The organism is Herbiconiux sp. FW305-C-125, from assembly GCF_058783455.1.
Map to the genome: position 1 here is coordinate 1 of NZ_JBYSYO010000002.1, position 56616 is coordinate 56616.

The 56616-nt window shown below is 71.1% G+C and carries 52 protein-coding genes (1 of these 52 only partly in view); 35 read left to right on the forward strand and 17 right to left on the reverse strand.

The window, feature by feature from the left end; translation table 11 throughout:
- A partial coding sequence (locus tag AC3WLB_RS07360) for a helix-turn-helix domain-containing protein (RefSeq protein ID WP_492504707.1) occupies positions 1-244 on the reverse strand: 244 nt, incomplete at its 3' end.
- Between the two features lie 177 nt (positions 245-421).
- Here AC3WLB_RS07360 and AC3WLB_RS07365 point away from each other — a divergent pair.
- Both AC3WLB_RS07365 and AC3WLB_RS07370 read left to right on the forward strand, forming a co-directional pair.
- Positions 422-2098 (forward strand): M20/M25/M40 family metallo-hydrolase, encoded by a 1677-nt coding sequence (locus AC3WLB_RS07365; RefSeq protein ID WP_492504709.1) that lies wholly within the window; start codon positions 422-424, stop codon positions 2096-2098.
- A 50-nt stretch (positions 2099-2148) separates the two neighbouring features.
- Entirely contained in the window at positions 2149-3708 is a 1560-nt protein-coding gene (locus AC3WLB_RS07370; RefSeq protein WP_492504711.1) for a family 14 glycosylhydrolase, read from the forward strand.
- Positions 3709-3723: 15 nt separating this feature from the next.
- On the opposite strand, the gene AC3WLB_RS07375 is transcribed toward AC3WLB_RS07370, so the two are convergent.
- The gene (locus AC3WLB_RS07375; protein WP_022898642.1) at positions 3724-4443 is read right to left on the reverse strand and encodes a GAP family protein; all 720 of its coding nucleotides are present in this window, start codon (positions 4441-4443) and stop codon (positions 3724-3726) included.
- 90 nt (positions 4444-4533) lie between these two features.
- On the opposite strand from AC3WLB_RS07375, the gene AC3WLB_RS07380 reads away from it, so the two are divergent.
- The 6 genes from AC3WLB_RS07380 to AC3WLB_RS07405 are packed head-to-tail and all read left to right on the forward strand — an operon-like array spanning position 4534 to position 11048.
- Positions 4534-5916 carry a F390 synthetase-related protein gene (locus AC3WLB_RS07380; RefSeq protein ID WP_492504713.1) on the forward strand — a complete coding sequence of 461 codons (1383 nt, stop codon included), beginning with the start codon at positions 4534-4536 and terminating at the stop codon, positions 5914-5916.
- A complete protein-coding gene (locus AC3WLB_RS07385) occupies positions 5913-6956 on the forward strand; it encodes an NAD-dependent epimerase/dehydratase family protein (protein WP_492504715.1) in 1044 nt (347 codons plus the stop codon). The genes AC3WLB_RS07380 and AC3WLB_RS07385 overlap by 4 nt, the downstream gene beginning before the upstream one ends.
- Positions 6953-7957: a 3-oxoacyl-ACP synthase III family protein gene (locus AC3WLB_RS07390; RefSeq protein WP_492504717.1), complete on the forward strand. Its 1005-nt coding sequence runs from the start codon at positions 6953-6955 to the stop codon at positions 7955-7957. Before AC3WLB_RS07385 ends, AC3WLB_RS07390 begins: the two co-directional genes overlap by 4 nt.
- Positions 7958-7968: 11 nt before the next feature.
- Entirely contained in the window at positions 7969-9123 is a 1155-nt protein-coding gene (locus AC3WLB_RS07395) for a cytochrome P450 (protein ID WP_492504719.1), read from the forward strand.
- Between the two features lie 57 nt (positions 9124-9180).
- On the forward strand, positions 9181-10218 hold the full coding sequence (locus AC3WLB_RS07400) for a zinc-dependent alcohol dehydrogenase family protein (protein ID WP_492504721.1): 1038 nt from the start codon (positions 9181-9183) through the stop codon (positions 10216-10218).
- Positions 10215-11048: a carbon-nitrogen hydrolase family protein gene (locus AC3WLB_RS07405; protein WP_492504723.1), complete on the forward strand. Its 834-nt coding sequence runs from the start codon at positions 10215-10217 to the stop codon at positions 11046-11048. Before AC3WLB_RS07400 ends, AC3WLB_RS07405 begins: the two co-directional genes overlap by 4 nt.
- On the opposite strand, the gene AC3WLB_RS07410 is transcribed toward AC3WLB_RS07405, so the two are convergent.
- Entirely contained in the window at positions 11045-12241 is a 1197-nt protein-coding gene (locus AC3WLB_RS07410; RefSeq protein ID WP_492504725.1) for a pyridoxal phosphate-dependent aminotransferase, read from the reverse strand. The two genes, AC3WLB_RS07405 and AC3WLB_RS07410, sit on opposite strands and share 4 nt — an antisense overlap.
- Positions 12242-12393: 152 nt before the next feature.
- Here AC3WLB_RS07410 and AC3WLB_RS07415 point away from each other — a divergent pair, with 152 nt between their 5' ends.
- From AC3WLB_RS07415 to AC3WLB_RS07435, 5 genes are all read left to right on the forward strand, one after another.
- The gene (locus tag AC3WLB_RS07415; protein ID WP_492504727.1) at positions 12394-14154 is read left to right on the forward strand and encodes a S1C family serine protease; all 1761 of its coding nucleotides are present in this window, start codon (positions 12394-12396) and stop codon (positions 14152-14154) included.
- Positions 14155-14298: 144 nt separating this feature from the next.
- Complete coding sequence (locus AC3WLB_RS07420; RefSeq protein WP_022897286.1) at positions 14299-15360, forward strand: glycosyltransferase family 2 protein; 1062 nt, start codon at positions 14299-14301, stop codon at positions 15358-15360.
- Complete coding sequence (locus tag AC3WLB_RS07425; protein WP_492504729.1) at positions 15357-16175, forward strand: CDP-alcohol phosphatidyltransferase family protein; 819 nt, start codon at positions 15357-15359, stop codon at positions 16173-16175. Before AC3WLB_RS07420 ends, AC3WLB_RS07425 begins: the two co-directional genes overlap by 4 nt.
- Positions 16176-16219: 44 nt before the next feature.
- Positions 16220-17065 (forward strand): glycosyltransferase family 2 protein, encoded by an 846-nt coding sequence (locus tag AC3WLB_RS07430; RefSeq protein WP_492504731.1) that lies wholly within the window; start codon positions 16220-16222, stop codon positions 17063-17065.
- An 85-nt stretch (positions 17066-17150) separates the two neighbouring features.
- Positions 17151-18434, forward strand: a complete 1284-nt coding sequence (locus AC3WLB_RS07435) for a CDP-glycerol glycerophosphotransferase family protein (RefSeq protein WP_492504733.1) — start codon at positions 17151-17153, stop codon at positions 18432-18434.
- Between the two features lie 37 nt (positions 18435-18471).
- Here AC3WLB_RS07435 and AC3WLB_RS07440 read toward each other — a convergent pair whose 3' ends face one another.
- Complete coding sequence (locus AC3WLB_RS07440) at positions 18472-18717, reverse strand: hypothetical protein (RefSeq protein WP_492504735.1); 246 nt, start codon at positions 18715-18717, stop codon at positions 18472-18474.
- Between the two features lie 91 nt (positions 18718-18808).
- Positions 18809-19636: a hypothetical protein gene (locus AC3WLB_RS07445; protein WP_492504737.1), complete on the reverse strand. Its 828-nt coding sequence runs from the start codon at positions 19634-19636 to the stop codon at positions 18809-18811.
- 49 nt (positions 19637-19685) lie between these two features.
- Here AC3WLB_RS07445 and budA point away from each other — a divergent pair, with 49 nt between their 5' ends.
- The gene (gene budA, locus AC3WLB_RS07450) at positions 19686-20429 is read left to right on the forward strand and encodes an acetolactate decarboxylase (protein WP_492504739.1); all 744 of its coding nucleotides are present in this window, start codon (positions 19686-19688) and stop codon (positions 20427-20429) included.
- Complete coding sequence (locus AC3WLB_RS07455) at positions 20426-20962, forward strand: MOSC domain-containing protein (protein ID WP_492504741.1); 537 nt, start codon at positions 20426-20428, stop codon at positions 20960-20962. Before budA ends, AC3WLB_RS07455 begins: the two co-directional genes overlap by 4 nt.
- A gap of 8 nt (positions 20963-20970) precedes the next feature.
- Here the strand turns inward: AC3WLB_RS07455 and AC3WLB_RS07460 are convergent, their stop codons facing one another.
- The 3 genes from AC3WLB_RS07460 to AC3WLB_RS07470 all read right to left on the reverse strand — a co-directional run bounded on the left by AC3WLB_RS07460 (position 20971) and on the right by AC3WLB_RS07470 (position 24766).
- Positions 20971-21939, reverse strand: coding sequence for an LLM class F420-dependent oxidoreductase (locus AC3WLB_RS07460; RefSeq protein ID WP_492504743.1), 969 nt, complete (start codon positions 21937-21939; stop codon positions 20971-20973).
- A gap of 154 nt (positions 21940-22093) precedes the next feature.
- Positions 22094-23662 carry an HNH endonuclease signature motif containing protein gene (locus AC3WLB_RS07465; RefSeq protein ID WP_492504745.1) on the reverse strand — a complete coding sequence of 523 codons (1569 nt, stop codon included), beginning with the start codon at positions 23660-23662 and terminating at the stop codon, positions 22094-22096.
- 234 nt (positions 23663-23896) lie between these two features.
- Entirely contained in the window at positions 23897-24766 is an 870-nt protein-coding gene (locus AC3WLB_RS07470; protein ID WP_492504747.1) for an SDR family oxidoreductase, read from the reverse strand.
- A gap of 135 nt (positions 24767-24901) precedes the next feature.
- On the opposite strand from AC3WLB_RS07470, the gene AC3WLB_RS07475 reads away from it, so the two are divergent.
- On the forward strand, positions 24902-25270 hold the full coding sequence (locus AC3WLB_RS07475) for a winged helix-turn-helix transcriptional regulator (RefSeq protein WP_035882649.1): 369 nt from the start codon (positions 24902-24904) through the stop codon (positions 25268-25270).
- 12 nt (positions 25271-25282) lie between these two features.
- Here the strand turns inward: AC3WLB_RS07475 and AC3WLB_RS07480 are convergent, their stop codons facing one another.
- The gene (locus tag AC3WLB_RS07480; RefSeq protein WP_492504749.1) at positions 25283-26218 is read right to left on the reverse strand and encodes an aminodeoxychorismate lyase; all 936 of its coding nucleotides are present in this window, start codon (positions 26216-26218) and stop codon (positions 25283-25285) included.
- A gap of 67 nt (positions 26219-26285) precedes the next feature.
- Between AC3WLB_RS07480 and AC3WLB_RS07485 the strand changes: the two genes are divergently transcribed.
- The 6 genes from AC3WLB_RS07485 to AC3WLB_RS07510 all read left to right on the forward strand — a co-directional run bounded on the left by AC3WLB_RS07485 (position 26286) and on the right by AC3WLB_RS07510 (position 31645).
- Complete coding sequence (locus AC3WLB_RS07485) at positions 26286-27917, forward strand: CYTH and CHAD domain-containing protein (protein ID WP_492504751.1); 1632 nt, start codon at positions 26286-26288, stop codon at positions 27915-27917.
- A 234-nt stretch (positions 27918-28151) separates the two neighbouring features.
- Positions 28152-28724, forward strand: a complete 573-nt coding sequence (locus AC3WLB_RS07490) for an alternate-type signal peptide domain-containing protein (protein ID WP_492504753.1) — start codon at positions 28152-28154, stop codon at positions 28722-28724.
- 92 nt (positions 28725-28816) lie between these two features.
- The gene (locus AC3WLB_RS07495) at positions 28817-29341 is read left to right on the forward strand and encodes a hypothetical protein (RefSeq protein ID WP_492504755.1); all 525 of its coding nucleotides are present in this window, start codon (positions 28817-28819) and stop codon (positions 29339-29341) included.
- Positions 29338-30279: a hypothetical protein gene (locus AC3WLB_RS07500; protein WP_492504757.1), complete on the forward strand. Its 942-nt coding sequence runs from the start codon at positions 29338-29340 to the stop codon at positions 30277-30279. The genes AC3WLB_RS07495 and AC3WLB_RS07500 overlap by 4 nt, the downstream gene beginning before the upstream one ends.
- Complete coding sequence (locus AC3WLB_RS07505) at positions 30276-31046, forward strand: hypothetical protein (RefSeq protein ID WP_492504759.1); 771 nt, start codon at positions 30276-30278, stop codon at positions 31044-31046. Before AC3WLB_RS07500 ends, AC3WLB_RS07505 begins: the two co-directional genes overlap by 4 nt.
- Positions 31043-31645, forward strand: a complete 603-nt coding sequence (locus AC3WLB_RS07510) for a signal peptidase I (protein ID WP_492504761.1) — start codon at positions 31043-31045, stop codon at positions 31643-31645. The genes AC3WLB_RS07505 and AC3WLB_RS07510 overlap by 4 nt, the downstream gene beginning before the upstream one ends.
- Here the strand turns inward: AC3WLB_RS07510 and AC3WLB_RS07515 are convergent.
- Entirely contained in the window at positions 31618-32820 is a 1203-nt protein-coding gene (locus AC3WLB_RS07515; protein WP_022898852.1) for a Na+/H+ antiporter NhaA, read from the reverse strand. The genes AC3WLB_RS07510 and AC3WLB_RS07515 overlap by 28 nt on opposite strands.
- A 164-nt stretch (positions 32821-32984) precedes the next feature.
- Here AC3WLB_RS07515 and AC3WLB_RS07520 point away from each other — a divergent pair, with 164 nt between their 5' ends.
- Positions 32985-35171, forward strand: coding sequence for an acyltransferase family protein (locus AC3WLB_RS07520; RefSeq protein ID WP_492504763.1), 2187 nt, complete (start codon positions 32985-32987; stop codon positions 35169-35171).
- Between the two features lie 37 nt (positions 35172-35208).
- On the opposite strand, the gene AC3WLB_RS07525 is transcribed toward AC3WLB_RS07520, so the two are convergent.
- A complete protein-coding gene (locus AC3WLB_RS07525; protein ID WP_492504765.1) occupies positions 35209-35901 on the reverse strand; it encodes a DnaJ family domain-containing protein in 693 nt (230 codons plus the stop codon).
- Between the two features lie 47 nt (positions 35902-35948).
- On the opposite strand from AC3WLB_RS07525, the gene AC3WLB_RS07530 reads away from it, so the two are divergent.
- Genes AC3WLB_RS07530 through AC3WLB_RS07545 form a run of 4 tightly spaced genes read left to right on the forward strand, consistent with a single transcriptional unit; the run spans position 35949 to position 39956 of the window.
- Positions 35949-36503 carry a GNAT family N-acetyltransferase gene (locus AC3WLB_RS07530; RefSeq protein WP_492504767.1) on the forward strand — a complete coding sequence of 185 codons (555 nt, stop codon included), beginning with the start codon at positions 35949-35951 and terminating at the stop codon, positions 36501-36503.
- A 50-nt stretch (positions 36504-36553) separates the two neighbouring features.
- Positions 36554-37786, forward strand: a complete 1233-nt coding sequence (locus tag AC3WLB_RS07535) for an acyl-CoA dehydrogenase family protein (RefSeq protein ID WP_492504769.1) — start codon at positions 36554-36556, stop codon at positions 37784-37786.
- Positions 37783-39255, forward strand: a complete 1473-nt coding sequence (locus AC3WLB_RS07540) for a PIG-L family deacetylase (RefSeq protein ID WP_492504771.1) — start codon at positions 37783-37785, stop codon at positions 39253-39255. Before AC3WLB_RS07535 ends, AC3WLB_RS07540 begins: the two co-directional genes overlap by 4 nt.
- On the forward strand, positions 39252-39956 hold the full coding sequence (locus AC3WLB_RS07545) for a glycosyltransferase family 2 protein (protein WP_492504773.1): 705 nt from the start codon (positions 39252-39254) through the stop codon (positions 39954-39956). The genes AC3WLB_RS07540 and AC3WLB_RS07545 overlap by 4 nt, the downstream gene beginning before the upstream one ends.
- Positions 39957-39990: 34 nt before the next feature.
- On the opposite strand, the gene AC3WLB_RS07550 is transcribed toward AC3WLB_RS07545, so the two are convergent.
- Genes AC3WLB_RS07550 through AC3WLB_RS07560 form a run of 3 tightly spaced genes read right to left on the reverse strand, consistent with a single transcriptional unit; the run spans position 39991 to position 41318 of the window.
- Complete coding sequence (locus tag AC3WLB_RS07550) at positions 39991-40488, reverse strand: pyridoxamine 5'-phosphate oxidase family protein (protein WP_492504775.1); 498 nt, start codon at positions 40486-40488, stop codon at positions 39991-39993.
- Positions 40485-40946: an SRPBCC family protein gene (locus tag AC3WLB_RS07555; RefSeq protein WP_492504777.1), complete on the reverse strand. Its 462-nt coding sequence runs from the start codon at positions 40944-40946 to the stop codon at positions 40485-40487. Before AC3WLB_RS07555 ends, AC3WLB_RS07550 begins: the two co-directional genes overlap by 4 nt.
- Before the next feature lie 27 nt (positions 40947-40973).
- Complete coding sequence (locus tag AC3WLB_RS07560; RefSeq protein ID WP_492504779.1) at positions 40974-41318, reverse strand: ArsR/SmtB family transcription factor; 345 nt, start codon at positions 41316-41318, stop codon at positions 40974-40976.
- A gap of 86 nt (positions 41319-41404) precedes the next feature.
- On the opposite strand from AC3WLB_RS07560, the gene AC3WLB_RS07565 reads away from it, so the two are divergent.
- Together AC3WLB_RS07565 and AC3WLB_RS07570 are read left to right on the forward strand one after the other, a co-directional pair.
- A complete protein-coding gene (locus tag AC3WLB_RS07565; protein WP_492504781.1) occupies positions 41405-42547 on the forward strand; it encodes an ROK family transcriptional regulator in 1143 nt (380 codons plus the stop codon).
- 74 nt (positions 42548-42621) lie between these two features.
- A complete protein-coding gene (locus tag AC3WLB_RS07570) occupies positions 42622-44661 on the forward strand; it encodes a beta-galactosidase (RefSeq protein WP_492504783.1) in 2040 nt (679 codons plus the stop codon).
- A gap of 87 nt (positions 44662-44748) precedes the next feature.
- Here the strand turns inward: AC3WLB_RS07570 and AC3WLB_RS07575 are convergent, their stop codons facing one another.
- Positions 44749-45717 carry an acetylxylan esterase gene (locus AC3WLB_RS07575; protein ID WP_492504785.1) on the reverse strand — a complete coding sequence of 323 codons (969 nt, stop codon included), beginning with the start codon at positions 45715-45717 and terminating at the stop codon, positions 44749-44751.
- A 146-nt stretch (positions 45718-45863) separates the two neighbouring features.
- Between AC3WLB_RS07575 and AC3WLB_RS07580 the strand changes: the two genes are divergently transcribed.
- From AC3WLB_RS07580 to yicI, 5 genes are read left to right on the forward strand one after another with little or no spacing between them, the layout of a single operon-like run.
- Entirely contained in the window at positions 45864-47183 is a 1320-nt protein-coding gene (locus tag AC3WLB_RS07580) for an ABC transporter substrate-binding protein (protein WP_492504787.1), read from the forward strand.
- Positions 47184-47186: 3 nt separating this feature from the next.
- Positions 47187-48131, forward strand: coding sequence for a carbohydrate ABC transporter permease (locus AC3WLB_RS07585; protein ID WP_492504789.1), 945 nt, complete (start codon positions 47187-47189; stop codon positions 48129-48131).
- Complete coding sequence (locus AC3WLB_RS07590) at positions 48121-49023, forward strand: carbohydrate ABC transporter permease (protein WP_492504791.1); 903 nt, start codon at positions 48121-48123, stop codon at positions 49021-49023. Before AC3WLB_RS07585 ends, AC3WLB_RS07590 begins: the two co-directional genes overlap by 11 nt.
- On the forward strand, positions 49024-51507 hold the full coding sequence (locus AC3WLB_RS07595) for a glycosyl hydrolase family 95 catalytic domain-containing protein (protein ID WP_492504793.1): 2484 nt from the start codon (positions 49024-49026) through the stop codon (positions 51505-51507).
- Entirely contained in the window at positions 51504-53804 is a 2301-nt protein-coding gene (gene yicI, locus AC3WLB_RS07600) for an alpha-xylosidase (protein WP_492504795.1), read from the forward strand. The genes AC3WLB_RS07595 and yicI overlap by 4 nt, the downstream gene beginning before the upstream one ends.
- A 1-nt stretch (position 53805) precedes the next feature.
- Here yicI and AC3WLB_RS07605 read toward each other — a convergent pair whose 3' ends face one another.
- Positions 53806-54807 (reverse strand): adenosine deaminase, encoded by a 1002-nt coding sequence (locus AC3WLB_RS07605; protein WP_492504797.1) that lies wholly within the window; start codon positions 54805-54807, stop codon positions 53806-53808.
- Positions 54804-55751 (reverse strand): nucleoside hydrolase, encoded by a 948-nt coding sequence (locus tag AC3WLB_RS07610; RefSeq protein WP_492504799.1) that lies wholly within the window; start codon positions 55749-55751, stop codon positions 54804-54806. Before AC3WLB_RS07610 ends, AC3WLB_RS07605 begins: the two co-directional genes overlap by 4 nt.
- 96 nt (positions 55752-55847) lie before the next feature.
- Between AC3WLB_RS07610 and AC3WLB_RS07615 the strand changes: the two genes are divergently transcribed.
- A protein-coding gene (locus AC3WLB_RS07615) for a carbohydrate kinase family protein (RefSeq protein ID WP_492504801.1) crosses the window boundary here: on the forward strand, positions 55848-56616 show its 5' portion. The gene runs 146 nt beyond the window's last position; only the first 769 of its 915 coding nucleotides appear in the window; it begins with the start codon at positions 55848-55850; its stop codon lies beyond the right edge, outside the window.

Below are 56616 nucleotides of genomic sequence, written 5' to 3' on the forward strand. Positions count from 1 at the left end.
CTGGAACACCGAGCTTCGCGCCGATCGCGACGGGGCCGAGGCGCTTCTTCCACCGCAGATGCACGATCTTCCGCACCACCGGCGGCGGGGTCCGGTTCGCGACGTGGTGCGGCCTCGAGGAACGATCCTCCATCCCCGCGGCGCCGACGAGCACGTAGCGGTCGGCCCACCGTCTCGCGGTCGGCCATGAAACGTGGAAGAACTTGGCTGCGTGCGCGACCGGCCACCCGTCATCGACGATCAACCGGGCAACCCGCAGACGTTGAATGGGCGTGAGAGCAGCATTACGGTGAGACACGAAGACCTCCGGCAGTGGTCATGGGGAACTAGACAGCTCCAACCCTCCACCGGAGGTCTTCGTCAACTCAAGACATCACACATCAACCAACGCCCCTGGGCAGTACATCTAGGGGAGCACCACGTGACAAGACGGCATCGGCGACTGGCGGCATTCGGCATCGGGGCGGGGGTGATGGTGGCGGGCGTCGCGGGTTTCGGATCGAGTGCCGCGTTCGCCGTCGACCCGGACGACCTCGAGTCGCGGGTCACCGTCGCGGGCATCACGGCGCACCTGCAGGCCCTGCAGGAGATCTCCGACGCGAACGACGGCAACCGGGCGATCGGGACCTCGGGCTACGAGGCGAGCGGCCAATACATCGAGAGCGTGCTGACGGCTGCCGGCTACACGCCGGTGCGCCAGGACTTCGAGGCGACCACCCAGGAGATCACCGAGTTCTCGATCACGCTGCTCGGCAGTACCACCGACCTCTCCGGCGATCGCATCCCGATGGAGGGCACGACCGCCACGCCTCCGGCCGGGATCACCGGGGCCGCGCTGGTCGCGCCTGCCACGGCCACCGGCTGCGACGCGAGCGAGTGGGGCGGCGTGGACGCGACGGCCAAGGTCGCCGTGGTGAGCCGCGGCGTCTGCTCGTTCGCCGAGAAGTCGCTGGCCGCGGGTGAGGCGGGTGCGATCGCGCTGCTCGTCTACAACAACGAGGCAGGCCCGCTGAACGGCACCCTCGGCGAACAGCAGCCGGAATTCGTGCCCTCGGTCGGCCTGACCCAGGAGGAGGGCGAAGCCCTGGTCGCCGCGCTGCCGGACTCGCCGACCGTCGACCTGCAGCTGCAGGAGGAGACGACGACGGTCGACACCTTCAACATCATCGCCGAGACATCGACCGGGCGATCGGACAACACGGTCATGCTGGGTGCGCACCTCGACTCCGTGCCCGAGGGTCCGGGCATCAACGACAACGGTTCGGGGTCGGCCGCGATCCTCGAGACCGCGGTCCAGCTGGCCGCATCCGGGCCGCTCAACAACCAGGTGCGATTCGCCTGGTGGGGCGCCGAGGAGGTCGGCCTCGTCGGCTCGACCTACTACGTCGACGATCTCGCGGCGAACGACCCGGCCGAACTCGACCAGATCGCGACCTACCTGAACTTCGACATGGTGGCGTCGCCGAACTACGTGATCAGCGTCTACGACGCCGACCAGTCGACCTACGAGGCACCCGTCGAGGTGCCTGAGGGCTCCATCGCGACCGAGAAGGCCTTCACCGACTACTTCGACGCCATCGGGCAGCCGTGGATCGACACCGCGTTCGACGCCCGCAGCGACTACGACGCGTTCATCGCGAACGGCGTGCCGGCTTCGGGCCTGTTCACCGGCGCGGACGACGAGAAGACGGTCGACCAGGCGGCGCTCTTCGGCGGCACCGGCGGCCCCGGTGTGACGCCCGACCCGAATTACCACTCGGCGGCCGATGACATCGCGAACGTGAACGCGGATGCGCTCGGCATCATGGCAGGCGCCATCGCGTCGGTGACCGCGTCGCTCGCCAACGACACCACGGCGATCAATCAGTTCCCGCCGGCCGTCGTCGACCCGACGCCGACGCCGACGCCGGTGCCGGCGCCGGTCGCCGACCCGGGCCCCGGGGCCGAGCTCGCGGCCACCGGCGCCTCCGGTGCCCTCGGTGCAGTGCCGGCGGCCGCGCTGCTGCTCGGTGCCGGGATCGTGCTCGCGGTCGTGCGGATGCGCTCCACGCGTGCCGGAGCGGTCGCCTCCGAGCGCACCGGCCACCGCGAGAATTAGGGAGAAAGTACTCAGGAGGGGCGGCGGGCGCGCGAACCTAGCGTAGGGGGATGGCTCTTCATACCCACCCCCGAACCCGGGTCGCCGTGGCGACCGCCGCCCTCTCCGTTCTCGCCTCTGCCGCCTTCGCGGTGGCGCCGCTCGCGGCACCGGCCGCCTCGGCGAGTTCGGGCGCGGCCACCACCGTCAACGTGATGGCGCCGCTCTGGATCGACGATTGGCAGACCGGTGGCCCCGAGTGGAAGGCGTTCACCGATTCGCTCGCGGTGGCCGATGCGGCGGGTGCCGACGCGGTGGCGGTGGACGTGTGGTGGGGTGCCGTCGAAGCCAGTCGGGGCACCTTCGACTGGCGGTACTACGACAAGGTCTTCGGTGCGATCGTGGGGGCCGGCCTCGACCTCGTGCCGGTGATGTCGTTCCATCAGTGCGGTGGCAACGTCGGTGACACCTGTTCCATCCCGGTGCCGGCCTTCGTCTGGGAGCCGTTCCAGATCTGCGGCGTCGCCGGCTGGTGCTCGAGCGTGCCGGTCGAGAACTACTACCGGAGCGAGTACGGCAACGTCGACCGCGAGGCGCCGTCGCCGTGGGGCACGGGCAACGAGCGCACGCTGCAGGACATGCGCGACTTCATGAACTCCTTCGAGGCGCACTACACGGCACCCGGCAGCGACTTCGCCGATCGGGTGCAGGAAGTCACCGTCAGCACCGGCCCGGCAGGCGAGTTGCGGTACCCGTCGTATGCGTCGCACGACTCGATGGTGGCCGGCAACCCGGCGGGCTACCCGAACCGCGGCACCTTCCAGAGTTACACGCCCGCCGCCGTCACCGCGTTCGCCGATTGGGCGGTGGCACGGTACGGCTCGGTGGCGGGGGTGGCGACAGCCTGGGGCATCCCCGGCCTGACGTACGCCATGATCTCGCCGCCCACCGACCACGAGCGCTTCATCGACTCGGGTGCCTACCGATCCATCACCTACGGCCGTGATTTCACGCGGTGGTACAACGAGAGCCTGCTGCGGCACGGCCGCGAGGTCATGAACCAGGCAATCGGCGCCTTCGACGGCGGGCTCGCGAACGTGCCCCTCGGCATCAAGGTGCCGGGAGTGCACTGGCAGACGATGTCCACCAGCCCGATGCAGCGCGCACCGGAGGTGGCAGCGGGGCTGATCCACACCGATCAGGCCTACAACGACATCACCACCTCGCACGGCTACGACGGCATCGCGAACCTGGTGCACGACCTCGATCTGCACGGCGACGGCACCGGCACCCCGACCCACCGCGTGCTGCTCCACTTCACGGCGCTCGAGATGCCCGACGGACGGGAGTGGGACGGTTCGGCGCACGCCTACTCGAACGCCGCGTCGCTCGTCTCCTGGGTGGGCACTGCGGCCGCCAAGGCCCACATCACCCTGAAGGGCGAGAACGCGCTGGCGGAAAACCTGGGCAGTGCGGGTTCCACCACGGCGCCCGGTTGGTCGCACATCCGCGACACCTTCTCGGGGGCGACGGCGTACTCGGGTCTCACCCTTCTGCGCATCTCCGACGTCACCGCCTCGGGCTCGACCGGCCGGAGCGAGTTCGAACGGTTCATCCGCGACTTCGGGTGAGGCGGGCGCGCCGCGTCAGTAGTGGGCCAGCCCGCTGCCGATGATCACGGTGCCGAGCACGAGGAGCACGATCGTGGTGACGGTGGAGCTGTTGCCCTCGATCCAGACCCGCGTCTCCTCCAGCGGCTTGCGCATGCGGGCGGGGTCGGCGAACGCGAAGATGATCGGAGCGGCCAGCGTCGAGATGCCGAGCACCACGAACAGCGCGATGCCGATCACCACCTCGGAGAGCGGCGCTCCGCTCGCGCCGATGGCCACGCCGGCCGCGATCGTGAGCAGGAGGTTCTTGGGGCGCAGCATCAGCACGAAGCCGAGGCCCAGCGAGGCCACCGGCCCGAGTGTGGTGACCCGGGCCATCAGCCGCGCCGTGGCGGTCTGGGGCTTCGCGACAGGCGGGTCTCCGTCGGCGACTGAAGGAAGCGCCGGTTGCCGGCGGAGTCGGCGGGCCGTGCGCCAGCGCAGAGCCGCCATCACGAGGAGGCCGACGCCGATCGCTGCCTCGATGGTGGCGATGAGCGGGCTCTTCGCCTCCGCCGGGGCCGGCGGCAGCAGCGTCGCGACCGCCGTGAACAGGGTGGTGAGGCCGGCCAGCCCGACCACGGCGCCGGCGAGGTACGTCAGGCTCGACCAACGACCGCGGGGCGAGAGCAGGATGAGCACCATCACCACGATCGGCACCGAGCTCAGTGCCACGCCGAGGGCGAGCGGGAGGATGTGTCCGATGATGCCCGCCATGGCGCCATTCTACGAGGCAGCCGTCCTGCCGCCGTGTCCGCACGCGCGGCTCGGGCGGGCAACCGGGCCTGCTGCGGCTATCCTGGCCAGGTGACACGGTCGATGACGGACCGCGCGCTCGTCGCCGCGATGATCGGCCGATTCGTCCGTGCGCGGTGGGGGTTCCGGTTCCGCACGCGAGCACGGTTCGAGGCCTGGCAGCGGCGACGCATCCGCTCGTTCCTGCGCCGGGTCGCGCGCGTGCCGTTCTATCGCAGTGCCGCAGCGACGGCAGACGGCGCGAACGGGCGACGCGTTCTCGGCGACCTGCCCGTGATCGACAAGGCGACGATGCTCGAGCACTTCGACGCCCTCAACACCCGCGGAGTGCGGCTCGCCGACGCCCTCGGGGTGGCCCTCGAGGCCGAGCGCAGTCGCGACTTCACTCCGCTGGTCGACGGCGATCTCACGGTCGGCCTGTCCAGCGGCACCTCAGGCCGCCGTGCGGCGTTCCTCGTCAGTCCGCGCGAGCGACGGCTCTGGGCCGGCACCGTGCTGGGCCGGGTGCTCGACGCGCGTTCGCTCCGCCAGCTGGTGCAGCCCTGGCGCCCGCCGGTGCGCATCGCGTTCTTCTTGCGCGCGGGCGGCAACCTCTACGAGTCGGTGGCGAGTTCGCGCATCCGCTTCGCGTTCCACGATCTCACCGAACCGATGGCGGCGCACGTCGCCGAGCTCCAGGCCGCAGCCCGCCGCGGGGCGGGGCCCGACGTGCTGGTCGCCCCGGCCTCGGTGCTGGATGCGCTGGCGCGGGAGGCTCGGTCGGGTGTGCTCGGCATCCGGCCGCGGCTCGTGATCTCGGTGGCCGAGGTGCTCGAGACCGAGACCGCCGAGCGCGTGGAAGCCGCCTGGGGCGTTGCGCCCAGGCAGGTCTACCAGGCCACCGAGGGGCTGCTCGCGATCACCTGCCTGCAGGGCTCTCTGCACCTCAACGAGGAGTCGGTGCACATCGAACGCGAGTGGCTCGACGAGGCGCGCACCCGTTTCCAGCCGATCGTGACCGACTTCGACCGCACGACGCAGATCATCGCCCGCTACCGCCTCGATGACGTGCTGCGCGTCGACCCCGAGGCGCCGGCTCGGTGCCGCTGCGGGCGGGTGACCGCCGTGGTCGCCGCAGTCGACGGCCGGGCCGACGCCGTGCTGCGGTTGCCGGCGATCGACGGCCGCTCGGTCGTGGAGGTCTTTCCCGACGTGCTGCGGCAGGTGATGGCGCGGGGGTCGTCCGCCTACGCCGATTGGCGCATCCGTCAGGCCGGTCTCGACCTGCACGTGTCGCTCGCCGAGCCGGCGCCCGATGCGCACGCGCAGGTCGCTGCCTCGCTCACCGCCCTGCTCGCCCGCTACGGCTGCCACGGCACCGTGCTGTCGGCGCCGTGGCAGGAGCCCGACCCTACCGCGAAAATGCGCCGCATCGTGCGCGAGGCCGCGCCGTGAGCGGGAACGCGGAGACGCCACCCCCCACCGCAGCCCTGCGCGTGCTGGTGACCGGGGCATCCGGCTTCGTGGGCGGGGTCCTGGTGGAACGGCTCGCGCGCGACCCGGCGTTCGAGGTGCTCGGCATCGGGCGCCGAGCGCTCGTCCGGGCCGACTACCGGATGCTCGACCTCGCCGCCCCCGACGCGACCGAGCGTCTCAGTCGAACCGGCTTCGAACCCGACGTCATCGTGCACGCGGCCGCGCGGAGCTCCCCGTGGGGCAGCCGGACGCAGTTCGAGCGCGACAACGTTCAGGCGACCCACGCCGTCGTGGCGGCGGCTGCCGCTCAGGCGAAGCCGCCCCGCATCGTGTTCGTGTCGACCGCATCCGTGCTGTACACCGCCCGCGACCAGCTCGACGTGCCCGACGACGCGGCGGCGGGCCCGCGTTTCGTGAACGGCTACGCGGCCTCCAAGCATGCAGCGGAGACGGTGGTGCGCGGGTACCCGGGCGAGTGGGTGGTGCTGCGCCCCCGTGCGGTGTTCGGGCCGGGAGACACGACGGTGCTGCCTCGAATCGTGACGGCCGCCCGCCGCGGCGCGTTGCCCCGGTTCCGCGACGGCGCGGGCGGGCCGGCGCTCTCCGATCTGCTCTACATCGACACCTTCGTCGACCAGCTGGTGGCTGCGACCCGGCTGCCGGCCGCGGTCGGCCGGACCGTGGTGCTCACCGGCGGCGATCCGGTTCCGCTGCAGCAGACGGTGTTCGAACTGCTCGACCGCCTCGGCGTGCCGCGGCCGACCCGCACGGTGTCCCGCCGGACCGCACTGGCGGCCGCCACCCTGACCGAATGGGCGTGGCGGCTCGCCCGGCGCGGCGGCGAGCCGCCGATCACGAGATACTCGGTGATCGTGTACGCCTTTTCGAAGACCTTCGACGCCCGCCTCTGCCGCGAGCTCTTCGGGCCGGCTGTGCCGCCACTGGACGAGGCGCTCGCCCGCACGGCCGACGCGCTCCTGGGCGACGGGCGCCTCGACGCCGCTGGAGGAGCGCGGTGAGCGGCAGCGCCCGCATCGCCGCGGTGGCGACGTACCTGCCCGAGACCGTCCGCAGCACCGGCGAGACCGAGGCCGAGCTGCGGCGCCTGAACCCCGGGCTCGCCTTGCCGACCGGTCTGGTGCGCCGGCTCACCGGCGTCGAACGCGTGCACGTGCGGCCCGACGGCTGGCAGACCTCCGACCTCGCCGCGGCCGCGGGTCGCCGTGCCCTCGACGAGTCACCCGGGCCGGTCGATCTGCTGCTCTTCGCCTCGGCCAGCCAAGACCTCATCGAACCCGCGACCAGTCACATCGTGTCGGCGAAGCTCGGCCTCGACTGCCCGGTGCTCGACGTCAAGAACGCCTGCAACAGCGTGCTCAACGCGATGCAGGTGGCGGATGCGCTGATCGCCACCGGCCAGTACCGTCGCGTGCTGGTGGTGAGCGGCGAACAGCCCTCCCACGCCGTGCGCTGGCGGCTCGACGACCAGCAGCAGTTCTTCCGCTCCTTCGCGGGCTACACGATGAGCGACGGGGGAGCGGCGGTGCTGCTCGAGCGCACCGAAGCCGCGGGCGCGGGCGTGCTCGGCTCGCGGTTCATCGCGCGCTCCGAGCACTGGGCGGTCGGCACGCTGCCCGCCGGCGGATCGGTGAACCCGCACGCCGAGGGCGGAGCCTACTTCGACATGGACGGCGCAGCGCTGCAACGGGCCTTCGCCGAGGTGGGGGTGGGCCTCGTCGAGCAGACCGTCAGCGACCTCGGCCACGACGTCACCGAGCTCGACTTCGTGGCGGTGCATCAGGTGGCCCGGTCGTACCACGACACCATCGTGGCGGTGCTCGGCATCGACCCCGCGCGCACCGTCGTCACGATCGGCGAGCACGGCAACCTCGCCTCGGTCAGTCTCCCGCTGCAACTGCAGCTCGCCCGAGAGCGCGGCCTGGTCGGCCCAGGGAGCCTGGTCGCCCTGGTCGGGCTCGCCGGCGGCATCTCGCTCGGTGCGATGCTGGTGCGACTGTGAAGACTGCGGCGGTGCGGCTCGGCAGTGAGCGACGCTGGGAGGAGCGGGTGCAGCGCGCCGCGCATCCGCTCGTGTACCCGCTGCTCTCGCGGGTTCGGCGCCCGGCCTTACGGGTGCCGGGCATCGGAGTGCTCGTGACCGACGCGGGGCTGTTGCGGGGAGTGCTGCTCGACACCGCGAGCTTCACCAAGACCGGCCCCGGCTCGCCCGCCGAGCTCTGGACGCCGGTGCTCGGGCCGTCGGTGCTCCTCAACATGGAGGGCGTCGACCACCTCGCCCTGCGTCGCCGCCTCGCGCCCCTCTTCGCCCCGGCGTTCGTGGGCGAGCTGACCCGGGCCACCGTCGGCGCGGCGGCCGCTCGGCTCACCGAACGCCTCGTGGCGGGGGAGAGCGTCGACCTCGTCGCCGAGGTGCGCGACTACGCCGGCCGCGTGATCAGCCGCCTCGTCGGTCTCGACCGTGACGACATCGGCGAGGAGCTCTTCGCCCGTGTCTCCGCGGTCACCGGATACGTGCGGCTGGCCCGACCCCGTTTCACGCCCGCGCAGGTGGCCGTGGCCCGGTCGGTGCTCGCCGAGCTCACCGAGCACGCGCGCCTGGCCTACCACGGTGACGCGAGTACGGTGCCGGGCCGGATGCGCGAACTCGGGCTCTCCGAAGACGAGGCGATGGGCGCGGTGGGCGCCTTCGTGCTCACCGGCACCGAGACGCTCGTGTCGTACCTGCCGCGCCTCGTCGCGATCCTGCACGACACCGGCTGGCTCGCCCGCCTCGCCGCCGATCGGGCGCTGGTCGACGCGGCGGTGGCAGAGGGGCTCCGCGTCACGACGCCGTCGCCCGTGATGCTGCGGAGTGTGCGGGCGGAGACGGCCGTGGGGGGCGTGCCCGTGCATCCGGGCGACCGGCTCGTGCTCGCGACCTTCCTCGCCGACCGGGCGGCCGGAGCATTCGATCCCGTCGGCAACCCGGCGGCGTCGCTGAAGCAGCTCTGGTTCGGCGCCGGGGTGCACTTCTGTCTCGGCGCACCGCTCGCCATGGCGCAGATCGACACCACCCTCGGCGCCGTGCTCGACGCCGCGGCAGCCGCACCGCTCCGCATCGCGGGGCGGCGTGCCCAGCGCGGCACCCTCATCCCGGCGTACGCCCGTCTCGCACTCAGCCGCTGACGGCGAAGCCCACGACGCCGCACCGCCGCCACGTCCGCCGCCGGGTAGCATCGTGGCATGCGCGCACTCGTGTTCAACGCCGCCTTCGACGTGACCGTCGACGAGGTACCCGATCCGCAGATCCAGTCGGCGGGCGACGCCATCGTGCGCGTCGTGGCGACCTGCGTCTGCGGTTCCGATCTCTGGTACTACCGCGGCGTGAGCCCGCGCAAAGCCGGTTCCCGGATCGGTCACGAGTTCGTCGGTGTGGTCGAGGCGATCGGTACCGACGTCGGTTCGGTCGCCGTGGGTGACTTCGTGATCGCACCCTTCATGTTCAGCGACGGGACCTGCCCGCACTGCCTCAACGGCATCACCTCCTCGTGCGTGCACGGCGGGTTCTGGGGCAGCCAAGGCACCGACGGCGGCCAGGGCGAGTACGTTCGCGTGCCCCTCGCCGACGGCACCCTCGTGGTCGTGCCGGGCGGGCAGCCCGACGCGGAGCTCATCCCGCACCTGCTGGCGCTCTCCGACGTCTGCGGCACCGGCCATCACGCCGCCGTCGGGGCAGGAGTGCGCCCGGGCATGACCGTTGCGGTCGTGGGCGACGGCGCGGTGGGCCTGAACGGCGTGCTCGCGGCCAAGCGCCTCGGCGCCGAGCGCATCATCGCGCTGAGCCGCAACCCGGCCCGGCAGGCCATCGCCACCGAGTTCGGCGCCACCGACCTGATCGAGGAGCGCGGCCAGGATGCGGTGGGCGCCGTGGTCGAGCTCACGGGCGGCCTCGGTGTCGACGCGACGCTCGAGTGCGTCGGCAGCGCCGAAGCCATGACCACCGCGTTCGCGATCGCGCGGCCGGGCTCCCGGGTGGGCTTCGTGGGCGTGCCGCACGACATCGAGTTCCCCGTCAACATCGCCTTCCAAAACAACGTGGGCCTCGGCGGCGGACTCGCCCCCGTGCGCACCTATCTGCCCGAGCTGCTGGCGGATGTGCTGGCCGGCCGCATCCGCCCCGGCCTGGTGTTCGATCTCGAGGTGCCCTTCGACGAGCTCCCCGCAGGCTACGCGGCGATGGATGAACGGCGCGCGGTCAAGGCCATGGCGAGGCTCGCATGACCGACCTGACCGGCGCCGACGACGCCCGGCTCGGCTTCGGCGTCGCCGTCGCTCAGTTCGCTCCCGGCACCGACCGCGCCGCCAACCTCGAGACCATCGCCCGCCTGGCGCGCACCGCCGTGCAGCGCGGGGCGTCGCTCGTGGTGTTCCCCGAGTACTCGTCGTACTTCAGCGACCCCCTGGGGCCCGACGTCGTCGCAAATGCCGAGCCCGTCGACGGCCCGTTCGTCACCGCCCTCAGTGCCCTCGCCGCAGAGCTCGACGTGCACCTGATCGCGGGCATGGTGGCACAGACGGCGGATGCGCACCGCATCGCCAACCTGCTCGTCGCCGTCTCCCCGGTCGACGGCGTGATCGCGCGGTACAGCAAGGTGCACCTCTACGACGCGTTCGGTGGGCGGGAGAGCGACTGGGTCGAGGCGGGCACCATCGGCACCCCGGAGACCTTCTCGATCGAGGGCGTGACCATCGGCATGCAGACCTGTTACGACATCCGCTTCCCCGAGGTCTCACGCTGGCTCGTGGACGCCGGTGCCGACCTCGTCGTCGTGCCCGCGGAGTGGGTGCGTGGCCCGCTGAAGGAGCACCACTGGCGAAGCCTCGTCACCGCCCGCGCGCTCGAGAACACGATCTACCTCGCGGCGGCCGACCAGACGCCGCCGGTGGGGGTGGGGGCGAGTCTCGTGGTCGACCCGATGGGGGTCACGATCGCGAGCCTCGGCGAACGCGAAGACGTGGCGGTGGCGTGGATCGATCCGCGGCGTATCGACGAGGTTCGCCGTGTCAACCCCGCGCTGGCTCTGCGCCGGTTCACCACGCGCCCGCGCTAGCGGGCGAGGCCGGCCAGGCGGTCGGCGGCGAGCTCCAGCACTTCGGTCTTCTTGCAGAAGGCGAAGCGCACGAGCGAGGCGTACTCCGGCGCGTGCGCGGGGCTCACGAACGCGCTGATCGGCACCCCGACCACGCCGGCGAGGGCCGGCAGTTCGCGGCAGAGGGTGGCCGCATCCGGGTAGCCGAGTGGTGCGGCATCGGCCACGACGAAGTAGGTCCCGCCCGGGCGGGAGACCTCGAAGCCGGCGGCCACGAGACCACGGGAGAGGAGGTCGCGCTTGTCACGCAGGGTGTCGGCGATGCCCGTGAAGAACGCGTCGGGCAGCCCGAGACCGAGTGCGACCGCGGGCTGGAACGGCGCACCGTTGACGTAGGTGAGGAATTGCTTCACCGCGAGCACGGCCGTGACGAGCTCGGCCGGGGCGGTGAGCCAGCCGATCTTCCAGCCCGTGGTGCTGAACGTCTTGCCCGCCGAGGAGATGGTGACGGTGCGCTCCGCCGCTCCGGGGAGGGTGGCCACCGGGATGTGCGGATGCTCGAACGTCAGGTGCTCGTACACCTCGTCGGTGACGATGATCGCGTCGTGGCGATGCGCCAGCTCCACGATCAGTTCGAGCGTCTCGCGCGCCAGCACGGCACCGGTCGGGTTGTGCGGGTTGTTGAGCAGGATGACCCGGGTGCGGTCGGTCACCGCGCGCCGCAGGTCGTCGTGGTCGGGCTGGAAATCGGGTCGGCGCAACGGCACGGTGGTGTGCACGCCCCGGGCGAGCGCGATCAGTCCGCCGTAGGCGTCGTAGAACGGCTCGAGCGTGAGCACCTCGTCGCCCTCGTCGACGAGGGCGAGGATCGTGGCGGCGAGCGCCTCCGTGGCGCCGGCGGTGACGAGCACCTCACGGTCGGGGTCGACCGTCAACCCGTAGAACCGCTGCTGGTGGGCGGCGATGGCGTGCCGGAGCACGGGCATCCCGATGCCCGGCGGGTACTGGTTCACGCCGTCGGCGATCGCCTGACGTGCCGCCTCCAGCACCTCGGCGGGCCCGTCCTCGTCGGGAAACCCCTGGCCGAGATTGATGGCGCCGGTGGCCTGCGCGAGCGCACTCATCTCGGCGAAGATGGTGGCGGCGATCGTGCCGTCAGGGGCCAGCAGGCCCGCACCTCGGGCGGTGCGCTGCCAGGATCCGGTGATGGTCATGCTCTCCCCGTCGTGTCGTTCCGGGTACAAACTTAGTAGTCGGCCGACTCTCCAAGCTCAGTCATAACGAGACGGCAGACGGCGCACAGGCGGTCCATAGAGTTCCCTCAGCTTGGGTGAGGATGCTTGCGAGTGCTTGGAAGGAGCAACACATGTCAGAGAGCACCGAGAACCCCGCGGGCATTCCGGCCGACCACACGGGCGCCACGAACGACGCCCCGGCCTCGGAGTCCACCCCCCAGCCGCAGCAGCCCGAGGCACAGCAGCCTGAGGCGCAGCAGCCCGTTGCCACGCCGGCGACCCCCGCGTTCCCGCACCGCGACGACACCACCGCCGTCGTCCCCCCGATCGTGCCGCCCACCCCGGCCGCACAGGCCCCGGCCACCCCGGCACAGCCGACCGGCGCACAGCCCACGCTGCCGCAGCCGACCAGCGTGAACCCGCACCTCGCGGGCTACCCGGCCCCCGCCGCGCCGGCCGCCCCCGCCGCACCCGCCGCCTACGGGCAGCACGCGCAGCACACCGCGAACTACGGCAACGGCTCCTTCGGCACCCCGCCGAGCGGCACGCCGCCCTACAGCGCGGTGCCCGATCCGAACTTCAACTCGGCCATGTACGCCGCGTCGGGCGCCTACAGCCAGCAGACGCCCACCACCTCCGCCCCGGTCAAGAAGCGCCGCGGCGGTGTCGCGCTCGTGGCGGCCCTGGCCATCGGCGCCCTCATCGGCGGCGCCTCCGGCGCGGGCGTCACGGCCTGGGCGGTGAGCCAGAACGGCGGAACCACGACCAACACCGCGTCGAGCCCCACCAGCATCACCGTGAACAACCCCGACAACGCGAACCTCATCACCGCTGTCGCTGCGAAGGCCTCACCCTCGGTCGTCACCATCTCGGTGCAGAGCGATCAGGCCGCGGGCACGGGTTCGGGTGTCGTGCTGACCGACGACGGTTACATCGTCACCAACACCCACGTGGTGACCCTCGACGGCGAGACCGCGAACCCCGAGATCAAGGTGCAGACCAACGACGGCAAGCTCTACGACGCCACCGTCGTCGGCACCGACCCGGTCGCCGACCTCGCGGTGATCAAGCTGAAGGATGCATCGGGTCTCACCCCGATCGAGTTCGGCGACTCCTCGAAGCTCAACGTCGGTGACGTCGCGATCGCCATCGGTGCGCCGCTCGGCCTCTCCGGCACCGTCACGAACGGCATCGTGAGCGCTCTGAACCGCAGCATCACGGTCGCCTCCTCGGCAGCGCCCGACGACACCGAGACCAACCCCTCGCCCGATCAGGGCAACGGTGGCGGCAACGGCAACCAGGGCCCGTACGACTTCTGGAACTTCGACCTGCCCGACGGCAACGGCCAGTCGCAGCAGCAACAGACCCCTACTCAGACGTCGAGCATCTCGCTCTCGGTCATCCAGACCGACGCGGCGATCAACCCCGGCAATTCCGGCGGCGCCCTGCTCGACTCGGAGGGCAAGCTGATCGGCATCAACGTCGCTATCGCTAGTGCCGGTTCGAGTGACAGCTCCAGCCAGTCGGGCAACATCGGCGTCGGTTTCTCCATCCCGGCGAATCTCGTCAAGCGCGTGACCGACGAGATCATCCAGAACGGTTCGGCCACGCATGGACTGCTCGGGGCGACGGTGGGCGATGCTTCATCCGAAGCGAACAGCACCACCGCCGGCGCCATCATCCAGTCGGTCACCTCGGGTGGCGCGGCGGAGCAGGCGGGCCTCAAGGCCGGCGACGTGGTGACCGCGTTCAACGGTCTGCCCATCACCGACTCGATCGACCTGACCGCCCAGGTGCGCACGCTGCCCGCCGGCGGCACCGCGAAGATCACCTACACGCGCGGTGGCGAATCGAAGACGGTCGACGTCACCCTCGGGCAGCTCGCCCAGTAGTCGGCGCAGCATCGGGGCCAGGCGGTCCCCGGAATCAGGCTGGTAGGCTCGTCGTCGCGGAAACGCGGCGGCGGCCCACCAGCCTTTTCCGTCTGCAGCCGCACCGGCACCAGAACGAGCGGATGCCCAGAACGAGCGGACGGCATGACCCACCCCACCCCGGAACCCACGGCCGAGCGCCCGGGCGTCTCCTACGTGATGCCGGTGCTCAACGAGGTCACCCATGTCGAAGCCGCGATCGGCAGCCTCCTCGACCAGGACTATGACGGCCCGTTCGACGTGATCGTGGCGTTGGGGCCGTCGATCGACGGAACGAACGAGCTGCTGGAGCGGCTCTCGCGGGTCGATCCGCGCATCCGGGTCATCGACAATCCGACGGGTTCGACGCCGAGCGGTCTGAACGTCGCGATCGCGGCGTCGCAGTACCCGATCGTGGTGCGGGTGGATGCCCATTCCCTCCTCCCGCGCGACTACACCCGCATCGCCGTGGAGACCATGCTGCGCACGGGCGCCGCCAACGTCGGCGGCATCATGAAGGCGGAGGGCACGACCCCGTTCGAGAGCGCGGTCGCTGTCGCCTACGGCTCCAAGGCCGGTCTCGGCGGCGGTGCTCACCATCTGGGCGGCGCCGAAGGCCCGGCCGAGACGGTCTACCTCGGTGTCTTCCGCCGGGACTGGCTGACGAAGGTGGGCCTGTTCAACGAGGACATCCGGCGCGGGCAGGACTGGGAGCTGAATCGCCGGTTGCGCGCATCCGGTGGCGTGGTCTGGTTCACCCCGGAACTCGTCGTCATCTACCGCCCACGGCCCTCGCTCGAGCGCCTGGCGCGGCAGTTCTTCTCCACCGGGCTCTGGCGCGGCGAACTGGCGCGGCGGTTCTTCTCGGCGAACGCGCTGAAGTACTTCGTGCCGCCCGTGATGGTCACCGCGGCGCTGCTCGGTCTCCTCGTGGGGGTCGCGGGGCTCGTCGTGCTGGCGGCCGGCGGTGGAGCGGTGGGCGCGTGGCTCACCCTCGGTTTCGTGGTGCCGGCCGTGTACCTCGTCTTCGTCGCGTTGGCGAGCGTGTCGGCGGGGCGCGCCGCGGGAGCCCGCAGCGGGGCGTGGTTTCTCGTAGTCTTGCCGTGCATCCATTTCAGCTGGGGCCTGGGGTTCATCCTCGGCTTCCTGAAGCTCACCAAGAACATCACCGCGCACACCGGGAGGTGACCGTGTCCTCGACCTCTCCCCGGCCGGCGCGCCCGTCGAGCATCGCCGAGCTGAAGGCCGTGGCCCAGCCGCCCGAGGTGCGTGGCCGGCGCAACGCCGAACACTGGACGGCATCGCTCTACCTGCGGCGCCTCTCGCCGTACATCACCTGGCTGCTGCTGAAGACGAGCATCTCGGCGAACGGGGTGACGGGCCTCATGATCCTCACCGGCTGGGCCACCGCGGCCGCCCTGCTCATCCCGGGCATCGGTGGCGCGGCGCTCGCGCTCGTGCTGGGGCAACTGCAGATGCTGGTCGACTGCTGCGACGGCGAGGTCGCACGCTGGCGCGGCACCTCCTCGCCCGCCGGTGTCTTCCTCGACAAGGTCGGGCACTACACGACCGAGGCGCTCATCCCGATCGCGCTCGGCATCAGGGCCGCCGGATACCCCTTCGAGGCGCCCGCCGACTTCCTCTGGACCACCCTCGGCCTCCTGCTCGCCCTCGTGATCGTGCTGAACAAGGCACTCAACGACATGGTGCACGTCGCACGGGCGAATGCGGGTCTCGCCAAACTGGCCGACACACACGGCGAGTCGGCGCCGTCGCAGGCACTCGTCGCACGGCTGCGCCGGGCGGCCCGGTTCGTGCCGTTCCACCGGCTCTACCACTCGGTGGAGCTGACGATGCTGATCTTCGCGTTCGCCGTGCTCGGCCTGTTCATCGGCGGTGTGCTCGCCGATCGCATCCTGCTGGTGGCGCTGGTGCCGCTGTCGCTCCTCGCAGTGGTGGGGCACTTCGTGGCCATCATGGCGTCGAAGCGGGTGCGCTCCTGAGCTCGTCCGACGCCGCCACCGGAAGCCCGCCGACGATCGGCGTCGTGCTGCTGACCCAGGGCACACGACCAGCCGACCTGGTGCGGGGTGCCGAGTCGCTGCTCGCGCAGCGCGACGTGGTGCTCGACATCGTCTGCGTCGGCAACGGCTGGGTGCCCGAGGGGCTTCCGGATGCGGTGCGCACCCTCTCGTTGCCGGCCAACGTCGGCATTCCGGCCGGCCGCAACGCCGGCGCGGCGGTCGTGGCGGGGGAGTACGTGTTCTTCCTCGACGACGACGCGAGCCTGCCCGACGCCGGGTTCCTGGCCGAGGCGGTGGAGCGCATCCGCCGCGACCCCGGCATCGGCCTGCTGCAGCCGCGTGTGGTCGACCCCTCGGGTGCCACGAACCCGCGGCGTTGGGTACCCCGCATCCGCAAGGGCTCCCCGACGGATTCGGGGAACGTGTTCTCGGTCTGGGAGGGTGCGACGCTCCTGCCGCGAAGCGTGTTCGACGCCACCGGCGGTTGGGCGGCACCGTTCTTCTACGCCCACGAGGGCATCGAACTCGCCTGGCGGGTCTGGGACCAGGGGCTCCGCACGTGGTACGCCGGTGAGCTCGTGGCCAACCATCCAGCCATCGAACCCACCCGGCACGCGTACTACTACCGGCTGAACGCCCGCAACCGGGTGTGGCTCGCGAAACGCAACCTGCCGGCCCTCCTGGTGCCGCTGTACGTGGCGAGCTGGACCGGCATCCAACTCCTCCGCTGGGCCCGGCGCCCTGCCGCCCTCCGAGCATGGTTCGGCGGCTGGGCGGAAGGCTGGCGAACGGATGCGGGCGAGCGCCGGCCGATCTCCTGGCGCACCGTGTGGCGCATGACGCGGGCCGGCCGCCCGCCGATCGTGTGAGCCCAAGGTCACGATTCCCTAAAGAAGGACCGCCCACGGGCCGATCCGGACGGGTCGGCCTGACGGCGTCGCTAGCCTGAAACGTGTGGGTGTTCTGAATGATGCGAAGCTGGGCTGGACGGTCGTGCGCGACCTGGTTCAGGCCCGACGGGTACGCGCGAAACTCGCCCGGCAGCTGACCGCGCGGGCACCACTCGGCACCCGCCGCTTCGAGATCGGGGTCTACTTCGCCGACGGCGACGTCAATCTCTACCAGATCCGGCAGTGGTACAAGCCTCTGGTCGAGCTCGCCAAGACCCACCCGGTGGTCATTCTCAGCCGCGCGCCGAGTGGTGCCAGTGCCCTGCTCGACGAGAGCCCCTTGCCCGTGGCCTACGTGCGAACGGTGAACGCGCTCGAGTCGTTCATCGACGAGCACGAGCTCAAGATCGTCTTCTACGTCAACCAGAACGCCCGCAACTTCCAGATGATGCGCTACGGCCGCCGGTGGCACGTGTTCATCAATCATGGCGAGAGCGACAAGATGTACATGACGACGAACCAGTTCAAGGCCTACGACTACAGTCTCGTGGCCGGTGACGCCGCCATCGCCCGCCTGAAGCGCGTGCTCTGGGACTACGACTTCGGCAAGCGCGCCCTGCCCATCGGGCGTCCGCAGGCCGACCACTACTCCGGGACCGTGCCTTTTCCGTCCGACGGGCGCACCGTGGTGCTCTACGCGCCCACCTGGGAAGGCGACCGCGCGGCTGCGGCGTACGGCTCCATCGCGTCCCACGGCGTCGCGCTCGTGCGCGACATCCTGTCGTCGCCCACACACCGGCTGATCTACCGACCGCACCCGCGCAGCGGTGTGCTCGACCCGGCCTATGCCGCCGCGAACCGCGAGATCGTGGCCGCGATCGCCGCAGCGAACCGAGACGACGCGGGCGCCCAGCACGTCCACGACACCGGCGCGGAGCTGGGCTGGCAGCTGGCGGTGGCGGATGTCGCGATCGTCGACGTCTCGGCCATGGTCTACGACCGCCTGGCCACCGGCAAGCCCCTGCTCATCACCCGCCCGGTGTCACCGGATGCGGAGATCGACACCGGCGGATACCTCTCGGACTGCGAGTGGCTGCTGGCCGCCGATGCCCCGACGGTGCTCGCGCGCATCGATCAGGTCTCGCACGACTCTGCCGCCGGCGTGCGCCTCAGCCGTTGGGTGAAGCACTACTTCGGCGACACGACGCCGGGTGCCGCGACCCGGCGCTTCCACGCGGCCGTCGAGACGATGCTGGCCGAATGGGAGCGCAACGCGGCTTTGCACGCGCGCGACGAGCCGGTCGACGAGCATGACGTGGAGGGCGATCGCGACGACGACCGGTTGTGAGCCGGCGTCGGTCGGGTGCTGACCGGCCGCCTGGCGCTCAGCTGTGACTGGAACGCGCGAGGACGTACTTGGCGATGAGAACGGCGACGCCCGCGATGAGCAGGAACACGCCGGCCGTCACGAGCATCGGCGTGAAGTCGTACCCGGTGGCCGCCAGCACCGGTTGCGCGGCGGCGTCGTCGGCGGCGACACCGTGACCCTGCGAGTGCGCGAGCGCCGCGCCCGCTCCGAAGCCGAGGAGCGAGAGTGTGGCGAGCACGGCGGCGACGATGCGGTATCTCATCGCCTTCCCCCTCACCGTCTCGAACCGAGCCCAAAGCTGACACGCCTCGGCTGAGGTTCTAATCTACCACTGCGCTGTGAATGAGCGGCATTCAGATGCGGATGTCAGGAAGCTGTGTCTCCACATCGTGCCGCGGGCCGGGGGCCTCGGTGATCTCCTTCGGTTTGCGGCTCGGCAGGATCTTCTTCAAACGCTTCTTCTCGCTCGTGCCACCGTCGACCGTCACTGCCTTCGGGGCCTTGATGGTGACGGCGAGCTCCATCGGGAAGGTGAAGGGTGGCGGCCCGAACGCCGTGCGAGCGCTCTGGATGACCGTGCGCCCGAGTACGAGGTTGCCGACCCCGCCGATGGCGGCGCCGATGCCGAAGGGGATGGCCCGGCCGAGCACGTTCGCCCCCTGCCCCACGGCGAACCGCTTGACGAAGGCGTTGCGCAGTTGATCGGCGATCGGCCCCACGACGAATTGCGGCAGGCTGCTCGTCACGACCTGCCCCCAGTACGCGTTCCTGCCCATCCCGCCCGTCGCCTGACCGGCGATCTGCTTCAGCAGGTCGCTGCCCGCCTTGCCCATGAGCAGGGTCATCACGAGCGCGCGAGCACGATCGGGGTCATCGACCGCGATGCCGTGCACCTCCGTGACCGACTGCGCGAACAACGCCGTGGTCTCGAGGAATCCGGCGGTCTCGACCGCGCTCAGGCCGAGCGAGATGCCGGTGCCGACGAACGGGAGCATCGAGCTCGCCCCGACGGCGGCACCGCCGCTCGTCACCGCGGTGACGTAACGACGCTCGAGGATGACCAGGAGTTCAGCCGGCGAGGCATCCGGGTGCATGCGCCGGATGCTGCGGAGGTGCGCCAGCACCGCCGGCCGGTGGATGCTCAGCACGCGGTCGATGTTCCGCTCGAGTCGAGTCGCCATGCTTCTACTCTGGTCGGTTCTGCTGAAGAGTGCGGGAGAATGACGGGTTATGGGTGCAAATCGTGACGTCGGCAAGGCGCTCGTGCAGTTCTCGATCGTCGACGCACTCGTCGCGGGTCTGTTCGACGGTGTGTTCCCGGTCGCCGAGGTCGCACGGGCGGGCGGCTTCGGGTTGGGCTGCGGCGACCACATGGATGGTGAGCTGGTGGTGCTCGACGGGGTGTTCCGGCTGTTTCACGGTGACGGGCGGATGACGGTGCTCGGCGCATCCGATTCCCTCGCGTTCGCCGAGGTGGCGGATTTCGAGCCGGATTCGTCGAACCCGGTCGACGGTGTGGCGTCGTTCGAGGCGCTCATCGATGCGGTGCGGGAGCGGGTGTCGAGCGTCAACCTCTTTCACGCGGTGCGTGTCGACGGGCAGTTCGCATCCGTCAGCCTGCGTGAGGCGAAGCGGCAGTCGAAGCCCTACCTGCCGTTGGCCGAAGCCGTTCACGATCAGCGGGAGAACCTGGTGACGGATGTGCGGGGGACGCTGGTGGGATTCGTGGCGCCGGGGGTGTTCCAAGGGGTCACCGTGGCAGGAGCGCATCTGCATTTCGTCAGTGCCGACGGCGATGCCGGCGGGCACGTGCTCGGTCTCGCCGGGGTGAGCGGCGAACTGGCGATCGAGAGCTACTCGGCCGTGACGGTGCGGCTGCCGCGTTCGGCCGATTTTCTGGCCGCGGATCTCGACGCCGCTGTGGCCGGAGCGGATGCGGCCATCCGGCGTGCGGAGTCGGAGCACCAGTCATGAGCGGTCAGGCGCTGTTCGCGTTCGAGCGCCCCGTGGAGATCGAGTTCTTGCTGGTGTCGTCGGTGCATCGCTACGAAGGGCGACCGGCCGAAGGGCCCCTGCCGATTCCGGCCGGCGAGCTCGAGTCACGTGAGCAGATCGAGGTACGGGCCGGCCTCGGGATCGTGGGCGACCGGTACTTCGGGCGTGCAGCGCACCGGCGTGCGGCGGTGACGGTGATGGCCGCCGAGTCGCTCGACGCGGTGCGGGCCGAGCTCGGGGTGGAGCATCCGCTCTCCCCGGCGGCAACGCGCCGGAACATCCTGGTGCGGGGAGTCGATGTGGATGCGTTGGCCGGCGTCGCCTTCAGTCTCGACTCAGGCTCCGGGCCGGTGATGTTTCAGGGGCATCGGCCCGCGAATCCGTGCGCGTGGATGAACGTGACTCTGGCCGAGGGCGCCCACAAGGCGTTACGACGACGCGGAGGAGTGCGCTGCGAGGCCGTGACGAGTGGGACTCTGCGTCTCGGCCCCGCAGTTCTGCGGATGGAGTGAGCGGCCGGTCAGAGTGCGCGAAGCTTCTCCAGCAGGGGGCCCGCTGCCTCGGCGAGGAAGCGGTCTTGGCCCTCGTCGCCCACCTGGACGACGGCGATGTCGGTGAACCTGGCGTCGAGGTACGGGCGCACGCTCTCCGCGATGGCGTCGAGGTCGGGGCCGCAGGCGATCGCCGCGGAGACGTCTTCGGGGCGCACGAACTGGGTGGCACCCGCGAAGCCGGCCGGCGTCGGCAGGTCGGCGTTGACGGCCCAGCCGCCGCCGAACCAGCGGAACTGCTCGTGGGCGCGGGCGATGGCGGCTTCTTCTGACGGGTCCCAGCAGATGGGGATCTGGCCGATCGAGCGGGGTGCTTCGCCGCCGTTGGCCTTGGCCCACCCGTCGACGAGCTCGCCGTCGGGCTCGACGGCGATCAGATGGTCGCCGAGGGGTGCGAAACGCTCGATCGACTTGTCGCCGGACACCGCGAGGCCGATCGGCACTCCACCCTCGGGGGCGTCCCAGATGCGCGCGGAATCGACGCGGAAGTAGTTTCCCTCCCAGGTCGTGAGTTCGCCGGTGTGCAGCTCACGGATGATGTGCACCGCTTCTTCGAGCATGTCCTGCCGGGCATCCACCGCCGGCCAGCCCTCGCCCACCACGTGTTCGTTCAGGTTCTCGCCGGAGCCGAGGCCCAGGATGAAGCGGTTGTCGGAGAGGATCTGCAGGGTGGCGGACTTCTGGGCGATGACCGCCGGGTGGTAGCGCATGGTCGGGCAGGTGACGTAGGTGGCGAGTTCGACGCGTTCGGTGGCCTGGGCGACGGCGCCGAGGAGGGTCCAGGCGTACGGTGCATGACCCTGTTCGGTGAGCCAGGGTGAGTAGTGGTCGCTGGAGACTTCGAAGTCGAAGCCGACTTGCTCGGCGGCCACGGCGTAGCGAACGAGGTCTTTCACACCGCTCTGTTCGGTCATGAGCGTGTATCCGAAGCGTGCCATGGTCGTCTCCTGTTCTCCGCGGGGTCGCCGCTATTGGTCCGCAGTACGGCTGGTGTCGCGCGTGCTTCTTTCGACGCTGCCACGATCGGGTCCACTCCGCAGCCCCCTTGCGCAGGCGCAGGGTGATTCGTGATGGGCCGGTTGCTCAGTGGGTTCAGGAGGGTGGTGGGTTGGGGGGTTTGGTGGTGTGGGTGCGTCCGTGGGGGCTGGTCCAGGTGAGGTGTCGGGGGTGGTTGGGGTGGGTGGTGATGGTCCAGTTGGTTTGGTGTTTGAGGTGGTGGTGTTTGGTGCAGAGGTGGTGGAGGTTGTTGGGGGTGGTGGTGCCGCCTTTGGCCCAGTCGTGGGTGTGGTCGAGTTCGCAGCGGTTGGCGCGGCGGGTGCAGTGGGGGAAGCGGCAGGTTTCGTCGAGGGTGGCGAGGAGGAGGCGGAGGTCGTTGGGGGCGCTGTAGCGTTCCCGCCCGGTCAGGGCAGGGGTGTCGGCCGTGGGGTTCTGCCCGGTGTTGGTGGGTTGGGTGGGGGCTGGTGGGGTCGGGAGTTCGGTGTGCTGGTGGCTGGTGGTGGCGATGTTGTGGGGGGTTGGTGGTTTGCGGTGGCGGGTGATGGTGGGTTCGCCGGTGGTGGGGTGGGTGGTGACGCGGAGGTGGGTGGGTGCGGTTGCGGCGACGGTGCGGGTGGTGTCCGGGTCGATGGGGCCGTAGCCGTGGAGGAGGCCGGGTGGTGTGTTGGGGTGGTTGGGGTTGCCGGTGATGGTGGTGGCCGGTGCGGTGATGATCACTTGGGCGGTGATGGTGGCGGGGTGGGCGGGGTTTCCGGGGCTGAGGAGGAGGTCGGTGAAGGCGTCGGCTCGGCGTTGCAGGTGGGTGCGGTGATCCGTGCTGATGGTGGGATCCGTGCTGGTGGTGGGGTCGGTGCTGGTGCTGGTGCTGCTGCTGGTGCTGGTGGTGGTGGTGGTGGTGGGGTCGGGGAGGCCGGGGCGGCCGAGGTGTCCGTAGGGGTTGGTGCGGGAGGCGCGGGCGATTTTGTCGATGAGGTCGTCGATCGCGATGGCGTGGATGGCGGGGAGGTGGGCGGTGAGGGTGGCCATGCCGTCGCAGGTGGGTTCGATGAACACGGTGCGTTTCTCGACCGCTGATTGGGTGCGGGTGGTGATGGATTCGGGGTGCGCGGTTTCGCGCATCCGGCGGGCGGTGTCTTCGAACCGGTACGGGGTCGTCTCCACCGCCACCGCCAGAAGCTGCTCCTCGAAGGCGGCCTGCGCTTCCACGGGGATGCTGCTGGCGTGGTTGATGAGGTGCCGGGCGTGCTGCACCGTGATCTGGCCGGCGTCGAGCGCGGCCAGGGTGGTGGGGAATCGGGTGATCAGGGTTTCGGAGTCGTTGATGCGGGTCGTGACGGTGCGCTCGGACTGCCGGGTGGCGGTTGCGATCTCGGTTGCGACCAGCTGCCGTTCCCTGGCCCGGGCGTCTGACCTCGACACCGATTCCGGGCGAGCAAGCCCCGCGCGGGCATCCGCGATCTGGGCGGCCTCGGCGAGGCAGCGGGCGATACCGGCTTCGGCGCGGGCGATGATCTCCCGGTAGGCGGTGACGCGTTCGATGACGGAGTCCAGGTGCAGGTCGAGGAGGCCGAGTTCGGACACCGCAGCGCGGGCGTCGGCGGCGGCTTGCGCGTCAGCAGCTGCCTGCTCCTCGCCCGTGTCGGGGGTCTCGAACCGAACCTTCATGAGAATAATTCAAGCATGAGCCTCCGACATTGAGCGGTGCTGCCGCGCGCTACGCGCTTGCCTGAAAAGGACCCCGGTCGCCATGCGTGGGTGGCTGGGTTCGGGTCAGGCCACGCGCATCCGTCTCGACAACGGACCACGACCGGATGGCCGGGTGACCGAGCCGTGTTTATGGGTGTTCCCTGATCCCATCGTCGGCAAGCGCGCAGCGCGCGGCAGCACCGTCGGGGAAGGCTACGCCGACGGTGCCAGGGCCGCGAGCCCGTCGACGAGAGGCGTCGTCGGGTGCCCGATGAGCCGTGCGAGGTCGCCGGACGTCTCGGCCAGCAAGCCATCCCGGATGTTCCCATCAAGAGCCACCACAAACCCCACCGTCCCGGCGTCGAGCCCGGCATCCGTGAGGATGCTCGTCTGCTCCTCGGGGGTCACCGAACGATACTCGACCGGCCGGCCCAGCACGGTGCTGGCCGCCGCTGCGAAGTCGTCGCCCGTCCAGGCGACGTCGCCCGAGAGCTCGTAGACCGCGCCCTCGTGACCGGGTGTGGTGAGCACGGCCGCGATCGCCTCCGCGTAGTCGGAGCGGGATGCGCTGGCCACGCGGCCGTCGCCGGTGCTGGCGAGGTAGACCCCGGTGGACGCCGCCTGGGCGAGTGAGCTGCCGTAGTTCTCGTGGTACCAGTTGTTGCGCAGGATGGTGGTGGCGAGACCCGACTCGGCCAAGGCCTCCTCGGTCGCCTTGTGCTCGGGCGCGAGGATGAGCGCCGACGTGGTCGCCTGCGGAGCGCTGGTGTAGACGATGCGTGACACACCGGCACGCTTCGCCCCCTCGATCGCGTTCACGTGGAGCGGCACGCGCTGGCCAGGCTCGCTGGTCGAGACGAGCACGAGCGCGTCGGCACCCTCGAACGCCGCGTCGATCGACGTCGGGTCGGCGAAGTCGACCACTGCGGTGCGCACGCCGGGAACGGCGTCGGCCAGCGCGGCCAGCTTCTCCGCATTCCTGCCGGTGGCGATGATGTCGGTCGCGGGCACGCCGCGCGCGATCAGGTGGTCGACGGCGAGGCGTCCGAGGTGTCCGGTGGCTCCGGTGACGACGATGGTCATGGGTTCGATCCTTTCCGTGGCCCGCATTCTCGAGCCGGTCGTTGGAGAGAACCGGCGCGCATCCGCTTTACTTCCCGACCGATGGTACCCACTTTTCGGTAAGCTAGTGGCGTGACCGAAAGAATCTGGGACGCCATTCACGCCGACTGGCCCGACGCACCCCGCGACGGCCTCACCACACCGTTCGCATCGAACTGCCCGAGCCGCGTGGTGCTCGACCACGTCACGAGCAAGTGGGGTGTGCTCGTGCTCGTCGCACTCTCACAGAAGCCGATGCGCTGGGGCGAGCTGCACCGCTACGTCGAGGGCATCAGCGAGAAGATGCTGGCACAGACCCTCCGCGCCCTGGAGTCCGACGGGTTCGTGCTGCGCGAATCGATGGGCACCGTGCCGCCCCGCGTCGACTACAGCCTCACCGCGCTCGGCGACGAGCTCGCCGCCCTGCTCATCCCACTCGTGCGCTGGGTCAGCGCCAACGTGCAGCGCACGGCTGTCGCCGCCTGACGCACCCCCGCGTCACTCGATCCGGCCCGACAAGAACGCGTTGAGCTGCCCGGTCAGCGCTTCGTCGACCGCGACCCGCTCGCCATCGAGCTCGGTCACCGGAACGGCTTGACGGATGCTCGAGACGAGCCAGAGGGAGTCAGCGCGACGCAACTCGCTCGCCCGCAGGCGCACCGCATCCGTCTGGTAGCCGAGGCCGCGCAAGAACTCGAACGCCCGGCGTTGAGTGGTGCCGGGCAGGATGCCCAGCTCCACCGCCGGGGTGCAGAACCGGTCACCCTCCCGTAACAGCACGCTCGCGGTCGGTGCCTCCAGCACGAACCCGTCGGAGCTGACGAAGACGACCTCGTCGGCGCCGCGTCGCGTCGCTTCGCGGACGGCCGCCGCGTTCACCGCGTAGGAGAGGGTCTTGGCGCCCTGCAACAGCCACGGTGCGGTGGTGCCCACATCGTGCCGATAGCCGCGGTCGAGCGTGACCACCCGCACTCCGTCGCGCCGCACCGCCGTGAAGTCGCGGGCGGCCTGAGCGAGCACCCAGGCGGTGGGAGACCCGTCGCCGCCCTCGATGCCCCGCGTGAGCACGAGCTTCACCGCCAGCACCGGAACGGCCGGATGCGCCGCCACCGCCGCGGCGACAGCGGCCCGCCACACCTCGGCGTCGGGTTCGGGCAGGTCGAGCAGTCGGGCCGAGTCCGCGAAGCGGGCGAGGTGCAGCTCGAGGTCGGGCACGCGCCCGTCGACGGCCTGGAGCGAGTCGAACACACCGTCGCCGCGGGTCACACCGAGGTCGAGCACGCTGAGCTGCGGCTGCGTGGCGTCGGCGAGACGGAAACCCGGGTCGTGCGCGGCCTGCCCGTCTGCCGGCAGGGAGGCGGCGACGCCATCCGTTCGCCCGTCGGTTACACCGATGACGGGTCTAGTGACCAGAATGAGGAGAGGGACCGGCACAGTGCCAGTGTCCTCCGAATCGCACCGGCGGCGAGCGGAACTCGCCGGGAAGAGATAGACCGAGACCATGGGCCAGAACGAATCCGCCACCACCGGGCCGGCCGGCCACGCCGAGCAGACCCACACCGAGCAGACCGAGATCGAGCGCAAGTACGCGGTGGGGGAGGCGCTTCCCCTGCCCGACCTCATCGGGGTGGGGGCGACGACGGGTTCGCCGGTCGTCTCGGCCGAGTCGCTCGACGCGGTACAGCTCGAGGCGACCTACTTCGACACGGCCGAGGCCTCGCTCGCGCGTCAGCGCATCGCGTTGCGCCGTCGCGCGGGCGGCCATGACGAGGGCTGGCACCTCAAACTTCCCGCTGCCGAAGGCCGCACCGAGCTGCAGTGGCCCCTCACCGCCGACGATTCCGTGCCCGCCGAGGTGCTGGCGCCCGTCCGCGTGCACGTGCGCGACCACCCGCTCACCCCATTGGCGCGGGTGTCGACGACCCGCCGCGTGACGAACCTGCTCGACGAAGCCGGTGCGGTGGTGGCCGAGGTCGCCGACGACACGGTGACCGCCACGGATGCCCGGGAGGGCACCGTTCGCGTCTGGCGCGAATGGGAGGTGGAGCTCGGCTCCGCGGCACCGGCGACGGCGGATGCCCGCGCCGCTTTCCTCGACGAGGTCGAGGCGCGTCTGCTCGCGGCCGGGGCGACCGTGTCGCCGAGCGTGTCCAAGCTCGCGCAGGCGGTGGGCCGAACGGGTCTGGGCGCGCCGGCGACGAGCGAGACCGAGCCGCACCGTAGCGGGTCGCCCGCCGCAGCGCGCGTGCTCGAGGGTGTCGCCGAGCTCGCGGCACGGGTGATCGACCTCGACCCCGCGGTTCGGGCCGACCAGCCCGACGCCGTGCACCAACTCCGCGTCACGGTGCGGCGGTTGCGGAGCATCCTGTCGACCCATCGCGGCTTGTTCGACCCGGAGGCGGTCGAGCACCTGCGCGCGGCCCTGTCCCGCTTCGGCGGTGTGCTCGGCGAGGTGCGAGAGCTCGAAGTACGGCGCGACTGGGCCACGTACGCGCTCGACGAGCTCGAGTCGGAACGGGGGATCGACGATCCGGATGCCCGACGCCGCCTGGTCGACGACACCCAAGCCGAGCACGACGAGGCCCACGCGCGTCTGCTCACGGTCATGTCGGCCTCGACCTACTACCGCCTGCTCGACAGCCTGGACGGCTTCGTCGGTGCCGCGCCGGCCGCGACGGATGCGCGGCAGACTCCCAAGAAGGAGGCTCGCCGAGCCTTGCGCAGGGCAGGCAAACGCGCCCTGGCGCGCTCGGTGAAGGGCCGGGAGGCCCGCCAGGCACTGGGGCCGGACATCGTGTCGGCCGCCGGCACGCTCGGTGCCCTGCATGAGTCGCGCAAGGCGGCCCGCCGCCTGCGGTACGCCGCCGAGTTCTCGACCCATGGCGGTGCCGGTGTGCTGGGTGCGCACGCCGAGGCTGTCGGAGACGCCGCTGAAGAGCTGCAGGATGCGCTGGGCTGGCACCGCGACGCCGCGCTCTTCGCCGAGTACATGCTGCTCACCTCGCGGCGCGCCGAAGCGGCGGGTGAGAGCTCGTTCACCTATGGCGTGCTGTATCAGCGTTCGCTCGACCAGGCGCGGCGCGCCCTGAACCTGGCGGAGGACGCGCGTCGCGCGCTGAGATCGGCCCTCTGACCGTGCGCTGATCACCTCGGCGACAGCTTGCGTCACGTCCGCGCCAGATCGGCGCGGATCGGTGTCGCGCCACCGGACGGCCACCCACACTCGGATGGCACCGTCTGGTGCGGGGGTCACGACGCCAATGGGGGCGGGATCGCCGATCGAGGACGGCTGCACCACCTGCACCGTCAACTCTCGCGATCACGGGTCGCTCAGTGCGCCGGGGGACCGCGCTCGAAAGGAACCTTCATGAACAAGCTCGCCAAAGGCGCGATCGCCGGGGCAGCAGGCGTCGTCCTGCTGCTCGGGGGCGCCGGCACCTTCGCCTTCTGGAACTCGACCGCCGGCGTGGCGGGCGGGACCGTCACGGCCGGAAACCTGCTGGTCGAGAACACCGGCGGAGCCGGGGTCTGGACCGACCAGAACGACACGGTGATCAACCCCGCCAGCTACCGGATCGTGCCGGGCGACACCCTCACCTACACCGACGACCTCACGGTCACCGCCGTGGGCGACAACCTCGAGGCCACGCTCGGTCTCGCCGGCGGCTCGATCGCGCCGGCCGACGCCGGCAACGCCGCCGACGTGGCACTCGCCGGCTACCTCGACGACAACGCCGTGCTCGACGCCTCGGGCACCGGCATCACGGGCACCAGCCCCACCTACACCGTGGTGGCCGGCACGACCGGCGTGAACCAGGTCGTGACCGTCACAGTCACCCTGGAGTTCCCGTTCGGCGCGGTCGCCGGCGCCGAGAACGACGCCAAGCTCGGTTCGGTGAATCTCAGCAACCTCGCGGTCACCCTCACCCAGACCCAGTGATCGCGGAGCAGGGCGGCGGCGCGTCCGGGAGGCATCCCCGCTCCCGAGCGCGTCACCGTCTGCGTCACGCCCACGGTCATCCGGGTCGGCGGATGCTCGCTCTCGCGCTCGGGACGGCCGCCGCGGTCGTGCTCGCCACCGTGGGCGCTGGGGGCACCTACGCCTATCTGACGTCGACCGCCCAATCGGCCGGCGCGACCGTGGTGAGCGGCTCTGCGATGCTCACGGTCAGTTCGGCGCTCGCCCTGCCCGCCACGCCGCTGTATCCCGGCCAGACCGTCAGCGGGTCGGGCGCCGTCACGAACTCCGGGTCGGTGCCGCTCCGTGTGCGCGTGGCAGGGCTCTCTCTCGGCTCGACCGCGAACGCGTTCACCGCGGCGGTCGTCGTGGGCGTGGCTCCCGGCAGCACGGCAGGCGCCTGTTCAGCCGGCTTCAGTCCGGCCTGGACGGCCACCTTCGCCGCGGTGACGCCCGCCGAACTCGCGCTCACCGTGGCGCCGGGAGCGACCGCCGTGATCTGCGTGAGCGTCGCCCTGCCGCTGGCGGCACCGGCAAGCGCCAACGGGCAGTCCGGGCCGGCCTTCACCGTGACGCTCGACGGGAGGCAGGTGGCGTGAACGCTCGCAGCCGCAGCCGTACTGCAAGCCCCTGGCGGTTTCCGCTCGGCGTCTTCATTGCGACCCTCCTCGTCGCCGTGACCGGAACGGCGGCGGGCGCCTACTGGACCGCAGCTGGGGTGCCGCTCGGCGCGACGGTGACCGCGGCTTCGGCGAACGCGACCCTGAGCGGCGCATCCGGCTTGCAGAAGCAGTACCTCTTCACCGGGGCGGGCGCCGCATCCACCCCGTTCATCGCGCCGCTCGTCGTCAGCAACACCGGGACGACACCGCTTGCCGTCACGCTCGCGGTGACCGGCGTGACGGGCAACACCCTCGCCCCCAACGTGGCCGTGACCTTCTGGCTCGGCGCTGCCGGGGCCTGCGCGGCTTCGATTCCGGGTTCGGGAACCACGGTCGGCACGCTCGCCTCGGTGCCGGCCTTGCCGGACGCGTTCGCCGCCGTTGCCGCGGGCAGCGCCGCGACCCTGTGCGTCGCCACTCGGCTCAGCACCACCGTCGCGGGTTCGCAGGGGCAGAGCGTGACGTCGACGTTCACGTTCACCGGCCGGGTCGGCACGAACTGGGTCGCCACGCCCGCCCCAGGGGTCTTCACCCAAACCGTCTATCGCGTGCCGGATCCGGCGCCGGTCGGGTGCGTCGACGGCTCGGGGCTCTCCACCGGCGTGGTCACCCTGTCGTGGCCGGCGGTGAGCGGGGCGACCAGCTACCGCGTGGTGCTGGCGTCGAGCGGTGCGGTGGTCAAGGCCTCCACGACGGCCACCTCGGTGACGGTGAACGGTCTCGAGCTGGGCCTCGGCAGCGTGCTGGGGCCGGGCACCGTGAACGTGCTCGTGCAGGCCCAGGATTCGGTCTACGGCACGACCTCGGCGGGCACATCGGTCGCCCTGCGCTACTCGCTGGTCGCGACCGTGTTGCAGGTGAAGTGCCCGGCGTGATGAGCGTCGCGCGGATGCACGGCCGGTCACGGTGGCGCGCGGTCGGCCTGTTGGCACTCGCCCTCGGCGCCCTCGCCCTGGGCGCAGCGCCCGTCGCGGCTGCGACCGTGCACACGGCCCGCGAGTCGGCCGTGCAGGTGAGTGCTGACGGCCGGAGCTACGGCGAGGAGCTCGGCGCACCCCTGTTCGCGCAGTTGCCGACGCTGGTGCCGGGTGACCGCGAGCCGGTGACGCTGTGGGTGCGCAACGCCGGCGACATCCCGGGTGTGCTCCGGCTGTCCGGCACCGGCGGCTGGTGGTCCGGTGCCGCGTTCGCAGGGGCGATCACGGTCTCCGCCACGGCTGCAGGGTCGACGCCGCCGCAGCCGATTGCGCTGGCGGACACGGGCGACTGCGTGCTCCTCCTGCGCGGCCCGGTGCTGCAGCCGGGAGAGAGCGCCGCGGTCGTCGTCACGGTCGCGTTCCCATCCGCGGTGACCGGTCGGGAGGGAGCGGGCGACTCCGGCGGTCTCGATTTCGTGGTGGCCTTGCGCGATCCGGCCGAGCCGGCCACCGACACCGCCGACTGCTCGTCCGGCACAGTCGTCCCCGGTGCGCCAGCCGTTGCACCGGGCGAGCCGGGCGAGGCTAGCGACCGGATGGCCGACACCGGGTCGCTCGTCGTGACCCCGCTGATCGTCGGCGGGTCGGCCGTCGTGGCGGGTCTCGCCACGCTGGTGGTGCTCGCCCGGCGTCATGCCCGGCGCCGGGCGAAGGCCGGGCGATGAGCACGTCGTCGCCGTCGGCCGGTCGCGGCCGCCGTGCCGCGCCGGAGCGGGAGAGGACCTTGCTGCACTATCTGGGTGTAGCGCTGAGCGCGGCGGCTCTGGTGCTCGTCGTCGCGCTGGCAGTGCTCACCATCGCGCTGCCCGCCCTGGTCGGCGGTCGGCCGTTCACGGTACTCACCGCATCCATGGAGCCGGGCCTGCCGCCCGGGACGCTGATCGTCACGCACCCGGTGCCGGCGGACGAGATCAGGGTGGGGGACGTCGTGACCTATCAGCTCGAATCCGGCAAGCCAGCGGTGGTCAGCCACCGGGTGATCGAGAAGACCATCTCGACCGACGGTTCGACCACGTTCCGCACGAAGGGCGACAACAACGATCTGCCCGACGAGGCGCCCGTGCAGGAGGTCCAGGTCGTGGGCGTGCTCTGGTACAGCATTCCGCTGCTGGGCTGGCTCAACAACTCCGTGAACGGACAGTGGCGCCCGTTCATCGTTCCCGTGGTCGTCGGCGGGCTGTTCGCCTACGCCGGGTGGATGTTCGTCTCGGCCTTTCGCGACCGCAGGCGGCGGCGTCAGACCGCCGGGGACGTTCCCGGCTGACGCCCGAGGTTCTGCTCCGCTGCGAGGCGGAGCTGCCGCAACCGGCGGTAGTACGCGGCAAGGCGGGAGACCAGGATGCCGGCCACCACGATCGACACGGCTGAGCCCAGCAGCACGGCCAGCGTTCCCTCGTCGGCCACCTCCGGCGAGTTCGCGAACGCCAGCTCGTTCATCAGCAGCGAGACCGTGAAGCCCACTCCGCCGAGCGCTCCGGCCGTGACGAGCCCCTGCAGGGTCAGATGCGGGCGCTGCCCGCGGGGGCCGGCGAATTGCGAGAGCCACCCGCCGACGGTGATGCCGATCAGCTTGCCGACGGGCAGCGCGATGAGGATGCCCCAGAACGGCGCCGCGAGTTGGCTCGGCGAGACCGCGGGGATGGCGACCAACGCGGCCGAGAACGCGAACAGCGGCAGGATGGCGCCGTTGGTCACCGGCTCGAGGACGTGCCGAACCCGGAGGGCGGGCTTCCGCACCATGACGAGCCCGAGCGCGACGCCCGCGATGGTCGCGTGCACCCCGGAGAGGTAGACCAGCGACCACGTCACGAGGGCGACCGCGACCATGGCGACGGCCACCAGCACCCGGAAGCGCGAGCCGAGAAGGCGGCTGAGCAGACCGAACACGACGACGCCGACTGCGGCGAACAGCAGCATCAGCAGGTTCGGGTCGGCGGTGAAGAACACCGCGATGATGAGGATGGCCACGATGTCGTCGAGGATGGCGAGCGCCAGGATGAAGATGCGCAACCGGGACGGGATGCCCTTGCCGAACACCGCGAGCACTCCGAGCGCGAACGCGATGTCGGTGGCGGTGGGGATGGGCCAGCCGCCGGCGTACCCCGACCCCGCGGTCACCGCGAGGTAGATCAGCGCGGGCACGAGCACGCCGCCGAGCGCCGCGATGGCGGGCCGGATCGCCTTGGAGACGGAGTTGAGCTGCCCCACCGTGAACTCGTTCTTCAGCTCCACGGCCACCACGAAGAAGAAGACGGCGAGCAGGCCGTCGCTGATCCAGTGACCGACCGAGAGGTCGAGCGGGGTTCCGGGGATGGCGAGGTGCGCATCCTGCAACCCCATCAAGGCGGTGCCGAGCGGGCTGTTGGCCGCGAGCAGGCCGAGCGCGGCGGCGGCCAGGAGGAGAACGGCGGCGACGCGTTCCGAACGGATGAGTGACATGGCGGTCCTTGCTGCCGCTGCGCGGCTCGACGACGGATCAGAACGGCACCTCGCCGCCCGCCGACCAGACTTCCCGGCACACCCGTATCCAGGTTACCGGGCCGCTGGGGTGACCGCGGCACGCGCGACGACCGAGGTCACCGGGCCGCGCTAGGATCGGGCGGATGAGTTCTCCGCCCCCGGCCGCCCGCCAGTTCCGGGCCGATGTGCAGGGGTTGCGGGCGGTTGCCGTGATCGCCGTCATCCTGAACCACGTGATCGGCTGGCCGGCGGGCGGTTTCGCGGGCGTCGACGTGTTCTTCGTCATCTCCGGCTTCCTCATCACCGGACTGCTGTTGCGCGACCGGGAGCAGCACGGCCGGCTCTCGCTGCGCCGCTTCTACGCGAAACGGATGCGCCGCATCCTGCCCGCCGCCGTGGTGGTGCTGGTCGCGACGACTGTCGCCGGGTTCTTCCTCTTCAACCGGCCCCGCGCCATGACGACGCTCTGGGACGCGGTCTCGTCGCTCCTGTTCGTCTCGAACTGGCGGTTCGCCGCCGAGGGCACCGACTACTTCCATGCGACGGATGCGGTGTCGCCACTGCAGCACTTCTGGTCGCTGTCGGTGGAGGAACAGTTCTATCTCGTCTGGCCGTGGCTGCTGCTGGTCGTGGTGGCGGTCGCCGCGCGGTCGGCCCGGGCATCCGGAACCCGGTTGCGGGTCGTGGTGGGCGTGCTGCTGGCGGTGATCGTCGCGGCGTCGTTCGCATTCGCGCTCTGGCAGACGGCGACGAGCCCGACCGTCGCCTACTTCTCCACGCTCACGCGGGTGTGGGAGCTCGGCGTCGGCGCGCTGCTGGCGACGGCGGCGCCCCTCCTCGCCCGGCTGCCGCTCGCCGGCCGGGTGCTGGGCGGGTGGCTGGGTCTCGGCGGCATCGTGCTGTCGTTCTTCGTCATCACGCCCGGCACGCCGTTCCCCGGCCCGGGTGCTGCGCTGCCGGTGCTCGCGACGGCCCTGGTCATCGCGGCGGGCGTGGGCGGGCCGCAGCGCCACCTCGTTCCGCTCGTGAACCCGGTCAGCGTGTTCGTCGGCACTGTGTCGTACTCGCTCTATCTCTGGCACTTCCCGATCCTCGTGTTCCTGCTGCTCCTGATGCCGCAGCAGACGCCGACCGTCACCGGGCTGATCCTCGGCCTCACGCTCGCGGTGTCACTGGTGTCGTACTTCCTGGTGGAGCAGCCGCTGCACCGGTCGCCCTGGCTCGCCGGTGCGGATGCCGGTGATGGGGCCGCGGATGGGGCCGGTGACGACCGGGCGGTGCGGAAAGCGTCGTGGGAGGCGTGGCGGGAGCGCTTCGGCGCGCAGTTCATCCTGTCGGGGCTGGGGCTCGTGGTGATCGTGGTGGCGGTGGTCGTGACGGCGCAGGTGACCCTCCGGGGTGGGCCGTCCGCGGGCGGGCCGGCGCAAGCGGGCTCCGCGGCCGGTGCGGGCACCGGGTCGGGGCCGGACGACGGAGCTCCGGCGGCGAATCCCGAGGATGCGCTGCAGGCCCAGCTCGCGGCGGCGGTCGCGGCGACCTCGTGGCCGGGCGACCTGTCGCCCTCGCTCGACGACGCCATCGCGGCCACCTCGAGCACCAATCCTGCGCGGCAGTGCTTCGACATCGGCGCCACCCCCGACTTCGGCTCGTGCACCTGGGGCGACGGCGGCGCGCCGAACCACCTCTACCTCGTGGGCGACTCCACCGCGCTCTCCTACGCGCCCGCGTTCAAGGCCCTGGCCGAGTCGAGCAACGGGCAGTGGAAGGTGACGACGGTGGGGCTCTACGGCTGCCGGTTCACCGACGTGCTCATGCAGAACGACGGCGCCGGGGTGATGGATGCGTGCCCGCAGCGGAAGCACGACATCGCCGAGCGCATCGCGAATGACGCCCCGCAGCTGGTGGTCGTGTCGAACGCGTACGCGCTGGGCAAGGCCGCGGACGGGCATCCGCTCAGCACCGCCGACATCGTGGCCGCGACCGCGACCGAGACCGCGAAGTACGGGGTGCCGGGGCGGCTGGTGTACCTCGCACCTCCGCCGCTCGGTGCCTCCCTCGGGCAGTGCTACTCGCCGGCGACCACACCGCAGAACTGCACCGTGGGCATCGATCAGGCGTGGCAGGACTTCCAGACGGCGACGGAGGCGGCGGCGGCCGCGAGCGGGGACCACGTCATCAGCTCGCTGCCGTTCAGTTGCGCGAACGGGGCGTGCCCGGCGTTCGCGGGCACGGTGCCGACGAAGTACGACGAGGTGCATCTCACGCCGCGGTTCGCGGAGGTCATCGCGCCGTCGATCGGGTGGGAACTGGCGGCGCAGGGGCTCTGGTGAGCGGCCGCGCCGGGGCGCGGCCGGGCCGGTGGGTTCGCTACGGGCCGGGTGCCGGCGGGTCCGTCACGCCGGGCCTGCGCTGAGCCCGGCGCGCGGCGCGGCGTTCGCGGCGGGAGAGCGCGGCCCAGGCGGCGGCCGCCCGCTCGCGCTCCTCGTCCGCCGCGCGGCGGCGAGCGGCGCGCCGCTCGTGCCAGCGCTCAACCTCGAGGTCGACGTCGCGGGTGGGCGTCACCACGGGCGGGCCGCCCTGCAGCTGCCGCCGCGCTTCGATCACACGCCGGTTGAAGTCGGTGAGCAGCTCGCGGACGGCGTGCTCGGAGCCGGTCGCGTCGAGCCGCGCATCGAGGCCGGCGTTCTCGGTGCGCAAGGTGAGGGCGGGCGGCCCGAGACCGGTGAGGCGTTCGCGTTCGATCTTGCGGCGGATCCACCAGTTCGGGTCGTAGCTCTCGGTGAGGTGCGTCAGGGGTTTGCCCGCGCCGGGAAGGTCGTCGAAGTCGCCCCGTCGCATGGCCTGCGCGATCTGGATCTCGACGAACTGCGCCCGCTGCTCCATCGTGGGAGCGCCGGCGTCGTTCGTGTGCTCGTCCGCTGCCACCGTTGCAGCGGCTCCGTCGGGGCGGGACGGCTCTGCCGCGTCGCCGGCCTCAGCAGCGGCGAACTCCGCCGCCAGGCGCTCCACTCGGTAGCGGGCGGCGTTCACCCGCGAATCGCGCGACGTCGGTTCATCCACCCATCCAGCCTAAGCACGATGTCGGCACGGCGGTCTAGCCTGGGATGGTGGTGCAGATCGTGGTCGGCGAACTCGTGGTGGCCGACGGGGTGGTGCTGCGGATGCTCCGGCCGGGCGACGCGGATGCCCTCGCCGCCGCGTTCGAGCGCAATCGCGAGCACCTCGCGCACTGGGACCCGGTGCGCCCCGCGGGCTTCTTCACCGCCGAGGGCCAGACCCTCGAGATCGATCGCGCCCTGCAGGCCTGTGTGGCCGGCGTCGTGCTGCCGCTCGTGCTCGCGACCGGAGACGCCGTCGTCGGTCGGCTGACCCTCTCGGGCATCACCCGCGGCGCCTTCGAGAGCGCCTCGCTCGGCTACTGGGTCGATGCGGCCCTCGCCGGGCGCGGCATCATGACCGCGGCGGTCGCCGAGACACTGCGGCTGGCGCGCGACGAGCTCGGCCTGCACCGCGTCGAAGCGGCGACGCTGCCCGAGAACGCGGCGTCGCAGGCGGTGCTGCGGCACAACGGGTTCGAGCCGATCGGTGCTGCGCCGCGGTACCTCAGGATCGCGGGGCGCTGGCAGGACCACCTGCTGTTCCAGCGCATCCTGCACGACTGACGGGATTCGGCGGCTTCCGGGGTTGGGCGTGGCGGCAGACCGTGTCCAGAATGAAGGGCGACGGATGGAGCTGGATGTCGCGCGCGGTCACCCTTGACGGAATCTCCCTCTGGGGGCGTGATCCGGGGCTCGACGTGCTGTTCGAGCGGGCCGAGGCGGCCGCAGGGGATATCGGGGCGAGCCTCGAGTTAGCCTGTGAGCTCGGGCGTTCGGGTCTGCGCCCCGGTGCCGGAGCGACGGCCGGATACTTCGAGGTGCTGGCGACGCTGGCCGCCGCCGATGTGACGGTGGCGCGGGTGATGGAGCCGCACCTGGATGCGCTGGCCATCCTGGCCGAGTGTCCGGTGCCGGTGCAGCTCGCCCGGGTCGACGCGACGGGGGAGAGCACCTGGGGCGTCTTCGCGGCCGAAGGGCCCGGCGTGCGGCTGGCGGCGACCCAGGTGCGCGACGGCTGGCGGCTGGACGGCACCAAGCCGTGGTGCTCGCTCGCGGGTGCGCTGAGTCACGCGCTGGTGACCGCACACGTCGGGTCGTCGCGTCGGTTGTTCGCCGTGGCGCTGCAGGGCGACGGGGTGACCGCGCATCCGGAGGCGTGGGTGGCGCGCGGGTTCCCGGCCGTGCCGAGCGGACCGACCGACTTCGCCGAGGTACCGGCCGTGCCGGTCGGGGAGCCCGGCTGGTACTTGGAGCGGCCCGGGTTCGAATGGGGCGGCATCGGGGTGGCGGCGGCCTGGTTCGGTGGGGCCGTCGGCGTGGCGCGCCGGGTGCACGAGACGGCTGCGCAGCGTGGCGGGGAGCTCGCCGAGCTGCACGCCGGCCGGGTCGCGACCTCGCTGGCAGCGGCGCGCGCCGCTCTCGCCGCGGCGGCCCGCACGATCGACGCGACTGTGCCCATGGCGACCGGCGGCGTCGACGCGGCGCTGCGCGCTTCGACCGACGGCGTCGACGAGGCTCTGCCAAGGTCGATCGGAGGCGTCGACCCCACTCGGCCGGCACACGTCCCCGCCGGTGCCGGCGCACCGGCCCGCGAGCGGGGTGCGGGCGATGACGGCTCGGCTGGTGCGGACGAGCGGGCCGTGCTCGCCCAGCTGACACGCTCGGTGGTGCGGCGTGCCTGCGAGGAGGTGCTGCAGGCGGCGGCGCACGCGCTCGGGCCGGCTCCCCAGGCGCTCGACCCGGCCTACGCGGCGCGCGTCGCCGACCTCTCGCTGTACCTGCTGCAGGATCACGGTGATCGCGACGAGGCCCGTGCCGGTCGCCTGTTGCTGGGCGAACTCCGATGACGCCGGCCTCGTTCACCCATCACGACGAGGGAACGCCCGAGTCGGCGTGGCAGAGCGCGTTCGACGACCGGATGCCCTCCTTCGCCCCGCTCGACGCGGCGTTCTTCGAGACGCTGGACCACCTCATCGTGGTCGCGGCGCATCCCGACGACGAGACCCTCGGTGCCGCCGGCCTGCTCGCCCGCGCCGGCGCCGCGGGTGCCCGCGCGACCGTGCTCGTGGCCACGTCCGGAGAACGATCGCACCCCGATGCCGCGGTCGACGGCAGGATGCTGGCCGGTCGGCGCGAGGAGGAGACCCGGGCCGCGGTCGCGGCGGTCGACCCCGGCGCGAGCGTGCGGTTCCTCCGCCTGCCCGATGGCGACCTCGCCACCCACCGCCCGGCGCTGGAGGTCGCGCTGACCGACGCGGTCGGCGCGGGCGCTGCGGCCGGAACGGTGCTCGTCGCGCCCTGGGCCGGGGATCGTCACCCCGACCACGCCGGCGCGTCGGATGCTGCGCGCACCGTGGCCGCGCGAGCCGGGCTGAGGGTCTACGAGTACCCGATCTGGCTGTGGCACTGGGCGGCGCCCGACGACCCGGCCGTGCCGTGGGGAGACCTGACGGTGCTGCCCCTCGACGACGCCACCCGCGACCGCAAGGCACACGCTGTCGCTCTGCACCGGAGCCAAGTGCTGCCGCTCGGCGACGGCCCGGGCGAGGAGGCGCTGCTGCACCCGGCCATGCTCGCCCATTTCGCGCGGCCGCTCGAGGCGTTCGTGCTCGTCGACACCGTCGCCGCCACAGGAGCCGCTGCGGGCGCCGCGCGCGCGGTGCGCCCGGCGGCGGCCCCGACCGATGTCGCCCCGGCGGCGCTCGACGACGACGGCGTCGCCACCGCCTACTTCGACGGCCTGCACGAGCGCTCGGACGACCCGTGGGGCTTCGAGTCCCGTTGGTACGAGGAGCGCAAACGAGCGGTGCTGCTCGCCTCGCTACCGGATCGCGCCTACGCCGCCGTGCTCGAGGTCGGCTCATCGACGGGGGTGTTGTCGCGGGAGCTGGCGGCACGCGCATCCGGCCGGCTGCTCGGCGTCGACGTGTCGCCCATCGCGGTGGACCGTGCTCGTGAGCGCAACGCCGATCTGCCCCGAGCGACGTTCGAACGGATGCACGTGCCCGCCGAGTGGCCCGACGGCGGGTTCGATCTCGTCGTCGTCTCGGAGGTGGGGTACTACCTCGACCCGCCTGATCTCACCGGCTTGATCGAACGCATCCTCGGGTCGCTGACCCCGCGGGGCGCGGTGGTGCTCTGTCACTGGCGGCATCCGGTGGCCGGGCGCGCGGCCGACGGCGACGCGGTGCATGCGGCCTTCGCCGAGCGTGGCGAGTTCGCACGGCTGGCGCGGCACCTCGAGGAGGACTTCGTGCTCGACGTGCTGGTGCGCGCACCGGGGGAGTCGGTGGCGCGGCGGGAGGGGATCGTGTGATCGAGTCGATCGGGGTCGTGCTGCCGGCGCGCGACGAAGAAGTGCTGCTCGGAGCGGCGCTCGACGCGGTGCTCACGGCGCGGGCCGCTCTGGTGCGGGCCGAACCCGAGTGGGCGCGGGCGGGACGAGTGCGCGTGGTGTTGGTGCTGGATGCCTGCGTCGACGGTTCGCTCGGGATCGCCCGCACCTTCGGCAGCGCGATCGAGGTGCTCGAGGTCGACGTCGCGAACGTCGGGCTGGCGCGCCGAGCGGGGGTCGAGCGGCTGCTCGGCGCCTCCGTCACCCCGAGTGCGCACGAACGATCGTGGATCGCCAACACCGATGCCGACACCGAGGTGCCCGAACGGTGGCTGCTCGATCACCTCGCTGCCGCGCGAGCCGGCGCCGAGCTCGTGGTGGGGCGTGCGGAGCCCAAGGCCGCCGACCTCGACCCCGCGGCCCTGTTGGCGTGGCGGCGTGAGCACACGGGCGACCGGCGGCACGTCTACGGCGCGAACCTCGGCATCCGCGGCGATGTCTACCGTGCGGCCGGCGGATTCCCGGGGGTGCGGGTGGGGGAGGACGTAGCGCTCGTGCAGGCCGCCGAGGCGAACGGGGCTGCCGTGCTCGACCTCCCGTTCTCGCTGGTGCAGACCTCCGGCCGGGTCGACGGCCGCACCCCGGGCGGCTTCGCCGGCTACCTCCGCGCCCTCGTCGACTGACCGCCGGCCGCGGGCGCGTCAGGCCAGGCACGCATCAGGCCGGCCCGAAGCCCTTCGCCGCCGCGAGCTTCATCACCGTCTCCGGTGCCCGGGTCTGGAAGTCGAGCATCTTCGCCCAGGTGGGTGTGATCGCGATCCGGGCCATCCGGTCGTACAACGCCGTCACCTGCTGCTCGAAGCCGTCCCACATCTCGGCCGGGATCATCCGCCGATTCGCCTCGAAGAACTCCGGCACCACACCGTCGACGAACGTCACCGCCGCCGACCCGCGCACGAGCAGGGCCAGGGGCGGCTGCGTCTCGGTGTCGATGGTGAGCGCGACCGCCGGATTCGCCTGCAGTGCAGCCACCTTCGGCGCGATGTCGGGCGTCGCGATCACGAACTCCGTGCCGGTGAACTGGTACGCCACCGGGATGGCCCGTGGCGTTCCGTCGAGCGCGACATAGGCGAGCCGGGCGGGGATGCGGCTGCCGAGGAGCTCCTGCGCGAACGGATCGTCGTTCAGCAGCGCCAGCACGTCGGCGGTGTTCACCCCGCGACCGCCGTCTGCCCGAGGTGCTCGGCGAGTTCGTCGAGCGCGCTCTCCCAGCCGTCGTAGACGTTTCCGTCGCCGGCCATGCCCTCAAAACCGCGGAGGTCGAAGGTGAGCCGGGTGAGCTCGCCGAGCGACTCGATGGTGATGGTGACGAGCGCCTGGTCGTCGGAGTCGTCGTCGACGCCGCCCCAGGTGAAGACGAGCCGCTCGTTCGCCACCAGCTCGCGGTACTCCCCGCCGGTGGGATACGACTTACCGGTGCTGTCGTCGACCATCGTGTAGCGATACCGCCCGCCGACCCGCGCGTCGATCGACACCGAATCACGCGGTGTGCGGAGGCCCGCCGGGTGCCACCACACCGCCACCTGATCGGGATCGAGCCACGCCTGCCAGATCTCCTCGGGCGTGGCGTCGTACTCCCGGGTCAGCGTGAATCCCTTGTTCATGTCGATCATCGCTCGTCCTTTCGTGTCGTTGTCAGGTCAGGTCGTGCTCGTGCCGCCGGCCCGCCGGTTCCGGAGGTGTTCGCCCAAGAAGTCGAGGCGCTCGCCCCATTCGGCCCGGTGCCGCTCCACCCACTCGGCTGCGTCGTTCAGCCCGGCCTCGCGGATGCTGCACTCACGCCACTGCGCATTCGCGGTGCGCACGATCAGCCCGGCGCCCTCGAGCACGGCGAGGTGCTGCGAGACGGCGGGCCGGCTGATGGCGTAGTTCGCCGCGAGCTCGCCCACGGTGCGCGGCTCCGAGCGCAGCCGGCTCAGGATGTCGCGGCGCGTCGGGTCGGCGAGTGCGCCGAACACGAGGCTCAACTGATCCGTAGCTGGCATGTAAGCAAATCCTTACGTAAGCGATCGGTTACACCGTACCGCTTCGCCTTCCCGGCGTCCAGACCCTGCGGCGATATGCTCTCGCTGTGAGTTCTCCGACGCCCGACAGCGACACCTGGGTCTGGCCCGAGCTGCACGAGGCGCAGCGGCTCGTCCTGCTCGAAGTTCTGATTCACGGCTCGATGTCTCGTGCAGAGCTCTCTCGCCGCCTGGGCCTCTCGCGCACCAGCCTCTCGCGGCTCACCCGCGACCTGGTCGAGTTCGGCCTGGTCGCCGAGGGCGAGACACTGCCCGTCGGCGGGCGCGGCCGCCCGTCCGAGATGCTGCACATCCGGCCGGACGCGGCGATGTTCGCGGGGGTCAAGCTCACCGGCGACGCGCTCTACGTGGCGGTCGCCGACCTGCACGCCACTGTTCTGCTGAGCGAGGACCACGAGCTCCACTCCCGCGAGGTCGACGACGTGGTCGCCCTGATCGGCGAGGTGATCGCGCGGCTACGGCGCACGCATCCGCGACTCGCCGCCGTGGGCGTGAACCTCGCCGGCGACGTGGAGGAGGTGAGCGGCCGCGAGCTCGTGGTGGGCTCGCATTTCCTCGGCTGGGACCAGGTGGCCCTCTCCGACCTGGTGCAAGCCGCCACGGGCCTGCCCGCCGTGGCAGCCAACGACGTGCAGTCGCTCACGGCCGCACACCACTGGTTCGGTGCGGGCGTCGGCCTCCGCTCCTTCGCCGTGATCGGCCTCGGTGCCGGCATCGGCGCCGGCATCGTGGCGAACAACCAGATCATCAAGGGCGCCCGAGGTCATCCCGGCAAGATCGGGCACCTCCCCGTCACCGCCGACGGGCCGAGCTGCGACCGCGGGCATGTCGGCTGCGTCTCGGCCTACGTCACCGGTCCGGCCATCATCGCGAACGCGAAGACCGAGGACTACGCCGAAGCGATCGCGCGCACCAGGGCGGGCGATCCGCTCGCTGCCGAGGCGTTCGCGGGAGCCGGGTACGCGCTCGGCTCCGCCATCGGGACCATCATCGACCTCGTCGACCCCGAGTTGATCGTGGTGACCGGCGAGGGCCTCGCCGTGCTGGAACTCGCCGAGGAGTCGATGGCCGCCGGCATCCGCGACCGCCTCGACCCCGCTTCGGAGGATGCTCCGGTGGAGGCGCGGGCCTTCGACTTCGCCGACTACGCCTGGGCGGCGGCGATCAGCGCCATCCGCCACGTGGTCTGACCGGTTGTCCGGGCCCACACGGCATCCGATCGCCGGGTCGCGCTGAGAGCGCTCTCCGCTTACACTCTCCAAGCGTGACCAGCATCCCCACCACGCCCAGCGGCCGCACGCTTCCGTGGCCGGTCGACGGCCTCGCCTTCGGCGGCGACTACAACCCCGAGCAGTGGCCCGAGGAGGTGTGGACCGAAGACGTCCGCCTCATGCGCGAGGCCGGCGTCTCCATCGTGACGCTCGGCGTGTTCTCCTGGGGCGCCCTCGAGACCGCCGACGGCGAGTTCGACTTCGGCTGGCTCGACCGCGTGATCGCTCTGCTGCACGAGGCCGATATCGCCGTCGACCTCGCCACGCCCACCGCATCGCCGCCGATCTGGCTGCACCAGGCGCACCGTGAGATCCTGCCCGTGTCGCGCACGGGCGAGCGGTACTGGCAGGGCGGCCGGCTCGGCTGGTGCCCGAGTTCGCCGGTGTTCCGGGAGTACGCGCTGCGCATCGTGGCCGAACTCGGGCGGCGCTACGGCGCGCATCCGGCGGTGCGCATGTGGCACGTCTCCAACGAGCTCGGGGGCGGCAACCGGCACTGCTACTGCGACCAGTCGGCGCGGCACTTCCGCGCGTGGCTGGCCGAGCGTTACGGCGACGTCATGGCACTCAACCAGTCGTGGGGCACCGCCTTCTGGGGGCACCAGTACTCGTCGTTCCAGCAGGTGCTGCCGCCGCGCGACAGCGAGTCGGCGCCGAACCCCGCCCTCGTGCTCGACTTCGACCGCTTCTGCTCCGACGCCTTGCTCGAGCACTACCTCGCCGAGCGCGACCTGCTGCGCACCTTCGCGCCGGAGACGCCGATCACGACGAACTTCATGGTGTCGCAGGGCCCCGGAGTCATCGACCACGCGTCCTGGGCGCCGCACCTGGACGTGCTCGCGAACGACCACTACTCGCTCTCGGTCGATTCGAACCGCGAGGAGGAGCTGGCCTTCAGCGGCGACCGGATGCGCGGACTCGACCCCGTGCATCCGTGGCTCGTGATGGAGCATTCCACGAGCGCCGTGAACTGGCAGGCGCGCAACCGGTCGAAGGCGCCGGGCGAGCTCGTGCGCAACTCTCTTGCACACATCGCACGCGGCGCCGACGGCGCGATGTTCTTCCAATGGCGGGCGTCGACGGCGGGCGCCGAGCAGTTCCACTCAGCGATGCTGCCGCACGCGGGCACCCGCACGAAGGTGTGGCGGGATGTCTGCGAACTCGGCCGCATCCTGGGCGCCATCGCCGAGGTTCGCGGCACGCTGGTCGAGCTCGCGCAGGTCGCCTTGGTGTACGGAGACGTGGCCGGCTGGGCCTGGAACTCGGGGCAGAAGCCGCACCACGACCTTCCCCCGGCCCATGCGGTGCGCGAGTATCACCGTGCGCTCTGGGAGCAGGGTGTGACCGCCGACATCGTGCCGCCGGGGGCGGCGCTCGAACGGTACCGGTTGGTGATCGTGCCGGCGCTGTTCCTCGCCGACGACGCGACCGCCGCCACGATCGCCGAGGCCGCGGCAGCCGGAGCGACGGTCGTCGTGACCTATCTCTCGGGCATCGTCGACGAGACGGATCGAGTGCGCGGCGGGGGCTATCCCGGCGCCTTCCGAGAGCTGCTCGGCGTGTTCGTGGAGGAGTTCTTCGTGCTACTGGACGACGAGGTGGTCGACCTCGACACCGGCTGGCGCGCGACCACCTGGAGCGAGTTCGTGCACGCCGACGACGCCGAGGTGGTGGCGCTGTACGCCTCGGGTGTCACCGCCGGGCACCCCGCCGTGACGCGCAGGCGCGTCGGGGGTGCGGGCGGTGAGGCCTGGTACGTCTCCGCGCGACTCGACCACGCGTCGCTGGCGGCGTTCACGGTCGACCTGCTGGCAGCGGCCGGGGTCTCGGCGACGGTGCCCGTCGCATCCGGCCTCGAGGCGGTGCGACGGGTCGGTCCCGGCGTGAGTTACCTGTTCGCCATCAACCACTCCGGCGAGCCGCTCACGATCGCGGCCCACGGTCTCGACCTCGTGGCAGGCGCTCGGGCCGACGGCTCACTGGTCGTGCCGGCCGGCGGCGTCGCCGTGGTGCGCGAGCACGCCGGCGCCTGACCGTGCGGACTTCTCCAAGCGTCGCGTCGACCTTGCCCGCCGGGGGCGGAGGATGGCGCGCGGTTGAGAGAAGTCCGCGGCTCGAGGTCAGATGCGCGGGGCGAGCCACTCCGTCTGGAGCAGCCACTGGTGCATCTGCCCACCCTCGTGGCCGTTGAACGGATAGACCTCGATCTCGCGGTCGGCGTGGCCGTAGTGATTGAAGGCGGCGAAGACGGTTGACGGCATGACGATGCCGTCCATCAGAGCCACGGAGAACAGGGCGGGTGCGGTGGCACGGCGCGCGAAGTTCACCACGTCGAAGTACGACAGCGTCTCGAAAACGCGCGCCTCGACGTCGCGGTGCACCGCGAGATAGTTCGCCAATTCGGTGAACGGCGCCTCCGGCGTGACCTCCACCGCGCGGCGGAAGTGGCTCAGGAACGGTACGTCTGGCATGGCCGCCCGCAAGCCGGGCACCAGGCCCGCCACGGCGAGGGCGATGCCGCCGCCCTGGCTGCCGCCCGTCACGGCGATCCGCGAGGCGTCCACGAAGTCGAAGGACCGCACGGCGTCGATCAGCCGCACCGCGTCGGTGAACAGCCGCCGGTAGTAGTACTCCGCGGGGTCGTGGATGCCGCGGGTCATGAACCCGGAGGTGGCCGGCCCCGAGCCGTGCGGGTCCGGCGTGTCGCCGCCCGTTCCCCAGCCACTGCCCTGTCCGCGGGTGTCCATGAAGACGTGCACGTAGCCGGCGGCGGCCCAGAGCATCTTCTCGCCGGCGAGGCCGCGCCCGCCGTTGTAGCCGTTGTACTCCACCACCGCGGGCAGCGGGCCGGCGGCGGTGGCCGGGCGCACGACCCAGCCCTTGATGGGCTCGCCGGCGAACCCGGGGAAGGTGAGGTCGTCGATCCGCAGCTGCGTGATCGGGGTCGGGGCGGGCGCAAGGGCGACGGCGCCGCCGGCGGCGCGGGAGGTTGCGAGGGTATCGGCCCAGAAGTCGTCGAAGTCGGCCGGTTCACTCACCTCCGGGCGGTAGTCGCGGAGCAGGTCGAGCGGGAGATCGGTGAGAGGCAACGGTGCGTCCTAAGCATCGGGGATGGAGGATCCGGTGCGGATCATCACAGTTCTAGCATCCGTCTTGACATTTTGTTCCATAGCGGCACAAAATGCTTGTGCACCACACACGGTTGTCACGACAAGGTCGTCTGAAGGGAAACATGATGAAAGCAACGAGGCTGACGTCTCGCACTGTGCGCCGCTGGGCCGCAGGCGCCGTCGCGGGGGCCGCCGCGATCTCACTCTTGGCCGGATGCTCGGCATCGGGAGGCGACACAGCCGACGACGCCACGGCGGGCGCCGCCACGGTCGACTTCTGGGGCTGGGTGCCGGGTCTCGAAGACCTCGTCGACCAGTGGAACAGTGAGAATCCCGACATTCAGGTCTCGTTCCACCGCATGACCGGCGACGACGGCCAGAAGGTCGAGGCCGCGGTCGACGCGGGCGCCGGCCCCGACCTCGTGCAGCTGTCCAGTCACGACCTGCCCGACTACGTGATCTCGGGCCGAGTGCAGCCCATCACCGACTACGTCGCCGACATCCAGGCCAACAACACCGACAGTTCCTGGGCCGCCGTCACCTTCGGCGACGAGGTCTACGGCGTGCCGCAGGGCATCGGCCCGGCCGGCCTGATGTACCGGACCGACCTCTTCGACAAGTTCGGCCTCACGGTTCCCGCGACGTGGGATGAGTACCTCGACGCCGCGCGGAAGATCCACGCGGCCGACCCGAACACGTACATCGCGAACATGTCGCCGACCGAGATCGGCCAGTGGATGCAGGAGGTGCAGCAGGCCGAGGGCAGCTGGTACGGCGTGGACGGCGACTCCTGGACGGTCGGTGTGAACGACGACGCGTCGAAGATGGTGGCCGAGCGCTGGCAGACGCTGCTCGACGAGGGCCTCGTGACCACCGAGCAGATGTGGACGCCGGAGTACTGGGCCCTCGTCAACTCGGGGAAGATCGCGACGATCTCCTACGCCGCTTGGTTCCCGAGCCTGCTGGCGGAGAACGCGGCCGACACCTCCGGTCTCTGGCGCGTCGCACCGCTGCCCACCAACGCGGGCAGCACCAACTCCGGCGACTCGGGTGGAGCATCCATCGTGGTGCTGAAGGGCTCCAAGAACCCCGAAGCCGCCGCGAAGTTCGCGAGCTGGCTGAACGACTCCGACGAGACCCAGGATGCGCTGATCACCGTGGGCGGACTGTTCCCGTCCACGAAGAACGGGCTCGCCTCCGATGCGTTGATGAAGCCGCAGCCGTTCTACGGCGACCAGGTGATCAACGAGGTCTTCGCCGAGGCTGCCGAGAACACGCCCGCCACCTGGACCGAGGGCCCGAACTACGGCACCGCCCAGACCGCGGTCACGGACGAGTTCTCGAAGGTGGTCACCGGTCAGGAGACCTTCCTGCAGGCGCTCGACAACGCGCAGGCGGCCACGATCGCCGACCTCAAGAGCCGCGGCTTGAGCGTCTCCGAATAGCCGATGACCGTCTCCACTCCTGCCCCGGTCGTCCGGCGGCGGCGGTTCTCCGCCGCCGGGCGGCCCTGGGTGCCCTATGCGTTCGTGGCGCCGTTCGTGGTGCTCTTCCTGGTTTTCCTCGTCGCGCCGATCGGCGTGGCGATCGGCAACAGCCTGCTGTCGCAGAAGTCCTCGGGGCTCGGCTTCGGCGGCCAGGAGCTCGTGTTCGTCGGCATCGACAACTATGTCCGGGCGATCCAGGACTCCGACTTCGTCGTGAGCTTCGGGCGGGTGCTGCTGTACGGGGTGGTGCAGGTGCCGGTGATGATGATCATCGCCGGTATCCTGGCCCTCCTGTTCGACTCGGCGCTGGTGAAGGCGAAGCGCTTCTTCCAGTTCGCCGTGTTCCTGCCGTACGCGGTTCCGGGGGTCATCGCCGCGCTGCTCTGGGGCTTCCTTTATCAGCCCTCGGTGAGCCCGATCATCCAGGCCTTCACCGCTCTCGGCATCGACGTGAATCTGCTCGCACCGGGCACGGTGCTCTGGTCGATCGCGAACGTCAGCGTCTGGTCGTACACCGGGATCAACATGATCATCCTGTTCGCCGCGCTGCAGACCGTGCCGCGCGAGATGTACGAGGCCGCCCGGCTCGACGGGGCGGGGGAGGCGCGGATCGCCTGGAGCGTGAAGATCCCGATGATCGCGCCCGCCATCCTGCTCACCACGCTGTCGTCGGTGATCGGCACGCTGCAGCTGTTCAACGAGCCGCAGGTGCTGAAGTCGATCACCTCGAACATCTCGAGCGACTACACGCCGAACATGGCGATCTACGCGGCGTCGACGCTCGGCAAGGACTCGCAGTACTCCTCCGCGATGGCGGTGATACTCGGCGTCGTGACCCTCATCATCTCGCTGGTCATCCTGCGTATCACCAACCGCCGATCGATGGGAGCGACCGATGGCATCTGAGGTCCTCGTACGGCCCCGGGCCGTCCGTCGTGCCCCGTCGCTCGCCGGCGACCGGGTCAGCCGGGGGTGGATGATCGCGGTCACCGCGGCGATGGTCGTCGCGGCCGCATACTTCCTGGTCCCCGTGGTGTGGCTGGTCATCGCCTCGACGAAGTCGACCGGCGACCTGTTCTCCACGCCCGGATTCGCCTTCAGCGACTTCCACCTCTGGGACAACTTGGCCAACCTCAGCACCTACGACGGTGGCATCTTCTGGCGCTGGGGACTGAACTCCATCATCTACTCGGTGTTCGGGTCGCTGCTCACCACCCTCGTCAGTGCGCTGACCGGGTACGCACTCGCGGTGTACCGTTTCCGCGGACGGAAGGTGCTGATCGCGGTCGTCCTCGGGAGCATGCTGATCCCCGGGACCGTGATCGCGCAGCCGACCTACGTGCTGCTCGTTGGGCTCGGGCTGAACAACACCTACGCGGGCCTGCTGCTCCCGGCGCTGGTGTACCCGTTCGGGGTGCTGCTCTGCTACATCTACGCGCAGTCGTCGGTGCCGATCGAGTTGATCGAGGCGGCCAGGCTCGACGGGGCGGGCGAGTTCCGCATCTTCGTCTCGATGGGGCTGCGGCTGATGGCGACCGGGCTCGTGACGGTGCTGCTCTTCGCGTTCCTCGGCAGCTGGAACAGCTACCTGCTGCCGTTGCTCGTGCTCACCGACCAGGAGTTGATGCCGCTCACCGTAGGGCTGACCGGGTGGAACCAGTCCTCGATCACCATTCCGGGGCTGCAGATCCTGACGGTCGTGGGGTCGCTGGTGTCGATCATCCCGATCGCCGTCGTGTTCCTCTCGCTGCAGCGGTTCTGGAAGTCCGGCATCACGGCCGGCGGAGTGCGCTTCTAGATGTCGTCCCTCGAATTCGTCCAGCCCGCAGCCGGCTGGCTGGAGGCGCTGCCGCTCGGCAACGGGCGGCTCGGCGCGATGTGCTGGGGCGGCGTGTCGACGGTGCGGTTCGACCTCAACGACGAGACCGTGTGGTCGGGGTCGCCCGCGAGCGAGGCCGCGCAGCCGCGACCGTCGGCGGCGTCGGCGGCCGTGCTGCTCGCGAAGGCCCGCGAGCAGGTGCTGGCGGGCGCGCCCGCTGCCGCCGCGCGCGCCGTTCATGGCTTGCAGTCGGACTACTCGCAGGCCTTCCTCCCTCTGGCCACGGTCACGGTGCGCGTCCCCCTGTCGGTGCCCGCGGGTTACCGCCGCTCGCTCGACCTCACCACCGGCCTGCACAGCGTCAGCGCGGGTGCCGGTGACGACCGCGTGCTCCAGCGCACCGTGGTCTCGGCGCCGGACGGCGTTCTTCTGCACGTCATCGACGCCGTCCGCCCGTCCATCCCTGCCGCCGTTCTCCCGTCCGGCGCCGGTGCAACCGAGATGGAGGTCGAGATCGACTCACCACTGCGGGTGCTCGAGCGCCGTGATCGGAGTCGGGATGCCGTGTTGCTGCTGCGCGCGCCGTCGGACGTGGCGCCCACGCACGAGCCGTCGTTCCCGGCCGCGCAATGGTCGGATGCACCCGGCGCAGCGGTCGAAGCGGTGGTGATGGTGCGCCGGGTGAGCCGCGAAGCGCTCGGCGGCGACGGCCGCTACGGCATCCTGATCGCCACCGATTCCACCTACGGCGGCCTCGGCCGCGGTCTGTCCGGCACGATCGACGACGCGTTCGCTCGCGCCACAGCGCGGTTGGACGCGGCCGAGGCCCGGGGCGTCGACGCCGTGCTCGATCGAGCCGAGGCCGACACGCGGGCCCTGCTGGGCAGGGTCGCGATCGAGTTCCGCCGCTCCACCGTGCCCCGCAGAGACGCCCTCGACGGCGGCGGTCGTGACACGGAACAGGGTGGCGTCGAGGGTCTGGACACGGGAGCGCGACTCGCTCGGGCGTTCGGGGACGAGGTGCACCCGCTGGCGGGTGACCCGGCACTGGCGGGTGTGCTGTTCGAGTACGGACGATACCTGCTCGCGGCGAGTTCGCGGCCCGGTGGGCTGCCGGCGACGCTGCAGGGCATCTGGAACGACTCGATGCAACCGCCGTGGAGCTCCAATTACACCCTCAACATCAATCTGCAGATGAACTACTGGCCTGCGCAGGTCGCCGACCTCGCCGAGACCGCCGAGCCACTCCACCGGTTCGTGGACGAGCTGTCACGCTCCGGCGCCGAGACCGCCGAGCGGCTCTACGGCGCCCGCGGCTGGGTGGCCCATCACAACTCCGACGCGTGGCTCTTCAGCAGCATGGCGGGCGCCCGCCACGGCGATCCCTCCTGGGCATTCTGGCCCATGGCCGGTCCCTGGCTGGTCCGCCACCTGTGGGCGCAGGTGCAGTTCGGCGCAGACGCGGGCGACGCCGGGGCGTTCTTGCGGGAGGTGGCGTGGCCGGTCATCCGCCGCGCGGCCGAGTTCGGGTTGGACTGGCTCATCACGCTGGGGGACGGCAGTCGCGCGACCGTGCCGTCGACCTCGCCCGAGAACACCTTCCGCGACGCGGGGAGCGGCGAGGCGACGGGACTCACCGCGTCGTCGGCCCTCGACCTGCAGCTCCTGCGCGAGCTGTTCGAGACCACCCTCGCTGCCGCCGCCGCGAGCGGCGCCGGCGATGCCGAGCTGCTCGCCGAGGTGCGCGATGCCCTGGCGTCGCTCCCGGCCCGGCCCGCGCTCACCGCCGACGGCCGCATCGCCGAGTGGGGTGCGGGCGACGCCGCAGGCGCAGCCGTCGACCCCCACCATCGCCACGTCTCACCCCTCTACTTCGTCTACCCGGGCGTTGGCCCCCTCGACGACGAACTGCGCGCCGCCGCCACCCGCTTCCTCGAGGCGCGCGGCAACGACTCCTCGGGCTGGTCGCTCGCGTGGAAGCTCGCCCTCTGGGCCCGGCTGAAACGCCCGGACAAGGTCTCCGACCTCCTCCGCCTCGTCGTGCGCGACGCCGACGCCGGCCGTGGGTCCTGGTCGGGCGGGCTGTACCCGAACCTGTTCGCCGCGCATCCGCCGTTCCAGATCGACGGCAACCTCGGCTTCGTGGCCGCCCTCGCCGAGTGCCTCGTGCAGAGCCACGACGGCGCGATCGAGCTGCTGCCCGCGGTGCCCACCGAGCTGGCCACCGGGTCGGTGCGGGGGCTCGTCGCGCGCCCCGGCGTGCTCGTCGACCTCGGATGGGCAGACGGCGCGCTCGTGCGTGTCACCCTCCGCCTGCGCCACGACGCCATCCCGCCCCGGGTGCGCGTGCGCCTCGGCGACCACATCCGCGAAATCACCCTCACCACCCAGCCCACCTTCCTCACCCCCGCCGACTTCGCGCCGGCCCTCGAAACCGCTGCAGAAACGAGCACCACCCGATGAAATTCACCGACGGCTTCTGGATGCTCCGGCCCGGAGTCACGAAGCTGTACGCCCAGGAGGCCTACGACATCACGGAGACGCCCGCTCCAGGTCTCCGCGTCACCGCCCCCACGAAAGTGATCCAGAACCGAGGCGACACCCTCAACCGCGCCGTCCTCACGGTGACCCTGACGTCGCCCCTCGAGGGCGTTGTCAGGGTGCGCATCGAACACTTCACCGGCGGCGCCGAGGGCTTCGGCTTCCCGCTCCCCGGCGCGCTGGAGGGCAGCGGATGCGTCAGCATCGACGAGAGCGAGACCGCTACCCTCACCACCGGCGACCTCACCGCCACCGTCGCCAAGGGTGCGCCCTGGAAGCTCGACTTCCGCGCCCGCGGCAAACAGCTCACCGCGAGCACCGCCCAGTCGGTGGCCTACGTGGGCGTGAGCCCCGACGCCGTGGTCGACGCCGGTCCCGCCACGAACGGCGGGCTGCACGCCGCCTACCTGCACGAGCAGCTGAGCCTCGGCGTCGGCGAGCTGATCTACGGCCTCGGCGAGCGCTTCGGCCCCGTGGTGAAGAACGGGCAGAGCGTCGAGATCTGGAACGCCGACGGCGGCACCTCGAGCGACCAGTCGTACAAGAGCGTGCCGCTCTACCTCAGCAACCGCGGCTACGGCGTGTTCGTGAATCACCCCGGGCACGTCTCCTTCGAGATCGGTTCGGAGGCCGTGGAGCGCGTGCAGTTCTCGGTGCCCGGGGAGTCGCTGGAGTACTTCGTGATCGAGGGTGACCCGAAGCAGGTGCTCGACCGCTACACCCGCCTCACCGGCCGCCCTGCGGTGGTGCCGGCCTGGTCGTACGGGCTGTGGTTGTCGACGAGCTTCACCACCGACTACGACGAGGCCACGGTGAGCGCTTTCGTCGACGAGATGGCGCGCCGCGATATCCCGCTCTCGGTGTTCCATTTCGACTGCTTCTGGATGCGTGAGTTCAACTGGTGCGACTTCGAGTGGGATCCGCGGGTGTTCCCCGATCCCGACGGCATGCTCGATCGCCTGCACGCCAAAGACCTGCACGTCTGCGTCTGGATCAACCCCTACATCGGCCAGCGCTCGCGCCTGTTCGAAGAGGCGAAAGCCGGGGGCTACCTCGTGAAGAAGCCGAACGGCGACGTCTGGCAGTGGGACATGTGGCAGGCGGGCATGGCCCTCGTCGACTTCACCAACCCGGCCGCCAGGGCCTGGTTCACCGGAAAGCTCGACGCACTGGTCGACCAGGGGGTGGATGCGTTCAAGACCGACTTCGGCGAGCGCATCCCCACCGACGTGGTGTGGCACGACGGCAGCGACCCCGAGCGCATGCACAACTACTACACGCAGCTCTACAACGAGGCGGTGTTCGACTCGCTCGAGCGCAAGCGCGGAGCGGGCGAGGCGGTGCTGTTCGCCCGCTCCGGCACCGCGGGCGGCCAGAAGCTGCCGGTGCACTGGGGCGGCGACTCCACCTCGTCGTTCGAGTCGATGGCCGAGACCCTCCGCGGTGGTCTCTCGCTCGCCTACAGCGGCTTCGCCTTCTGGAGCCACGACATCGGCGGTTTCGAGGGGACTCCGGATGCGGCGGTGTTCAAACGCTGGACGGCCTTCGGCCTGCTCTCCAGCCACAGCCGCTTCCACGGCAGTCGTTCCTACCGGGTGCCGTGGCAGTTCGACGAGGAGGCGGTCGACGTCACGCGCACCTTCGCGCGGCTGAAGAACTCGCTGATGCCCTACCTCTTCCAGGCATCCCTCGAGGCGCACGAGCACGGCACCCCGTTGATGCGGCCGATGCCGCTGGAGTTCCCCCGCGACCCGGCGGTGGCCTACCTCGACCGGCAGTACCTGCTGGGCTCCGACATCCTGGTCGCCCCCGTCTTCTCGGCATCGGGCGAGGTGGACTTCTACCTACCCGAGGGCACCTGGACCGACCACTGGACCGGCGCCCGCGTGCGGGGCGGCCGCTGGCGCTGCGAGCAGCACGGCTTCGAACGCCTGCCGCTCTACCTGCGGGAGGGCGGTGTGATCGCCACCGGGGCTCGCGTCGACCGCCCCGATTACGACTACCTCGAGGGTCTCACCCTGTCTGTCTACCCGGCGGATGCGCCGCGCACCGTGCACCGCACCGTCACCGCCCCCACGGGCGAGTCGGCCGAATTCGTGGTGGAGTTCGGCGAAAGCGAGGTGCTCGTCCGCTCGGCGCTCGACCGCCCCTGGTCGGCGCGCCTCGCGAACGGGGAACGCGTGGCGGCGCTGAACGGAGAGGTGCGGCTGGCCCGATGAGCTAGGCCAGAAGCTCGCGCTTGCGGGCCTCGGAGAGGAACGACGCCTCGACCGAGTTGCGGGCGAGGAGCGCGAGCTCGTCGTCCGTCACCCCGAACGCGCCGCGCAGGGCGCGCAGGTTGTCGTCGAGGTAGCCGCCGAAGTACGCCGGGTCGTCGGAGTTGATGGTGACGAGCAGCCCGGCGTCGAGCAGGCGCCGTAGCGGGAACGCCTCGATCGCGGGAATGACCTTCAGCCGCACGTTCGAGAGCGGGCACAGGGTGAGCGGGATGCGGTCGGCGGCCAGCCGCGCCACCAGTGCCGCGTCGTCGAGGGCGCGGTTGCCGTGGTCGACGCGCTCGACGCCGAGGAGGTCGAGCGCCTCCCAGACGTACGCCGCCGGGCCCTCCTCGCCGGCGTGGGCGACCGCGTGCAGGCCGGCGGCGCGCGCCCGCTCGAACACGGACCGGAACAGCGACGGCGGGTAGCCCACCTCGGCCGAGTCGAGGCCGATGCCCTCGACGGCGAAGCCGCTCTCGAGCACGCGGTCGAGCATCCGTTCGGCCGAATCGATCGGCTGGTCGCGCAGCACGCAGACGATGATGGCAGCGGTGATGCCGGTCTCGGCGCCGACCTCGGCGATCGCCCGGTGCAGCCCCGCGAGCACCACGGTCTCGGGGATGCCCCGGGTCGAGTGCGCCTGTGGGTCGACGAACATCTCGGCGTGCACCACGCCCGCGGCGCTCGCCCGCCGGAGGTAGGCGGCGCCGAGCGCGGCGAAGTCGTCTTCGGTCTGCAGCACCTGCATGTTGTCGTAATAGAGGTCGAGGAAGGACTGCAGGTCGCTGAAGTCGTAGGCGGCGGCCAGCGCAGCCTCGTCGGCGTAGGGGAGCGTGATGCCCTTGGCTGCCGCCAGCGCGAAGATGGTGGCGGGCTCGAGGGTGCCCTCGATGTGCACGTGGAGTTCGCAGAACGGCAGCTTCGGCAGCTTCGGCAGCGACGGTGCGGTATCGGTGGGGGTCATGCGGCCAGCTCCTCGGTCACCAGGTCGAGGAACCGATCGTAGTCGAAGCCCACCGCGATCTCGATCTGCGGCAGGTCGGTCCAGCTGTGGTGGTTGCGGCGGTCGACCACCGTCATGCCGCGGGTCAACCGGCCCTCGGTCGCCACGTCGCAGTGCACGGTCTCGGTGCGTACCAGGGTCGGGTCGATGAGGGAGGCCACGGCGGCGCTGTCGATGAGCGAGCAGTACGACTGGTACCCGCGCCCCTCGACGAACTGCACCACCCGCACGGCGAGCTGCGCCTCGGGCTTGGCGCTGGCGCGCAGCCGCTCGAGATCGGCGGGGCGGAAGTTGATGGCCGGGTGCGTAGCGACGTCGAGGCCGACCGCGAGCATCCGGAAGCCGGCGTTGAACACGATGTGGGCGGCCTCCGGGTCGACGAACACGTTCCATTCGCTGACCGGGTTGTCGCCCGTGGCCTGGCTCCAGGCGTAGGGCGTCGCGCCGAAGGCGCCGCCGATGATGGTGAGCTGCGACACCTTGCCGGGCAGCTCCGGGTCGATCGCGAGGGCCGCGGCGATGTTCGTGAGCGGGCCGAGTGCACAGATGGCGATGTCGCCAGGATGCGCGTTCACGGTGTCGACGATCAGCTGCGCCGCGCCGCGCGGGTCGAGCCGGCGGGCCGACGCGGGGAGGTTCGACTCGGCCAGGCCGTCGCTGCCGTGCGAGAACGGATCGGCGGGGTAGTCGCCACCGAGCGGCACGAGCGCTCCCTGCGCCACCGGCAGTTCGGGTGCGCCGAGGAGGTCGAGCACTCTGAGGGCGTTGGCCGCCGTGCGGTCGGCCGGCAGGTTGCCGGTGACCGCGGTGACGGCGAGGATGCGCAGCGCCGGTGAGTTGTGCGCCAGGGCGATGGCGAGGGCGTCGTCCATACCGGGGTCGGTGTCGATCAGCACGTTCAGCATGGGGCCTCTCCTGGCAGAGCATCGGGACGGTGCGGTCCACTCGCCGCATGGGTAATGTAAACATAACAACAAGATGAATTGCGACGGAAGGACGGCATGCAGCGGACAGCGGTGCTCTCGCACATCGTCGTGGACGAGATCCACCGGCCGGGCGACACGTCGCCGGCGGTCGAGGTGGGCGGTGCCGGTGCCTACGCCGCGGTCGGCGCGAGCATCGCCGGCGCACCCGCATCCGCGGTGCTGGTGGCCGGCGTCGGCCGCGACGATCGCGCGCTGCTCACCGAATGGTGCGCCGGGCGCCAGATCGATCCGGCTGGTCTGTTCGCGGTGGGGGAGTCGAGCCCGCGCACGCACATCCAGTACTTCGCCGACGGCGAGCGCGTGGAGACGCCGGTGTTCGGGCTCGAGCACTTCGACGCCCACACCCCGTTGCCCCGCCACATCCCGTACCCGGTCGAGGAGGTGTCGGGCCTCTACCTCTTCCACGACGTCGAGGAGTCGTACTGGCGCGAGGTCGCCGACCATCGATCCCGCACGAGCGCGCCGGTGCTCTGGGAGATCTCGCAGAGCGCCTGCCGGCCCGAGGCGCTGCCGGCGGTGGCCGCCGCGCTCGAACTGGTCGACGTGCTCTCGATCAACCGCACCGAGGCGGTGGCGCTCTTCGACGTGCCGGATGTCGCGGCCGCGGTGGAGCGGCTGCGGCAGCTGCCCGTCGTCGTCACCCTTCGCCTCGGCGCGGACGGCTCGTTGGTGCTGCGCCGAGGGGAGGAACCCGTCGTCGTGGGTGTGGCGGAGGGTGCCGTGGCCGACCCGACGGGCGGTGGCAACAGCTACTCGGGGGCGTTCCTCGCCGAGTACGTGCGCA

What these genes read in the sequence shown, in the direction of transcription:
- yicI (WP_492504795.1), top strand. Translation starts at nt 51,504, where the DNA reads ATGAAATTCACCGACGGCTTCTGGATGCTCCGGCCCGGAGTCACGAAG.
- AC3WLB_RS07515 (WP_022898852.1), bottom strand. Translation starts at nt 32,820, where the DNA reads ATGTCACTCATCCGTTCGGAACGCGTCGCCGCCGTTCTCCTCCTGGCC.
- AC3WLB_RS07445 (WP_492504737.1), bottom strand. Translation starts at nt 19,636, where the DNA reads ATGGCGACTCGACTCGAGCGGAACATCGACCGCGTGCTGAGCATCCAC.
- AC3WLB_RS07375 (WP_022898642.1), bottom strand. Translation starts at nt 4,443, where the DNA reads ATGGCGGGCATCATCGGACACATCCTCCCGCTCGCCCTCGGCGTGGCA.
- budA (WP_492504739.1), top strand. Translation starts at nt 19,686, where the DNA reads ATGGGTGCAAATCGTGACGTCGGCAAGGCGCTCGTGCAGTTCTCGATC.
- AC3WLB_RS07590 (WP_492504791.1), top strand. Translation starts at nt 48,121, where the DNA reads ATGGCATCTGAGGTCCTCGTACGGCCCCGGGCCGTCCGTCGTGCCCCG.
- AC3WLB_RS07455 (WP_492504741.1), top strand. Translation starts at nt 20,426, where the DNA reads ATGAGCGGTCAGGCGCTGTTCGCGTTCGAGCGCCCCGTGGAGATCGAG.
- AC3WLB_RS07400 (WP_492504721.1), top strand. Translation starts at nt 9,181, where the DNA reads ATGCGCGCACTCGTGTTCAACGCCGCCTTCGACGTGACCGTCGACGAG.
- AC3WLB_RS07405 (WP_492504723.1), top strand. Translation starts at nt 10,215, where the DNA reads ATGACCGACCTGACCGGCGCCGACGACGCCCGGCTCGGCTTCGGCGTC.
- AC3WLB_RS07585 (WP_492504789.1), top strand. Translation starts at nt 47,187, where the DNA reads ATGACCGTCTCCACTCCTGCCCCGGTCGTCCGGCGGCGGCGGTTCTCC.
- AC3WLB_RS07490 (WP_492504753.1), top strand. Translation starts at nt 28,152, where the DNA reads ATGAACAAGCTCGCCAAAGGCGCGATCGCCGGGGCAGCAGGCGTCGTC.
- AC3WLB_RS07495 (WP_492504755.1), top strand. Translation starts at nt 28,817, where the DNA reads ATGCTCGCTCTCGCGCTCGGGACGGCCGCCGCGGTCGTGCTCGCCACC.
- AC3WLB_RS07415 (WP_492504727.1), top strand. Translation starts at nt 12,394, where the DNA reads ATGTCAGAGAGCACCGAGAACCCCGCGGGCATTCCGGCCGACCACACG.
- AC3WLB_RS07470 (WP_492504747.1), bottom strand. Translation starts at nt 24,766, where the DNA reads ATGACCATCGTCGTCACCGGAGCCACCGGACACCTCGGACGCCTCGCC.
- AC3WLB_RS07610 (WP_492504799.1), bottom strand. Translation starts at nt 55,751, where the DNA reads ATGCTGAACGTGCTGATCGACACCGACCCCGGTATGGACGACGCCCTC.
- AC3WLB_RS07560 (WP_492504779.1), bottom strand. Translation starts at nt 41,318, where the DNA reads ATGCCAGCTACGGATCAGTTGAGCCTCGTGTTCGGCGCACTCGCCGAC.
- AC3WLB_RS07555 (WP_492504777.1), bottom strand. Translation starts at nt 40,946, where the DNA reads ATGATCGACATGAACAAGGGATTCACGCTGACCCGGGAGTACGACGCC.
- AC3WLB_RS07580 (WP_492504787.1), top strand. Translation starts at nt 45,864, where the DNA reads ATGAAAGCAACGAGGCTGACGTCTCGCACTGTGCGCCGCTGGGCCGCA.
- AC3WLB_RS07420 (WP_022897286.1), top strand. Translation starts at nt 14,299, where the DNA reads ATGACCCACCCCACCCCGGAACCCACGGCCGAGCGCCCGGGCGTCTCC.
- AC3WLB_RS07520 (WP_492504763.1), top strand. Translation starts at nt 32,985, where the DNA reads ATGAGTTCTCCGCCCCCGGCCGCCCGCCAGTTCCGGGCCGATGTGCAG.
- AC3WLB_RS07410 (WP_492504725.1), bottom strand. Translation starts at nt 12,241, where the DNA reads ATGACCATCACCGGATCCTGGCAGCGCACCGCCCGAGGTGCGGGCCTG.
- AC3WLB_RS07605 (WP_492504797.1), bottom strand. Translation starts at nt 54,807, where the DNA reads ATGACCCCCACCGATACCGCACCGTCGCTGCCGAAGCTGCCGAAGCTG.
- AC3WLB_RS07465 (WP_492504745.1), bottom strand. Translation starts at nt 23,662, where the DNA reads ATGAAGGTTCGGTTCGAGACCCCCGACACGGGCGAGGAGCAGGCAGCT.
- AC3WLB_RS07370 (WP_492504711.1), top strand. Translation starts at nt 2,149, where the DNA reads ATGGCTCTTCATACCCACCCCCGAACCCGGGTCGCCGTGGCGACCGCC.
- AC3WLB_RS07460 (WP_492504743.1), bottom strand. Translation starts at nt 21,939, where the DNA reads ATGGCACGCTTCGGATACACGCTCATGACCGAACAGAGCGGTGTGAAA.
- AC3WLB_RS07535 (WP_492504769.1), top strand. Translation starts at nt 36,554, where the DNA reads ATGAAGGGCGACGGATGGAGCTGGATGTCGCGCGCGGTCACCCTTGAC.
- AC3WLB_RS07440 (WP_492504735.1), bottom strand. Translation starts at nt 18,717, where the DNA reads ATGAGATACCGCATCGTCGCCGCCGTGCTCGCCACACTCTCGCTCCTC.
- AC3WLB_RS07485 (WP_492504751.1), top strand. Translation starts at nt 26,286, where the DNA reads ATGGGCCAGAACGAATCCGCCACCACCGGGCCGGCCGGCCACGCCGAG.
- AC3WLB_RS07540 (WP_492504771.1), top strand. Translation starts at nt 37,783, where the DNA reads ATGACGCCGGCCTCGTTCACCCATCACGACGAGGGAACGCCCGAGTCG.
- AC3WLB_RS07595 (WP_492504793.1), top strand. Translation starts at nt 49,024, where the DNA reads ATGTCGTCCCTCGAATTCGTCCAGCCCGCAGCCGGCTGGCTGGAGGCG.
- AC3WLB_RS07510 (WP_492504761.1), top strand. Translation starts at nt 31,043, where the DNA reads ATGAGCACGTCGTCGCCGTCGGCCGGTCGCGGCCGCCGTGCCGCGCCG.